This window comes from Arthrobacter sp. 2RAF6 (genome assembly GCF_052115205.1).
Taxonomy (GTDB): Bacteria; Actinomycetota; Actinomycetes; order Actinomycetales; family Micrococcaceae; genus Arthrobacter.
This window is the reverse complement of record NZ_JBFRGF010000042.1, coordinates 1-44,174: the sequence shown is the minus strand read 5'-3', so window position 1 is coordinate 44,174 and position 44,174 is coordinate 1. Positions and strand designations below refer to the sequence as shown.

Here is a 44,174-nt window from a genome sequence, read left to right as displayed (position 1 = left end):
CCGCCGTCGGGCATTGCGCCGGTGTTGTTGGTGAGGAGCCAGGTGGCGGTGATGTCGGCGCGGAGCTGGGCGAGGGTCCGGGTCTCGGCGGGGCCTTGGAGGGCGCGGGCGGCGGCGGTGGTCCGTTCCCAGATCCCGGCGGCGGTGTCGGCGGGGAGGTGGGCGGAGAGCCACGCCATGCCGTCGCGGTCGGGGTGGTATTCGAGGCGACGGTCTCCGGCGCTTTTGGTGTGGCGTTCTTCGATGCTGACGGGGTGGTGGCGTTCGCGCCAGGTGCGTGCTTTGGTCCGGAACCGGGACGGGACGAGGTCCCCGGCGGGGCAGCCGCGGGCGGGGTTGGGTGCGTCGGGGTCCAGGAAGTGTGCTTCCAGGCCGGCTGTGGCGGCGGGGTCCAGGGCGCCGGTTTCGTCGATGATGATCCGGGCGTGCTGCCAGGAGATCGTTCCGGACTGCAGGGCCGCCAGGGTCAGGGGCAGGCCCATGGTCAGGGCCTGGGCGTCGGAGAGGAGGGCCCCGGCGGTTCGTTCGCTGACGGTCAGGACGCAGGCCACCTCCGCGAGCAGGGCCAGCTCGTGTGCGGTGCGTTCCTGCGGTGAGGCCGCCGGTGGCGCCAGGGCCCTGGCTGTGTGGACGTAGTCCGCGGCCAGCCTCGCCTTCAAAGCGGCGGTCCGGGCTTCCAGCCGGGCCACTTCGGCGAGGCCGTCCAGGCAACCATCCGCCAGACCCCGCAGCGGATCAGAGCCATGACGCGGATCAGCGCTTTCGAAGGAATCAGCGTCCCGCGTGACGGCGCTCAGGACGGCAACCGACGCGGCAACGGCCGCCACGGCCGCCACGGCCGCCCTGCTCTCCGCACTCCACGCTGTCCTTCCATCCATACCCACAGCATCGCAGGAGGCACCGACAATTTAGTTTCTCCGCCACGCGAGAAGGTGATGGTTCGGATTTAGCCTCCTTGGCTAGTCGGACGATTCCGCCGATCCGCGGGAGGCTTTGTCTAAGAACGCGCTGGTCTGACGGAACTGGCGCACCATCCAGCCAAGAGTCAAAATCAAAACGGGCACCGCTAGAACCAGCAGGATTAGGCCGATGGGAGAAAAACTACCCATGCGACTAAGTCCCACCGCTTGCCCGACGGCGACCAGCACAAGTCCCGCAGTAAAGATCAGTTGGCGGGCCATCCGTTCGCGTAATTGGATCGCCGCTCCCCTGAGTACCTGCCAATGGCGGATATCGGGGGTTTCTTTGCCCAGGATCTGGTTCTGGACGCTTTTTGCTTCGGCCTCGGTGAGGCCGATGGTTACCCCGATCCGCCGGGGCTGAACAAGCGGACTGACCCTTTTGCTGTTGTAAACGATGCCGACGATCATGGCCGCGATGCCGGCCAAGACCAATCCGAAATAGAGCGCCGAAGGAATCAACCATTCCTGGTCCGGACCTAAAAGCAGTAATCCGGGCAGTCCCGATGCGAGCATGTTCGTCGTATGCAGGTGCTGGTTCCGCTCCCGGATGCGTGGCCGCATCGCGGTGATTGTCGCAGTGTTAGGACGTGACAGGGCGCTCAGAAAGCGCCTTTCGCTGGGGCTATTTGGGGAAAACTACTCGGAGGTCCGCCAAAAGTTGGCCCTGCACGCCACTACAACGGATCCGTGACCTCGATCCGCACGGCACAGGCATCTGCCGCAGCCCTGCGAAGCACGGTTGCGTTGGGGTCGGCAACTGCCAGGAACGCGAGCCTTGTGCGCGATGCGTACTCCTTCAACGCCTTTTCTTCCAGGACTGCTGCGGACAGCGCGGCGTCTCCGCCCAGGACGAGATATTCAACACTGTGTCCGGCGAACACCCCGGCGGCATAACCGGCTACAGCTTCCGTCAGCGCGTTGGCCTGGTTCTCGCGACGCCGGGCAAAGCGCTGCTGCGAAGATCCACCTGCCGCCGAGCGTGACTGCACGTAGCGGGAACCCGATTTGGACGCGGACACTTTGCCGCCGCTCACGACCCCCACCGCGTAACCGCCCCGGCGCACGAGGATGATGCCGAGCCGCCGTTCCTGCGAAGCGAGCGACGCTAAACGCTCAACCGTGGTGGTGCCCTTTCCGGGCCTTCCGTCGACGGGCCACGGGGCTCTCAGTAGCGCCGTCGCGCCGTCCGCCGCCCGCAAAAGCGTGCCGTCCGCCGCCCGCAGGAGGGTGCCGCCGCCGTCGGGCTCTTCCTGAACCGCGCCATGGCTCGCGGCGAAGCGGTCCACCCAGCCGGTCAACCGCGGACCGGGGATGAAAGCGGTGCGCCCCGCTCCAGGCGGCTGCTTTTCGTTGGGGCCGGACGGTCGGGTCTCCACGTCGATGTCTCCTTAGCTCGAATCATGAGTAGCCTATCCATGTGGAAGATCTCTTTGGTGCCGACGCGGACAACGACGACGACGCCGGCAGCCAGGCGGCGGATTCGGACCGTTCCTTTGATGGACGTGCGGGCACAGTACGTCCAGCGTCGCCGCGGAGCCCTTTGGCTGTCCGCATGAGGCCCCGGACGCTGGATGACGTTGTGGGCCAGCAGCATTTGCTGGGCCAAGGGTCTCCTTTGCGGCAGCTTGCCGCAGGGGCCGACGCCGCCGGTCCTGCCGGTCCGAGCTCGGTCATCTTGTGGGGACCCCCGGGCACGGGCAAGACGACGCTGGCGCACGTCATCGCCCGCGGACCAGGCCGGAAGTTCGTTGAATTGTCCGCCATTACTGCGGGCGTCAAGGATGTCCGTTTGGTCATGGAAAACGCCTTGACTGCCAGGGATCTGTACCGGACCACAACAGTGCTTTTCCTGGATGAGATCCACCGCTTCAATAAAGCCCAACAGGACGCCCTGCTTCCCGGGGTCGAGAAGGGCTGGGTGGTCCTGGTCGCAGCTACTACCGAAAACCCTTCGTTCTCGGTGGTCTCCCCGCTGCTTTCCCGATCACTGCTGCTTACCCTGAAACCGCTTACCGACAGCGACATCGAGGGGCTTCTCCAACGGGCGGTTGCCGATGCCCGCGGTTTGGCAGGGGGAGTGGAGCTTACTCCGGAAGCCCTTGAGCATTTGGTCCGCTTGTCCGGGGGAGATGCCCGCCGCGCGCTCACGGCGCTCGAGGCCGCTGCCGGTGTCGCCTACGGAGACCGAAACAACGACGGCGGCGACCCCTCTCAAGAGGAAGGGCTTGCCGGTGACGGCGCCCCCGAGGCTCCAGTCGTCGTCGAACTCCGGCATACAGAGCGGGCCCTGGACGCGGCCGCCGTCCGATACGACCGCGCGGGCGACCAGCACTACGACGTCGCCAGTGCGTTCATCAAATCGATCCGAGGCTCAGACGTCGACGCGGCCCTCCACTACCTGGCCCGCATGCTCGAAGCCGGCGAAGACCCGCGCTTCGTGGCCCGCCGGATCGTCATCTCGGCTGCCGAGGACATCGGCATGGCAGACCCGACGGCGCTGCAGACCGCCGTCGCCGCGGCGCAGGCAGTGCAGTTGATCGGCATGCCCGAGGGCCGGATCATCCTCGCCGAAGCCGTGGTGCATCTGGCGACGGCGCCCAAATCAAATGCCGCCTACATGGGCATCAACAAGGCCATCGCCGATGTGCGTGCGGGGATGGGTGTCGGGATTCCCGCGCACTTGCGGGACGCGCACTACCAAGGAGCGAAGGGCCTTGGCCACGGCCAAGGCTACAAGTACGCCCACGATGCCCCGCACGGGGTGGCCACCCAGCAGTACGCCCCGGATGATCTGGTCGGCAGGGACTATTACGAGCCCACGGCAAACGGTGCTGAGCGGGATATTGCTCCCAGACTCGAGAGACTGCGCAGGATCATCCGGGGCAAGTAGGCGTCATGGTAGGCTAGATGCTTGTCTGGCAAGGCCTGGCGCACAATCCATCAAAATCCAGGTTTTGATGCTGTGCCCTGCGCCCCGTAGCAAAAGGCAGCGGTTGGCCGATGCTCTCCCTCATGGAGGCCAGTAACACTGACACACCGCAGATATTGGAAGGACACAAGTGGCTAACAACACTCGTGCTCGCCGTACCGCACGCCTTTCGCGTGCACTCGGCATCGCTCTGACTCCCAAGGCCGCCAAGTACATGGAGCGCCGTCCGTACGGCCCCGGTGAGCATGGCCGTGCCCGCAAGAAGCAGGACTCTGACTACGCTGTACGTCTGCGCGAAAAGCAGCGTCTGCGCGCCCAGTACGGCATCCGCGAAGCCCAGATGACCCGTGCCTTCGAAGAAGCACGGCGCACCAAGGGCCTGACCGGTGAAAACCTGATCGAACTGCTCGAAATGCGTCTCGACGCCCTCGTGCTGCGTGCCGGCTTTGCCCGCACGATCGCCCAGGCCCGCCAGCTGGTTGTGCACCGCCACATCCTCGTTGACGGTATCCGCGTGGACCGCCCGTCGTTCCGCGTTGCCGAAGGCCAGCTCATCCACGTTCACAGCCGTAGCGAAGTCATGGCTCCGTTCCAGGTTGCAGCTGCCGGCGCACACGTTCTGAACGTCGTTCCGGCTTACCTGGACGTCAAGATCGACGCCCTGCAGGCACGCCTGGTTCGTCGCCCGAAGCGCTCCGAGGTCCCCGTGACCTGCGAAGAGCAGCTCGTGGTCGAATTCTACGCTCGCTGATTTCCAGCAAGCACCTACAAAGAAGCCCGTGGCACGCGCCGCGGGCTTCTTTGTATGTAAGGTACTTGGGGAAGCCACGCCGGGGTGCCTGTGTAGAACCACATGGCGCACCAGCGGCAACGCAACAAATGCTAGGAGATGAGAGTCCATGACTGGTGGCGATATTGCAGGCCTGATCGCGGCCGGAGTTTTCGCGCTCCTTGTGGTGCTGTTGGCTGTACCGATCCTCAAACTCGGGCGCGTCTTCGATGAAGTCCGCACGTCCATCCGCTCTTTGAGCGACGGAGCGACGCCCCTCATGGACGAGGTCACTGCGACGGTTTCCACCACAAACCAGCAGCTGAAAAAGGTGGATGGCATCACCTCCAACGTTTCCGACGCGTCCGCCAACATTTCTGCTTTGTCCTCACTGGTGGCCGCAACAGTCGGTTCGCCGCTCATCAAGGTGGCAGCGTTCAGCTATGGAGTGCGCTCGGCTTTTGCCGCCCGCCGCAAACCGGGCAGTGGCCGCCGCAGCCGCTGAATCCGTTCCTAAGTCACGATCGTCGTATGTCAGGAAAACTGTGAAAAGAATCGTCTGGATGGGGATCGGCGTGGCAATCGGAGTCATCGCCTTCCGCAAGATCACCCAAGCACAGGCCGCTATTGGTCCCGAAGGCCTGAACCGCGCCGTAGCGCGACTGGCCGACGGCGTGTACGACTTCGCCGACGCCGTGCGCGCCGGAATGAATGAACGCGAAGTCGATCTCAGGTCCGCGCTCGGCATCGCAGAGTCCGACGCCGGCACCCGCTAGCAGCCGCGGTACAACTTGCCGCGGTTCGCCCAAGCGGCCGTCAACAGGGCAGAATTAGAAGCTGCGGCAATGGCACATGCCAAAACCGCGCACAAACTCATGTGCAGTGAATTGAGAAGGGTAAGTAATCAGCTAATGAAGTCGCAGGAGATCACCAAACGCTGGGTGGACTTTTTTGTCAGCAAGGGCCATACCGCCGTCCCCTCAGCGTCGCTCGTATCCAGCGACCCTTCCCTGCTGTTCACTGTGGCCGGCATGGTTCCCTTCATTCCTTACCTGACCGCCCGCGAGGAGCCGCCCTTCGACCGCGCCACGAGCGTCCAGAAGTGCATCCGCACCGGTGACATCGAGGAAGTAGGCAAGACCGCCCGCCACGGGACGTTCTTCCAGATGTGTGGAAACTTCTCCTTCGGGGACTACTTCAAGGAAGACGCCATCAAATTCGCGTTCGAACTGCTCACCAAGAGCGTCGACGACGGCGGCTATGGACTGGACGTTGAGCGCCTCTGGGTGACCGTCTACGAGGAAGACGACGAAGCCCAGGATCTGTGGCTTAAGAACACCGGCATCCCCGCATCGCGCATCCAAAGGATGGGGAAGGCGGACAACTACTGGTCCACCGGGCAGCCTGGTCCCGCCGGCCCATGCTCGGAAATCTACTACGACCGCGGCCCGGCCTATGGCGCCGAAGGCGGTCCCATCGCGGACGAAAACCGCTATGTCGAAATCTGGAACCTCGTGTTCATGCAGTACCAGATCGAAAACGTCCGCTCCAAGGTGGACTTCGACATTGCCGGCGAGCTGCCCAAGAAGAACATAGACACCGGCCTTGGCATGGAGCGCCTCGCGATGATCCTGCAGGGCGTCGAAAACATGTACGAAACGGACCAGGTCCGTCCCGTCATCGACAAGGCCGCAGCCCTGTCCGGCAAGGAGTACACCTCCGCCGAGTCAGCTGACGACCCGCACCACACGGATGATGTCCGGATGCGCGTCGTTGCCGACCACATCCGTTCGGCCCTCATGCTGATTTCCGATGGCGTGTCCCCGTCCAACGAAGGCCGCGGATACGTCCTGCGTCGGCTTATCCGCCGTGCCGTCCGCGCCATGCGCCTCCTCGGGGTCGAAGAAGCTTGCCTGCCGCAGTTGCTTCCGGCTTCCCGCGACGCCATGAAGGGCGTCTACCCCGTGGTGGAAACCGACTTCGACCGCATCAGCCGCATCGCCTATGCCGAAGAACGAGCCTTCCTGCGTACCATCGCCTCCGGCACCGCCCGCCTCGAAGAAGCCGTGGTGCTCTCCAAGGCGGCCGGCAAGCCGCTGTCAGGCGAAGATGCCTTCGCCCTGCACGACACTTACGGGTTCCCCATCGATCTCACCCTCGAAATGGCAGAGGAAGCCGGTTTGAAGGTTGACGAAGCTGAATTCCGCAGCCTCATGCTCGAACAGCGTCAGCGTGCCCAGGCGGATGCCAAGTCCAAGAAGGGTGGACACGCCGATGTCTCAGCCTTCCAGGAGCTCCTGGCTGAAGGCGAAACCATCTTCACCGGCTACACCGAGCTGGAAGGCGAGGCCCGTGTCCGCGGCATCGTCAGCTCCGGCCGGCGTGTTGCCCACGCGTCCACGGGCGATGAAATCGAGCTCGTGCTCAACGAGACGCCGTTCTACGCCGAAGCCGGCGGCCAGTCCGCAGACAAGGGCCTCATCACCGGTGACGGCTTCGTCGTCGAGGTCCTAGACGTCCAGCGCCCCGTGAAGGGCCTGAGCGTCCACAAGGCAATCGTCCGCGAAGGCGAGATCGCCTCGGACGCTTTGGTGCGCGCCGCCGTCGACCGCGAACGCCGACACGCCGCAGAGCAGGCCCACACGGGCACGCACATCGTTCACGCGGCCCTGCACCAGATCCTCGGCCCGGAAGCCACCCAGCGTGGCTCTTTCAACAAGGCCGGCTACCTGCGCTTCGACTTCGCCTGGGGCGAGGGATTGAGTGCAGCCACGAAGTCCGAGATCGAAGAGGTCTCGAACATCGCCATCCGCAACAACTTCCGGGTCGACACCAAGGTGATGGGCCTTGCTGAAGCGAAGGCCCTCGGCGCCATGGCCCTCTTCGGCGAGAATTACGGCAGCGAAGTCCGCGTTGTGGAGATCGACGGCGCGTGGTCCCGCGAACTCTGCGGTGGCACCCATGTGGCGAACACCTCTCTCATCGGGAGCCTGTCGCTGCTCGGCGAACAGTCCGTCGGTTCGGGAAACCGCCGTGTGGAAGCCTTCGTCGGCCTTGACGCCTTCCGGCACCTCGCAGCCGAGCGCGCCCTTGTCACCGAGCTCACGGAGATGCTCAAGGTCCCTTCGGGCCAGTTGGCCGACCGGATCTCCAGCACCTTGGCCAAGCTCAAGGCGACGGAAAAGGAACTCGACCGCCTCCGCAAGGAGCAGCTCACCGCGGCCGCTGCGAACCTCGTCGCAACGGCCCAGGATGCCGCAGGTGTCCGGGTAGTGGCGCACGACGCCGGCCAGGTCGGGGGAGCGGACGACCTCCGCAGTCTCGCCATGGACCTGCGCAACCGGCTCGGCTCCGACGCTTCCACGGTTGCCGTGGCCGGTGTCAGCAACGACCGTCCCGTCATCATCGTGGCCACAAACGAGGCCGCGCGTGAAGCGGGCGTCAAGGCAGGCGCCCTCGTTCGGGTGGCTGCAGGAATCCTCGGCGGCGGCGGCGGTGGCAAGGACGACGTCGCCCAAGGCGGCGGAACCGACGCCGCGAAGATCGCACCGGCCCTTGCGGCCGTTGTGGACGCGATCGCCAAGCGCTGATCTTGGAGGCCATTGCGCGCAACGACGACTACCCCCGGGGCATCAAACTGGGGGTAGACGTCGGCACCGTCCGTGTGGGAGTTGCCGTCTGTGATCCGGACGGGATCCTGGCAACGCCGTTCAAGACGGTGAGCCGGGACGCCAAGAAGAATTCCGACATCGGGGTCATTGTCCGGCAGGTCGCGGAGCTCGGCGTGGTCCAGATCTTCGTCGGCCTGCCGCGCACGATGAAGGGTGAAGAACACTCTTCTGCGGTCATGGCCACCGACTACGCGGAGTTGCTGGCAGCCCACTTGCAGCGCCGTGGACTCGACGTTCCAGTCAACATGGTGGACGAGCGGCTCAGCACCGTGACGGCCCACCGCAATCTCCATGAAGCTGGCATGAGCAGCAAGGATCATCGTAAAGTGGTGGATCAGGTTGCCGCTGCCGGAATTCTGCAGCACGCGATCGACATGCAAAAAGCCAGAGGTGCAGATGTGGGCAGGCGCGTGCAGGCGCCAATGCCACCCCAACACATTGACGGTGCAAGTGCGCCGCTACCTGCCTCCGGCATTGATCCACACTCTCCAACGAGGGGAAGACAATTGTGAGTCCGGTCAACAACGACCCCTCCAACGACGCAGCAGAAGGCCGTACCCGGCCCCTGACTCGTCGTGAAATCCGTGCCAGGGAACGCTTCCTGGAGACGCAGAACCAGGAGGTACTGCCACCACCTGTGCCTGTCCACTTTGAACCTGTCGCAGTCCCGAAGCCACAGCTTGCATATGTCCCGGACTACGCATCGGCCGCCCCGGACACGAGCACCCACGCTGCTGACTTCCACGACGACGGCGTTCTCAACGAAACCGCTCCTTCGCAAGCCGCGCCTTCGCACGGCGAAACAGTTCAGCCCAACGAGGACGTACCGCAGCACGATGCTTCGCATGACGACCTCCTGAAGCACGATGACACAGTGCAGCCCTTCGACACCGAGCAGCACCTTGACACCGTGCAGCACCTTGACACGGTGCAGCCCTTCGACACAGTGCAGCCAGACGTCGTGCACTACGACGTGGCGCACCCTGACGCCGTCGAGCACGATGCTCTTCACGATGACTCTGTTCACAGCTACGACGTCGCCCACGGTGACGAGTTCCACGAACTGCAGGCCCATGACGAAGGTTATGAGCACCACGATCCACAGTTCGACTACGAAGTCCATCATGAGCACGGCGCCCATGACCTCATGGCAGCTGCGGCTCCTGCGCCCAAGGTCCCCTCGAAGAAGGTCCGCAGGCGCCGTCGTCTTCTAGCGCTGCTGCTCACCCTCACGGTGTTCGTCGCAGCGGTAGCCGTTGGGGCGCAGTTCCTGAAGCCGTTGCTCGGGATGGACAAGGTCAGCGACTACCCTGGCCCGGGTACGGGCTCGGTCACCATCACTGTGGCCCCGGGCTCCGGCCCCAAACTGGTCGCGACCAACCTTCAGAGCCAGCACGTCATTGCCGACGCGGATTCTTTCGTGGCGGCCTTCACTGCTGCCGGGGGTGAACTCTCACCCGGCGATTTCACCTTCAAAACGGAAATGAAGAACTCCGATGCGGTGAATGTGCTCCTCGGCAAGGATTCTTCCAAGGTCATGTATTTCGCGCTGAGTGCAGGATTGCGTATCGGTGAATCCCTTGATGCGATCTCCAAGGGTTCGGGCATACCTTTGTCCGAATTGAAGGCGCTGAGCGACTCACCGGCCCAGTTTGGCGTCCCTGCCCCGGCAAAGAACCTGGAAGGCTTCCTCGCACCAGGGGAGTACCGTTTCCCCCTTGGAACGCCTGCGAAGGACATCCTCCAGAAGCTCGTCACGGCCACCACCGACGAGCTCAAGGCCCAGGGCGTCACGGATCCCGCCAAGCAATACCAGACCATCACGGTGGCCAGCATCGTGCAGGCTGAAGGCGGCCAGGCCGACTACGGCAACGTGGCCGGCGCCATCTACAACAGGCTCAAGCCGGGCAACACCGAGACGAACGGGCTCATCCAGTCGGATGCCACGGTTACCTACGGGCTGGGTACCAAGACCTTCCACCTGACCGATGCCCAAAAGGCGGACAAGAGCAACCCCTATAACACCTACGCGAACGTAGGGCTTCCGGTCGGCCCCATTGGTTCACCCGGCAAGACGGCGATCGATGCTGCCGCGAAGCCGACAGCCAACAACTACCTCTACTGGGTAACCATCAACCTCGACACCAAGGAAACCAAGTTCTCCAGCACGCTGGCGGAGCACCTCAAGTACGTTGACCAGTACAACGCGTGGTGTGCGGCCAACGCGGGACGGTGCGTGTGAGTAGACGTGCTGCCGTCCTGGGGCACCCCATCAGCCACTCGAAGTCACCAGCACTCCACCGTGCGGCCTACGCGAAGCTCGGGCTCGACATCGAATACTCGGCGATCGACGTAACGGTTGAGCGGCTCCCGGCCTTCATGGCCGGCCTTGAAGCCGGCGACGACTGGTGTGGCTTGTCCGTCACCATGCCGCTCAAGACCGCCATGGTGGACGAAGTCGACGAGGTCCGCGGGGCCGGCGCGTCCTTGGGTGTCATCAACACGGTTGCCTTTGAAGACACCGGGCACGGCGTGCGGCGGGTCGGCCACAACACGGATGTGGCCGGCATCGTGGAAGCGGTCCGGAACGCAGGAGTCACGGAGCGGCCGAACTCCGCGATCCTTGGTGGCGGCGGGACATCCGCAGCGGCTATTGCAGCGCTCCGGGAGCTCGGTTCGGAACACGTTGATGTCTTCGTGCGCGACGCCGGACGCGCCGCCGAGGCGAAAGCAGCGGCAGCCGCCGTCGGGCTTTCCATTCACCTCCGGCCGCTGGCCGAGGCCGCTGAAGGCATGGCGGGAGCCGATCTGGTGATCTCCACGCTGCCGCCGAGGGCAGCGGACAGCATCGCGGCGCAGCTTGAACAGCTTCCCGACGGTGGCAAGCTTCCCGACGGTGTCTGGGGCGTCCTCCTCGATGTCGCCTACGATCCTTGGCCCAGCCGCATTGCCGAAGCATGGCATTCGCGGGGCGGAGTAGTGGTTCCAGGGCTGGAGATGTTGCTCTATCAAGCCGTCGAGCAAATCCGTTTGTTTTCCGGAGCCGACGTCACCGGCGATGTCATAGATGTGATGTGTGACTCAGTCGGGCTTCCCCGGCGGGTCTAGTAAGGGTCTTACATGGCAGGATTGGATATATGTTGCGTTGGTTGACTGCCGGTGAATCCCATGGCCCGGCACTGCTCGGAATTGTTGAAGGCGTCCCCGCCGGTGTGGAACTCACCAGCGGGGAAATACGCGACGCCTTGGCGCGTCGCCGTCTCGGCTACGGCCGCGGCGCCCGGATGAAGTTCGAGCAGGACGAAGTGAGCATCCTTGGCGGTGTCAGGCACGGTGTGACGCAGGGTGGCCCCGTCGCGATCCAGATCGGCAACACCGAATGGCCCAAGTGGGAGCAGATCATGTCTGCCGACCCGGTTGACCCGGCTCTTCTCGCAGACCAAGCCCGCAACGCGCCCTTGACCCGTCCGCGGCCCGGCCATGCAGACTTCACGGGAATGCAGAAGTATGGATTCCCCGAGGCCCGCCCTGTCCTGGAACGCGCCAGCGCCCGGGAGACGGCCACGCGTGTCGCCTTGGGCACGGTTGCTTCGCAATTCCTGAAGCAGCTTGGCATCGAGCTCGTGAGCCACACCGTATCCATCGCAAGCGTGACCGTGCCCGAGGGCCGTCCACTGCCTCTGCCGTCCGACGTCCTGGCCCTCGATGCCGATCCTTTGCGTTGCTTCGATCGAGAGACCTCGGATGCCATGGTGGCCGAGGTCGACGCGGCACACAAGGAAGGCGAGACCCTCGGCGGTGTTGTCGAAGTTCTGGCCTACGGTCTTCCCCCTGGACTCGGTAGCTACGTGCACTGGGACCGTCGCCTTGACTCCCGCCTGGCTGCTGCCCTGATGGGGATCCAGGCGATCAAGGGCGTCGAAGTCGGCGACGGCTTCTTGACCGCGGCACGCCGCGGCTCCGCCGCGCACGATGAGATCGTCAAGGACGAGACCGGCCGGATCGTCCGCAAGACCAACCGTGCCGGTGGCATCGAAGGTGGCATGAGCATCGGCGAGGTCCTGCGGGTCCGCGCCGCCATGAAGCCCATTGCCACCGTCCCGCGTGCATTGAAGACCATCGACGTCAGCACCGGTGAAGCCGCCAAGGCGCACCACCAGCGCTCCGACGTCTGTGCCGTTCCGGCGGCGGGTGTCGTGGCCGAGGCCATGGTCGCCCTGGTGTTGGCCGAGGCCGTTGCTGAGAAGTTCGGCGGTGATTCGGTCGCCGAGACCGCACGGAACCTTCGGGGTTACCTGGACAGCATCCCGGCAACCCTGGACTCGGTCGGCCACTAGTGGTCCGCGGTACATCGGGCGCCGGTCAACGGCGCGCGATCGTTTTGGTGGGGCCGATGGCGGTTGGAAAATCGGTCATCGGCCAGCAGCTCGCCCAGCAATTGGGCGTGCCGTTCGTGGACACGGACGCAGTCATCGTTGAGCACCACGGCACTATTGCGGATATTTTCGCCGGTCGTGGAGAACATGCTTTCCGGGAGATCGAGGCCAGGACGGTGGCACGCTCCGTTGAAGCTGCGGACATCAACGGCGCGGTGGTCTCGTTGGGTGGTGGCGCAGTGCTCGATTCCGGCACGCAGCAGCTGCTGGTCGACTGCACCGTGATCTACCTCGAGTGCGATGCTGAGACAGTCGCTGAGCGCATCGCCCGCAACACGGGCCGGCCACTGCTGGCCGGTGACGCCATGGCCCGCTGGGAGACCCTTTTTGCCGCCCGGCGTCCTGTCTATGAACGCCTTGCAGACATCACCGTCGACGTCCGGTCCGGGACCGTGGCGGAAATCGCCCTCCACGTGGAGGAAAGACTGCGTGAATACGCGGCCTTGAAAGAGGAAGTGCAAAAGTGAGCAACGAATCAACTGTCATCAAGGTCAGCGGCCAGTCCGCCAACGAGAACTACGACGTCGTCGTCGGGCGCGGCCTCTTGGAGACCCTTCCCGCGAAGCTGGGGGAGCGCGTCAGGCGGGTCCTCGTGGTCCACCCGCGTGCCCTGCGACTCACGGGCGACACGGTCCGGACCGAACTCGAGGCTGCCGGATTCACCGCCCTCACCGCCGAGATTCCCGACGCCGAAGAAGGCAAGCACATCCAGGTTGCCGCTTTCTGCTGGCAAGTGCTTGGCCAGAACGACTTCACCCGCTCCGACGCCATCGTGGCGGTCGGCGGCGGCGCGGTCACCGACCTCGCCGGATTCGTCGCCGCCACGTGGCTGCGCGGCGTCAAGGTCATCCACATGCCTACGAGCCTCCTCGGCATGGTGGACGCTTCGGTAGGCGGCAAGACCGGCATCAACACGGCGGAAGGCAAAAACCTGGTGGGTTCCTTCCACCCGCCTGCGGCTGTCCTCGCGGACCTGGACACGCTGCAGACGCTGCCCAGGAACGAGCTGATCTCGGGAATGGCAGAGGTCATCAAGTGCGGCTTCATTGCCGATCCCGCCATCCTGGAACTCGTCGAAAACAAGCCGGAGGAAGTCATTGATCCGGGTTCGGCGGTGCTCCGCGAGCTCATCGAACGTGCCATTGCCGTCAAAGCGAAGGTGGTCTCCGAAGACCTCAAGGAATCCGGTCTTCGTGAAATCCTCAACTACGGGCACACGCTCGGCCACGCGATCGAACTCGTGGAACGCTACTCGTGGCGGCATGGCGCAGCGGTTTCTGTCGGCATGATGTTTGCCGCCGAACTCGCCCGCAGCGTCGGCCGGCTTTCCGACGTCGACGCCGACAGGCACCGCACCATCCTTGAGGGACTCGGGTTGCCGGTCACCTACCGCCGGGACCGCTGGCAGGGCCTGCTCGACGGCATGCGCCGTGACAAGAAGTCCCGGGGAGACCTCTTGCGTTTCGTGGTACTCGACGGCGTGGCAAAGCCCGGAATCCTCGACGTGCCGGACACCTCGTTGCTCTTCGCTGCCTACCAGGAGATCGCATCATGACCACCGAGACCTTCAACAGCATCAGCGATTGGCCCACGGGTGGATTCCCCGGGGTGCGTACGAACCCGGACACGCTCCTGCCGGCCATCGTCAACGAAGAAGCCATGCAGTCCGCACTGGCTGAGTCCAGCGATCCCGCCGACCGCATCATGGCGCTCATGCTCGAAGGGCATCCGGGGGAAGCCGCCGAGTTGTTGGCCGAGGCGCGCTACAACGATCCCGAGTCGTTCAAATTGCGGATCTTCGAAGCCGAGCTGCACCGTGCCACGAACCGCTTTGACCGCGCGGTGGAGCTCTTCCGCCAGCTACTGGGCGAAGTCCACGGAACCGCCAAGGAACCGGTGGTCCACCAGTATTTGGGGCGGGCCCATTTTGTGGCCGGCAATCACGTCGCCGCGGCAGAGTCGTTCACCAAGGCCTTGGACCTGCGCGTCGCCTTGGCAGCTGATGCTTCCCTGATCTACTCCTCTGCTGTGGCCCTGCAACGCGCCCGGAACGTCCTCGAGTTCGCCTCCTGACAAGCCCGCCTCCTGAAACGCCTCCAGACAAGCCCGCCTCCTGAAAAGGGGGCGCGGGCAGGCGCGCCGCATTTTGCCGGTAGAATGGACTTTGGATTTTTGATAAATACGCGCTGGCTGCCGTCAAGGCATGCCTGCTTGGCATAGTCGGCTGGAGCCAGAAGGCGTAGCTAGAACCAGTGAGAGAAACCAGAGGATACTAGTGGCAACCACAAATGACATCAAGAACGGAACCGTGCTGAAGCTCGAGGGCCAGCTCTGGAACATCATTGAGTTCCAGCACGTCAAGCCGGGCAAGGGCGGCGCGTTCGTGCGCACGAAGATGCGCAACGTCATGTCGGGCAAGGTGGTCGACAAGACCTTCAACGCCGGCCTCAAGATCGAAACTGCCACGGTTGACCGCCGCGATTACCAGTACCTGTACCAGGACGGCGCGGACTTCGTCTTCATGGACACCCAGGACTTCGACCAGATCACGGTTTCCGGTGCCACGGTAGGCGACGCCACCAACTTCATGCTGGAAAACCAGATGGTCAACATTGCCATCCACGAGGGCACTCCGCTCTACATCGAACTGCCCCCGAGCGTTGTCCTTGAAATCACCTACACCGAGCCGGGCCTGCAGGGCGACCGCTCCTCGGCTGGAACAAAGCCAGCTACTCTTGAGACCGGCTACGAGATCCAGGTGCCCCTGTTCGTTGAGAACAACACCAAGGTCAAGGTAGACACTCGCGACGGCAGCTACCTGGGCCGGGTCAACGACTAGTGAGCGCCCGTGGTAAGGCCCGTAACAGGGCCCTCGAGGTACTGTTCGAGGCGGAGCAGCGTTCCGCCTCCGCTTTCGAGGTCTTGAAGGCCCGCCGGGAAATGACCGACCTCGTGGTCAACCCGTACACGATGGACATCGTGGAGGGCGTGGTTGCCATGCAGCCCACCATCGACGAGTTCCTGCAGACTTATGCCCAGGGCTGGACCTTGGAGCGGATGCCGGCGGTCGACCGCATCATCCTGCGGATCGGCGCCTGGGAACTGCTCTACAACGACGACGTCCCGGACGGCGTGGCAGTCAGCGAAGCGGTGGCACTGGCCAAAGTCATGTCCACCGACGAATCTCCTGCGTTCATCAACGGCCTCCTCGGCCGCTTGCAGACGTTGAAGCCTTCCTTGCTCGCTTAGGCGGCGTTGGAAGGATCAGCCCAACTGACTGGCACTTAAGGTCGTTATGAGCCTTCATAACGACATCTGCTGCCAGTCAGTTGGGCTGACCTCAAGCCGAACGTCGCCCGCGTGACTGTGAGCTAAAACGCACGGACCGGCCCGCGCGAGAGACGGGTGGGCGCCGCCCCTGTGGTAATTTTGAAGAGCAAATATTCCTTTTTTAATTCCGTCCCGTGAGGCGGGGAAAGGGGAGACGAGCGATGACTGAAGTCACTGCGCCGGTGCCGTCCCGGGTTGTCCTCAACCACGCGGACATCGACCGTGCGCTCACTCGTATCGCCCACGAGATCCTTGAAGCCAATAAGGGTTCCCAGGATCTGGTTCTTTTGGGCATCCCACGCCGCGGTTATCCGCTGGCCGTGCGGCTGGCGGACAAAATCGCCGCCGCGGATCCGTCCGTCAACGCCTCCGCAATTGTCGGTCAGCTGGACGTCACCATGTTCCGTGACGATCTTTCCCACCAGCCCGCCAGGCCTCCTTACCCCACCAGGCTGCCGTTGTCAGGAATCGACAACAAGGTTGTTGTCCTTATCGATGACGTCCTGTACTCGGGCCGCACCATCCGGGCAGCCCTCGACGCGATCATCGACCTCGGCAGGCCACGCATCGTCCGCCTGGCCGTCCTCGTGGACCGCGGGCACCGCGAACTGCCGATCCGCGCGGACCACGTCGGCAAGAACCTGCCGACGTCTTCCTCGGAAAAAGTCCGGGTCCACCTTGAGGAATTCGATTCAGTGGACGGTCAGCCGATCAATGAAGTAGTTATCGAGGCCGGCGCATGAAACACCTGCTCTCCACGGAGAACCTGAGTGCCGCGAACGCCATCCGGATCCTGGACACCGCCGAAGAGATGGCGGCGGTAGGGGACCGGGAGGTCAAGAAGCTGCCCGCCCTGCGCGGCCGCACCGTGGTCAACCTCTTCTTCGAGGACTCCACCCGCACGCGCATTTCCTTCGAAGCAGCGGCAAAGCGGCTCTCCGCCGACGTGATCAACTTCGCCGCCAAGGGTTCATCGGTGTCGAAAGGCGAGTCCCTCAAGGACACCGCGCAGACCCTCGCAGCCATGGGGGCCGATGCGGTAGTCATCCGCCACTGGGCTTCCGGCGCGCCGCACCGCCTGGCTGCCACCGACTGGATCGACGCTGCCGTCATCAACGCCGGGGACGGCACCCATGAACACCCCACACAGGCCCTCCTGGACGCGTTCACGATGCGCCGACACTGGTCCAAATTGCACGGCTCGGCGTCGACGGGCGCCGACCTCACGGGCATGCGCGTCGCCATCGCCGGCGACGTCCTGCACTCCCGCGTCGCCCGCTCCAACGTGTGGCTCCTGCGCACCCTTGGCGCGGAAGTAACGCTCGTGGCCCCGCCCACTTTGCTGCCGATCGGCGTCGAACAGTGGCCTTGCAAGGTCAGCTACAACCTCGACGAGACCCTCGAGGCCGGGGTGGACGCCATGATGATGCTCCGGGTCCAAGGTGAGCGCATGAACGCTTCCTTCTTCCCCTCCACCCGCGAGTATTCACGACGCTGGGGATTCGACGATGCCCGCCTCCGCGCCCTCGACGAACTCGGGCTCAAGGACACCATCATCATGCACCCCGGACCCATGAACCGGGGGCTGGAAATTTCCTCCGCCGCCGCCGATTCACCACGCTCCACCGTCCTGGCCCAGGTCCGGAACGGCGTGTCGGTCCGGATGGCTGCCCTGTACTTGCTGCTCTCGGGGGATTCCCGAGAAGCGGCCCCCATGCCGGGCACCGCCCGTTCCGATAAGGAGAGCAACTGATGACCGAGACCGCAACAGGCACAGCAAGCGGTGTCTACTTGATCCGCGGCGCGGCCATCCTTGGCGGCGACGCCGAGGACCTGCTGATCCGCGGCGGGGTCATCGCTGAGCGGGGCGCCGGCCTTTCCGCCAAAGGTGCCACCGTGATCGAGGCCGCTGGCCTCGTGGCACTTCCCGGCATGGTCGACATCCACACCCACTTGCGCGAACCTGGCCGCGAAGACGCGGAAACCGTGGAAACGGGTACCCGCGCCGCAGCCCTTGGCGGCTACACCGCGGTCCATGCCATGGCCAACAGCAACCCGGTGGCGGACACCGCCGGCGTCGTCGAGCAGGTCCACAGCCTGGGCCGCGCCTCCGGTTGGGTGGATGTGCGTCCGGTGGGTGCCGTCACCGTTGGACTCGCCGGCGAGCAGCTCGCCGAACTCGGCGCCATGGCAGACTCCCGCGCCCAGGTCCGGGTCTTCTCCGACGACGGCATCTGCGTCCACGATCCCGTGCTGATGCGCCGCGCCCTTGAGTACGTCAAGGCGTTCGACGGCGTCGTTGCCCAGCACGCGCAGGAACCGCGCCTCACCGCGGGGGCCCAGATGAACGAGGGCGCGGTTTCCGCGGTTCTCGGCCTGGCCGGGTGGCCCGCGGTCGCCGAGGAGAGCATCATCGCCAGGGACGTCCTCCTGGCCCAGCACGTCGGCTCCCGCCTCCACGTCTGCCACGTATCCACCGCGGGATCGGTGGAGATCGTCCGCTGGGCCAAGGAACGGGGGATCAACGTCACCGCCGAGGTCACACCCCACCATTTGTTGCTCACCGACGAACTGGTCCGCAGCTACGACCCCGTCTACAAAGTCAACCCGCCCCTGCGTACAGACGCCGATGTCCAGGCGCTCCGTGCCGGGCTCGCAGACGGCACCATCGACGTCGTCGGCACGGATCACGCCCCGCATCCGAGCGAGCACAAAGAGTGCGAGTGGGCCCAGGCGGCCATGGGCATGACGGGGCTGGAGACTGCCTTGTCGGTGGTCCAGGAAACCATGATCGAAACCGGGCTCATGACGTGGGCCGACTTCGCCCGCGTCACGTCCACGGTGCCCGCGGCCATTGGCCGCGTGGCCGATCAGGGACGTCCGCTCGACGCCGGGGAGCCTGCCAACGTGATCCTCGTGGACCCGGCTGCCCGGTGGACGGTGGATCCGCATAAGATGGCGACCATGGGCCGGAACTCACCCTTTGCGGGCAAAGAGCTGCCGGGCGCAGTCGTCGCCACCTTCTTCAAGGGCCACCCGACCGTACTGGACGGCAAGCTCAACACGCCGTACCGCTACACAGTCGATCCTGCCGGCGCTGGCAGCAACTGATGGACAAACTTGCTTCCCTGCTCCTCGTTCTGGTCCTTGCCGCGGTTGCGGCCGGACTCATCGCGATAGGTTGGCGCGGCAGGCTCAAGCGCCAGGCAGGCCTCGGACCGCTTCCCGAAGTGCCTGAAAGGCTCAGCCCTGCGGGCATCGTGGCTGAAGGCCAGTACGTGGCCACGACGACGGCGGGAGACTGGCTTGACCGGGTCGCCGTCCACGGGCTTGGCTTCCGCGGGAACGCGGAAATGAGCATCCATCCGGAAGGCGTCCTCTTCGACCGGAAGGGGACTGCGCCATTGTTCGTTCCGGCGGAAGCCGTGACAGATTACGGCAGCGCCAACGGCATGGCAGGCAAGTTCGTAGAGAAGGATGGACTCGTGGTCTTGAGCTGGATGCTCGGAGAACACGAGCTCGATACCGGATTCAGGACCAGGCACGCCGCCGACAAGCAACCGCTCCTCGAAGCACTTCAAGAATTGATCTCTGCAGCCCCCCAGGCAGATGCCGATAGTGGAAAGTAACAAAGTGACGGATAGCAATGCAGTAGCAGGCACAGTGACAGGCAATATCAACCCAGCAGAGTCCTCCGCGGCAGTGCTGGTCCTGGAAGACGGCCGCACGTTTCGCGGCCGCAGCTACGGCGCCACAGGCGTGGCCCTGGGCGAGGCGGTCTTCGCCACCGGCATGACCGGCTACCAGGAAACCATCACGGACCCCTCCTACGCCCGCCAGCTGGTGGTCCAGACGGCTCCGCACATCGGGAACACCGGTGTGAACAAGGAAGACGCCGAGTCCCGCCGCATCTGGGTGGCCGGCTACGTGGTCCGCGACGCCGCGCGCCGCCCCTCGAACTGGCGCTCGGAGCGATCTCTGGACTCCGAGCTCGTTGAACAGGGCATCGTCGGCATCCAGGCCGTCGACACCCGCGCCATCACCCGGCACCTGCGCGAACACAAGACCATGCGCGCAGGAATCTTCTCCGGCGAGGCAGCCAAGGCCACCGACAAGGAGCTCCTTGACACCGTCCTGGCCAGCGCTCCCATGGAAGGTGCCCGCTTGGCCGAAGAAGTTAGCATCGACGAGGCATACGTCGTCGAACCCGCGGACCACGGCTGGGAGGGCGAGCCGAAATTCAGCATCGCCGCGATAGACCTTGGCATCAAGGCCATGACCCCGGTCCGCTTCGCCGAACGCGGCGTACGCGTCCACGTCCTGCCTGCCACCGCAACGTTGGAAGACGTCAAGGCAGTCAACCCGGATGGCTTCTTCATGTCCAACGGCCCAGGCGACCCCGCCACCGCAGACACGCAGGTGAAGCTGCTCCGCTCCGTGCTCGACGAGAAGATGCCGTACTTCGGAATCTGCTTCGGCAACCAGATCCTGGGCCGGGCCCTCGGCTTCGGTACCTACAAGCTCAAGTACGGCCACCGCGGGATCAACCAGCCCGTGATGGACCGCCGCACGGGCAAAGTCGAGATCACCTCGCAGAACCACGGCTTCGCCGTCGACGCTCCCATGGACGGCGCCACCATGGCTCCCGAAGAGCGCTTTGGCCGCGTGGAGGTCAGCCACGTGAGCCTCAACGACGACGTCGTCGAAGGACTCGCCTGCCTCGACATCCCGGCCTTCTCGGTCCAGTACCACCCCGAAGCCGCGGCCGGACCGCACGACGCCGCCTACCTCTTCGACCGCTTCATCGACCTGATGGAGAGCACGAAGAACGGCCAGGACGCCGCACAGGCCGCCGACACTCAGACATCGAACTCCGCGAAGAACGAGGACACCAAGTAATGCCAAAGCGTACAGATCTCAAGAGCGTCCTCGTTATCGGTTCCGGCCCGATCGTCATCGGCCAGGCAGCCGAATTCGACTACTCCGGAACCCAGGCCCTGCGGGTGCTCAAAGAGGAGGGCCTGCGCGTCATCCTCGTGAACTCCAACCCGGCCACGATCATGACCGACCCCGAGTTCGCCGACGCCACCTACGTCGAGCCCATCACTCCCGAGGTAGTCGAAAAGATCATCGCCAAGGAGCGCCCGGACGCCGTCCTGCCCACCCTGGGAGGACAGACGGCCCTCAACACGGCTATCGCCCTGGACAAGAACGGCGTGCTCGAGAAGTACAACGTCGAACTCATCGGTGCCAACATTGCCGCGATCGAACTCGGCGAGGACCGCGAAAAGTTCAAGGGCGTCGTGGAACGCTGCGGTGCCGAGTCGGCCCGCAGCCACATCATCCACACCATGGATGAAGCGCTGACCGCAGCGGAAGACCTCGGCTACCCGATGGTTGTCCGTCCGTCCTTCACCATGGGCGGCCTGGGCTCGGGCCTGGCGTACAACGAGGACGACCTGCGCCGCATCGTGGGCCAGGGCCTGCAGTACAGCCCCACCTCCGAGGTCCTGCTGGAAGAAAGCATCCTCGGCTGGAAGGAGTACGAGCTGGAGATGATGCGCGACAAGAACGACAACGTCGTTGTTGTCTGTTCCATCGAGAACTTCGATCCGGTAGGCGTCCACACGGGCGATTCCATCACCGTTGCCCCGGCCCTGACCCTGACTGACCGCGAATACCAGCGGTTGCGCGATATCTCCATCGCCGTCATCCGCGAAGTCGGTGTCGACACCGGTGGCTGCAACATCCAGTTCGCCATCGAACCGGACACGGGACGCGTCGTCGTCATCGAAATGAACCCGCGTGTTTCACGTTCCTCGGCACTGGCGTCCAAGGCCACCGGCTTCGCGATCGCCAAGATCGCCACCAAGCTTTCCCTGGGCTACACCCTGGACGAGATCCCCAACGACATTACGCAGAAGACGCCGGCTTCGTTCGAGCCGACGCTCGACTACGTCGTCGTCAAGGTTCCCCGCTTCGCGTTTGAGAAGTTCCCGGCCGCGGACAACACGCTGACCACCACCATGAAGTCCGTCGGCGAAGCCATGGCCATGGGTCGCAACTTCACTGAGGCCTTGCAGAAGGCCCTTCGCTCCCTGGAACAGAAGGGTTCGCAGCTGGACTTCAGCCACGTGCCCGAATGGGAAGTTCCGGAACTGATCGAGAAGTCCAAGCGCCCGACGACGGACCGCCTCCACCAGGTCCAGCGCGCCTTGCTCGGCGGTGCTTCGGTTGAGGATCTCTACGCCGCCACCAAGATCGATCCGTGGTTCCTGGACCAGCTGCAGCTGCTCAACGAGACTTCCCACGAGATCCGCAAGGCCGGCGCCCTGACGGAGGACATGCTCCGCAACGCCAAGCGCCACGGCTTCTCGGATGAGCAGATCGGCGCCTTGACCCACAACCCGGAGGCTGTTGTCCGCGGCGTCCGCCAGGCCCTGGGCATCCGTCCGGTCTACAAGACGGTGGACACCTGTGCCGCCGAATTCGCCGCGTACACCCCGTACCACTACTCGTCATATGACGAAGAGGACGAGGTCGGCCTGCACTCCAAGCCGTCCGTCATCATCCTGGGTTCGGGCCCCAATCGCATCGGCCAGGGGATCGAGTTCGACTACTCGTGCGTCCACGCCTCCATGGCGTTGCGCAAGGCCGGCTACGAGACCGTCATGGTCAACTGCAACCCGGAAACCGTCTCCACGGACTACGACGTCTCCACGCGCCTCTACTTCGAACCGTTGACACTGGAGGACGTCCTCGAAGTCATCGCGGCAGAGGAGCGCACGGGCGGCGTCATGGGCGTGTTCGTGCAGCTCGGCGGCCAGACCCCGCTCAAGCTCGCACAGCAGCTGGCCGATGCCGGTGTACCGATCCTGGGTACCTCCCCGGAAGCGATCGACCTTGCCGAACACCGCGGCATGTTCTCCCGCGTGCTTGACAAGGCCGGGCTGATCGCCCCGAAGAACGGCACTGCCGTGTCCTTCGAGGACGCCAAGAAGATCGCCGACGAAATCGGCTACCCGGTCCTCGTCCGTCCGTCGTACGTGCTGGGCGGCCGCGGCATGGAAATCGTCTACGACGAAGCCAACCTCTCGCGCTACATAGCGAACGCCACGGAAATCACCCCGGACCACCCGGTGCTGATCGACCGCTTCCTCGAGGACGCCGTCGAAATCGACGTGGACGCGCTCTTCGACGGCACGGACATGTACCTCGGCGGCATCATGGAGCACATCGAGGAAGCCGGCATCCACTCCGGTGACTCCGCATGCGTCCTGCCGCCGATCACCCTCGGCAGCAACGTGATCGAACGCGTCCGCACGGCCACCCGGGCCATCGCTGAAGGCGTCGGCGTCCGCGGCCTCATCAACATCCAGTTCGCGCTGGCTTCCGACGTGCTCTACGTGCTCGAGGCCAACCCGCGTGCTTCCCGCACCGTTCCGTTCGTCTCCAAGGCAACGGGCGTGCAAATGGCCAAGGCCGCGGCCCTGATCGGTACCGGCGTCACCATCAACCAGCTGCGCAGCGCCTACAAGATGCTGCCGGAGACGGGCGACGGTTCGACCCTGCCGCTCGACGCGCCTGTCGCGGTGAAGGAAGCCGTGCTGCCGTTCAGCCGCTTCCGGACCCCGGAAGGCAAGGTTGTGGACTCGCTGCTCGGCCCGGAAATGCGCTCCACCGGTGAGGTCATGGGCATCGACAAGCACTTCGACACCGCTTTTGCCAAGAGCCAGGCCGCGGCCAACAACGCGCTGCCCACCGAAGGCAAGATCTTCGTTTCTGTCGCCAACCGTGACAAGCGCTCGGTGATCATGGGCGTCAAGCGCCTGTCCGATCTCGGTTTCGAGATTGTCTCCACGGGCGGCACCGCGGATGTCCTGCGCCGCAACGGCATCCAGGCCACCCCGGTCCGCAAGGTCGCGGAAGGCAGCAGCGCCGAAGGCGAAGGAACCATCGCAGACCTCATCATCGCCGGTGAGATCGACATGGTCTTCAACACGCCCTCCGGCGGCGAAGCCCGCAGCGACGGCTACGAACTCCGTGCAGCCGCAACGTCCATCGGCATCCCCTGCATCACTACAGTTGCGGAGTTCAACGCCGCCGTGCAGGCCATCGAGGCACTGCGAACCTACGAATGGTCAGTGACGAGCCTGCAGGAGCACGCCGCGGCGCTGTCAGCTTCCAAGGCCGCGGCAGCCGAGGCCGTCAATGCCTGAGTCTGCCGCAGCCGGGCAACGTCCCCTTGGGCAGCAGGGACGACAGCCTTTCGGTTCCCGGCTGGCCGCCGCGATGGCCGCCCGCGGGCCCTTGTGCGTCGGCATTGACCCGCACCCGGGGCTCTTGGCGGACTGGGGATTGAACGACGACGTCGCCGGCCTGGAACGCTTTTCGCTCACCGTCCTGGAGGCTGTGGCGACGCTCGCTGCCGCGGTAAAGCCGCAGGTGGCCCTCTATGAGCGTCACGGCTCAGCAGGCATGGCGGTCTTGGAGCGGACCCTTGCGGCCGCATCCGATGCCGGAGTTTTGAGCATCGCCGACGCCAAACGCGGAGACATCGGCTCCACGATGGCGGCCTATGCCGACGCCTGGCTACGGGATGGCTCCGCCTTGGCAGCAGACTCGGTCACGCTGAGCCCGTACCTCGGCTTCGAGTCGCTGCGCCCGGCGCTCGACCTGGCAGCCGAGTCCGGCCGCGGTGTTTTCGTGCTCGCCCTGACGTCCAACCCCGAGGGCAAGTCCGTGCAGCATGTTGGCGGTTCGGAATCGGTGGCTCGGCGGATCGCCGAAGCTGCGGCCGCGGAAAACCGCCGCTATTCCGGCACTTTGGGTTCGGGGGGCATGGGGTCTGCGGGCCTGGGCTCGGTCGGGCTCGTGGTGGGTGCCACGATCGGCGGGGCGCTCGTGGAACTGGGGCTGGACCTTGACGCCGTTCACGGGCCCATCCTGGCGCCCGGCCTGGGCGCGCAAGGAGCCACGCCGGCGGACCTGCGTGCCACTTTCGGCGCGGCATACCCGGCGGTCCTGGCGACGTCGAGCCGCGGAATCCTCGCGGCCGGTCCAACGATTGCCGGACTGCGTTCCGCCACCGAGGCCACGCGCGACGGCTTGCTGGAAGGCTGAGCCCGATCTTGGTGGGTCCAATGCATTGCGCTCCGCACCGGCCACGCGATAGCTTCGGGATCAGTCCAATCCGCTACGCACTCGATGCCGGCCAAAGGGGGATGTGTCAGTGACCTTAAAGGCTCTGTCGCCAGAGGAACGTTCCGATGCCTTGGAAAAGGCAGCGAGAGCCCGGGCAAGACGGGCTCTCGCGAAGGAACAGCTCAGGTCGGGCGAACTCAGCATTGACCGGCTGATCAAGTCGGCGCAGACTGACGAGGCCATCGCGCGCATGCGTGTTTCCGAGCTGATCGAGGCCATCCCGGGTATTGGCCCGGTCCGGGCCGCGGCCATCATGGCGGAAATTGGGATCGCCCCTTCACGCAGGCTCAGGGGCTTGGGAATTCACCAGTCCCGGTCGCTGATAGATTTTATGGAAGACAAATACAGTGTCTAAACAAATACGGCGTTTAGACAAATACAGCGTTTAAGAAGAAATGCAGCCTCTCCACGAAGGACGATGTGAGCAAGAATCCGGGACTGACCGTCCTCGCAGGCCCCACTGCCGTTGGCAAGGGAACAGTATCCACATATATCCGGGACAATTACCCCGAGGTCTGGCTGTCAGTTTCAGCCACCACCCGCGCTCCGCGGCCGGGGGAAAAGGACGGTGTCCACTACTACTTCAAGTCCGCCGAAGAATTCGACGCACTTGTTGAGGACGGCCAGTTGCTTGAGTGGGCCGTCGTCCACGGAAAGAACCGCTACGGCACGCTGCGCAGCACCGTGGACGCTGCCATCGCCGAAGGCAGGTCCGTGCTGTTGGAGATCGATTTGCAGGGCGCCCGCCAAGTCAAGGCGGCAGTTCCGCACGCCAACTTCGTGTTCCTCGCTCCGCCCAGCTGGGACGAAATGGTCCGCCGCCTGGTGGGGCGCGGCACCGAAACCCCGGAGGAACAGCAGCGACGGCTGGAAACCGCTAAACTGGAACTTGCCGCTGAACCGGAGTTTGACCACACCGTCATCAATGACGACGTACGCCGGGCAGCGGACGAGCTTGTTTCACTCATGGGGCTTACCCCGCACCGGCGCTAAGCGCTAGCACTTGTCAGCCCGTTAGAATTTGGAGAATTCGTGTCCACGAACCTTGAAGGCATCATCAACCCGCCGATCGACGAGCTGCTTGCTGCTGCCGATTCAAAGTACGGCCTGGTGATTTTCGGCGCCAAGCGCGCGCGCCAGATCAACGCGTACTACGCACAGCTGCACGAGGGCCTCTTCGAGTACGTTGGCCCGCTGGTCGATACGAAGCTGAACGAAAAGTCGCTCTCCATCGCCCTGCGCGAGATCAACGAAGGCCTGCTGGTTTCCACTCCCATCGAGCCCGCAGAGTAAAACAGACTGCCTGTTGACGGAGGTCACGTGCGCATAGTCCTCGGAGTCGGGGGAGGGATCGCAGCCTACAAGGTTGCATCGCTCCTCCGGCTTTTTACTGAGGCCGGACACAACGTCACGGTCATTCCCACGGAGGCAGCCACCCGGTTTGTCGGCGTGGCTACGTGGGAGGCCCTCTCGGGCAACCCGGTGAGCAACAGCGTCTTTGACGACGTTGAGAAGGTCAATCATGTCCGTCTCGGCCATGAGGCGGATCTCATCGTGGTCGCCCCGGCGACTGCCGACCTGCTGGCCAAGGCAGCAACCGGCCAAGCAGGGGATCTGCTGACCAATACACTCCTCATGGCCCACGGTCCCGTGCTTTTCGCTCCCGCAATGCATACCGAAATGTGGCACAACCAAGCCACCCAGGCGAATGTGGAAACACTGCGCAGCCGGGGCATTACCGTCCTGGAACCCGCCGTCGGCCGGCTGACAGGCGCGGATTCCGGACCAGGCAGGCTGCCCGAGCCGGAAGCGATCTTCGCAGCCGCTATGGCTTTGGTCGACGCGTCAGCGCCCTCAACCCGGCTTGCCGGCCCGAAACCCCTGGCCGGAAGGACCATTACGATTTCCGCCGGCGGCACCCGGGAAGCCCTGGATCCAGTCCGGTTCCTTGGGAACAGGTCCTCCGGCAAGCAGGGTGTTGCGCTGGCCGCAGCGGCCCTTGACGCAGGCGCCCATGTCAAGTTCCTCGCTGCCCACATGGACGTCCAGGCACCCGCGGGCGTCGAATTGATCCAGGTTGAATCCGCATTGGAGCTCCGTGACGCCGCGTTGGAAGCCGCCGTCGGCTCCGACGTCGTGATCATGGCCGCGGCCGTCGCGGATTTCCGCCCCGCCGAGGTTTCAGGCACGAAAATCAAGAAGGTCAACGGCAACGACGCCCCCGTGGTGCGCCTTGTGCAAAACCCGGACATCCTGCATGAGCTGGTGGTGCGCCGTGACTCTGAGGCATCCACCCAGTTGATCGTCGGATTTGCAGCCGAAACCGGGGACGAGGACGGCAACGTCCTGGAGCACGCCACCGCCAAGCTCAAACGCAAAGGCTGCGACCTTTTGGTGGTCAACCAGGTCGGCGTCGGGCGCGTGTTCGGCCAGGACCAGAATTCTGTGATCATTCTCTCCGGCCATGGCGCGGCGCCGCAGTCGGCGGCAGGTTCCAAGTCCGACGTCGCCGCCGCGGTCATTGACCGCATCAGCACGGAACTGAGCCGAGTGCACCCGGCCACGTAGGCGCCGGATGAGCCTCAATCCTTAGCTGGTCCATCCTTAGCATAGGGACATACGGCGGAAGCCGGTCGCCCCCAACCGAGTAAGGTAGTCGAGTGACTTTACCGCTGCACCATGAATCCCACGGCATCCCGTCCAAGCTCCGGCTCTTCACCTCAGAGTCGGTTACGGAAGGGCACCCGGACAAGATCTGCGACCAGATCAGCGACGCCATCCTCGATGCGCTCCTGGCGGCAGACCCCGAGTCGCGCGTGGCTGTTGAAACCATGGCCACCACCGGCTTGGTGCATGTGGCCGGTGAAGTCACGACGGATGCGTATGTTGAAATCCCGCAGATCGTCCGCGAGACCATCCTCGGAATCGGTTACGACTCGTCGGCCAACGGCTTCGACGGCGCCCGTTGCGGCGTGTCAGTCTCCATCGGACAGCAGTCCAACGACATCGCCGGCGGCGTCTTCAATTCGCTCGAAGCACGCGAAGGCCGCCAGGAGGACGACTACGACCTCCAGGGCGCCGGTGACCAGGGCATCATGTTCGGCTACGCGAGCGACGAGACCCCCTCCTACATGCCGACGCCCATTTGGCTCGCCCACCGGCTCTCCGAGCGTCTCACCGAAGTCCGCAAGAGCGGCGAACTGGCCTACTTGCGCCCTGATGGCAAGACCCAAGTGACGGTCGGATACGACCGCGACCGTCCGGTTTCCGTTGAAACGGTGGTCATTTCCAGCCAGCACGCGGAAGGAACCCACCTCGATCGCTTGCGCGCCGATCTTGCCTCGCACGTGATCGACCCCGTCCTGGCTGTGTCCAACCTGGACATCTCCCACGTCGCGAATATCCTGAACCCCGCCGGCGCCTTCGTCATCGGCGGTCCCGTCGGCGACGCCGGGCTGACAGGCCGCAAGATCATCGTTGACACTTACGGCGGCATGGCCCGCCACGGCGGCGGCGCCTTCTCCGGCAAGGATCCGTCGAAGGTGGACCGTTCGGCGGCTTACGCGATGCGCTGGGTGGCGAAGAACGTCGTAGCCGCAGGTTTGGCCAAGCGGGCCGAAATCCAGATCGCCTACGCGATCGGCCAGGCGCGTCCGGTGGGCACCTACGTGGAAACCTTTGGAACCGAGACTGTTGACCCGGCCAAGATCAGCGAAGCGATCGCGGAGATCTTCGACCTCCGTCCGCGCGCCATCATCGACGCCCTCGACCTCAAGCGCCCCATCTACGCAAAGACCGCTGCGCATGGCCACTTCGGCCGCGAAGAGCCGGATTTCACGTGGGAACGATTGGACCGCGTGGACGAACTGAAGGAATTCTTCAACGCCTGACGGGCTGATTGTCGGTGGTGCCTGCTTGGATAGCCCCAAGGCATCCGGCACTCCAGGGAGGTGACAAGCATGGGCGATGGTTCACTGCTTCCGTTTGCCATGGCGTCGCCTTCGCTTCCCCATCAGCCGTCCTTGTTGCAAGGCTTCCCTTCGCGGGGGAGCGACATCGCCGGGCCACCGCTCGCGGCGAACAATCCGGTGGCACGGGTCTTGATCGAATCATCCTTGCCGCATCTCGACAGGTCTTTCGACTACAGCGTCCCGGCCGAGTTGGACGGGACCGCTCTCGCAGGCGTCCGGGTCAAAGTCCGCTTCAGCGGCCAGGAACTCAACGGCTACGTCCTGGAGCGCATGGAATCGTCGGAAGCCGGACACGCCCTGACTCCGCTTCTCAAGGTGGTCTCAGCCGTCCCGGTGCTGACTCCGGCGTTGCTGGGCCTTGCCTCCAGCGTCGCTGCCCGCTACGCCGGCACGCTGAGCGATGTCCTCCGTACCGCCATTCCGCCCCGTGTCGCGCGCCTGGAGAAGCAGCTCCTGTCCGGCGGTTCCCTCCTGGACGAGCCGGACGAGCCGGACACCCCGGAAGAGCACGGCGAGGCTCCCCAGGGCTCCGCGTCCCAGGGCTCCGCTTCGCAAGCCCAAGCGGCGTGGGCTTCCTACACAAACGGGGCGTCGTACTTGCAACACCTGGCCGGAGGTGGCTCACCCCGTGCCGTCTTGACTGCGACACAGGGTTTTGGAACCGCCGGCTGGCCCGGGCTTGTGGCGTCCGCGGTGGCGGCAGTCCGCTCCTCAGGGCGGGGCGCCGTCATCGTGGTTCCCGACTACCGTGATCTCGACCGCATGGAAGCGGCCCTGCGCGCTGTCCTGCCGGCACGCGACGTCGCGCGGTTGACGGCCGACGACGGCGCGACCCCGCGGTACCGAAGCTACCTTCGGCTCCTCAGCGGCGCCGCAAAGGTGGCAGTCGGCACCCGCTCCGCAGCTTACGCTCCCGTGCAGGACCTGGGACTGGTGGTGTGCTGGGACGACGGCGACGACCTCCACATTGACCAGCGCGCCCCCTACGCCCACACCCGGGAAGTCCTGCTCTTGCGTTCGGAACAGGAATCAGCGGCGTGCCTCATGGCTGCGCATAGCCGGAGCACCGAACTTCAGCGGCTTATTGAGGGCGGCTGGGCCGTCCCGGTGGAAGCCCCCCGGCCGGCGGTCCGCGGCAGTACGCCCCGGGTGCTCAATACAGCTGACAGCTTCGAGCAGGAACGCGATCCCCTGGCAAAGATCGCACGCTTGCCCGGCGCCGCCTGGCGGGCCGCCAAGGAGGGACTGGAACGCGGACCCGTCCTGGTGCAGGTAGCCCGTGCCGGGTACGCCCCATCCCTTGTCTGCGAGGATTGCCGCGAAACCGCCAGGTGCAACAACTGCCAGGGACCCCTCGCAATCGCAGGCCAATCGGCTGTGCCGCAGTGCCGTTGGTGCTCCACTCCCGCCCCGCAATGGCGTTGCCGCCATTGCGGCGGAGGCCGACTTCGCAGGGGGGCCGCCGGAGTGCTGCGGACCGCGGAAGAACTAGGCAGGGCTTTTCCAGGCAAAGCCGTCGTGACGTCCTCGGGGGACCAGGTCAAGGCCACGGTATCCGATGCCCGTGCACTGGTCGTGGCAACCGTGGGTGCTGAGCCAATCGCAAGCGGCGGATACGCGGCGGCGCTGCTCCTGGACGGCAATTCGCTCCTCCGCAGGGAAAACCTGCGTGCAGGTGAGGACACCGTACGGCGATGGTTCAACGCGGCAGCCCTCGTGCGGCCCGCGAATGAAGGCGGGCTCGTTGTCATCACTGCCGACGACACCACCGCGACGGGTGCCCTGTTGCGCTGGGACCCGGCGGGATACGCGTCCCGCGAACTGGCACTACGGCAGGAACTCCAGTTACCGCCCGCAGTACGGATTGCGTCAGTGACGGGCAAGCGGGCCGACGTCGTACACTTCACCGAAAGCCTGGCCGACACCATCCAGCTCCGCACCGCGGGCCCCGCGCCGGTCTCCCTCACTCTGTCGGCGCAGCGTGCAGTTGAACAGGAACGCGATCCGGACGTCCGGACGCTGATATTCATTCCCTACGCACAAGCAGTTGCTGCCACCCGTTCAATGCGGGCCGTCAAAGCCGCCAGCGCGGCGAAGCGCACCTCGGGACCAGTGCAATTGCGGCTCGACGGCGTCGACGTCCTCTAGCGCCGCTTGCGGCTGCGCATCGCAACGATCTCTTCGGCCACGGCCAGCAGTTGGCGGGCCGATTCGTCCCAATTGAAATCAGCCGCGCGTTCCACAGAGCGGCGTGAGCGCGCCTGCCACAATTCCTCATCTTCGAGGGCTTTGACTGCCGCTGCAAATTCGCCCGGCGATTCGGGGTGCACATAGCTCACGGCGTCCCCGCCGACCTCACGGAAGATGGGAGTGTCACTGGCGATCACGGGAGTGCCTAGTGCCATCGCCTCGACCAGGGGCAGCCCATAGCCTTCCGCTTTGGACAGGCTGACGAGGGCGGTGGCCCGGAGCAGGAGGGAATCGTATTCGGCATCCGTGACGCCGTTGTGGAACTCGACCCGCGCTCCCGGCGGGACCAAGGGCTCCAGCTCGGCACGGCGTTGGGGGGTGATCCTGCTGAGCAGGTGCAGCGTGAATCCGGGCAATTCGGCCATTCCCTGGATCATGGTTTCCACATTCTTGTAGGGCATGAACGAGCCCATGTAGAGCAGGGATTTCTCGGCGCCGGTTGCGGGATCGCGCGGCGTCCGGCCCTGCTGTGGCGCGTTGCCCACGATCCGGACCGGGCGGCGGGTCAACTTGAACTTCGCCATGAGCGACTCGGTGGTGTGGCTGATGGTGGCAACGATGTCGGCCCGGTTAAGAAGCAATCGCTGCGGCCAGTAGGCCTTGTGGTAGAGCCGCCAAAGCAACCGAACCGGTGCGGGAAGGAAGCCCGGAGGGGCCGGGTGCTCATAGTAGATGAGGTCGTGCAGGGTCAGGACAAGTCCATACTTGCGGCCCAAAGTGCCCATGGTCTGCATCGGGCAAACCACAACGTCGGCCCCGAGCTTATTGACTTCGCGAGCCACGAACAGTTCGCGGGGGGACAGCGGGCTGCTGATGTGAACGTAGGGGACATCCGGGAGGAGCGCCAACTGACGCTTGTCGCTGATGAGCATCGTGACATCCGCGATCTTGGACGTCGCAGCTATGAGGCTCGATCCGTAGCGGCTGATCCCGTCATGATGGTCCGTGCGGGTGAAGCGGGCATCTATGACGATTTTCACGCGGGGTGTTCCTCCAGGAAGCTGCGGATGGCGGCGGCTGCCGGCGCCGGTGTCTCGTAGTGGATCAAATGTCCGACGTCGGGAATCACTTCCAGCGCGCCGTCCGGCAGCATCTCCAACAGCTTGTGCTGGTCCCGGAGCAGGGCGATCTCGTCTTTCTCGCCAGCCACCAACAACACGGGAAGGTCCAACTGGGCGGCGACCTCGGCCACATGGCTGGACACCGAAGCCCGGAACGACTCCAGGAGGCTCGCGCGGTCGGCGAACGCGGAGAAGTACGCATCGTGCTGGCCATGGACAAAGGCCCGGAGTTCCCTGTCCCGGGTCTTGGCCATCGCGGCGCTCATGACGCGGACAATGAGGCGGCTGCGCAAGACGGCGAGTCCCAGCCGGCGCGGGAGCTTGGCCGAGACCTGGTAGTACAGGACTGCCAGCTTGGTCATGAGCCCTTTGGGGCCCTCAAGCGCGGGAGCGGCGATGGGATTGACCAGTATCAGCGGACGGATGGCGCCCGGGTTCGCGGCGGCGAAGTGGCTGGCGACAATGGATCCGAAGGAGTGCCCCAAGAGAACCGTGTCAGGTCCGAGGCCCAGGGCCGCCATGAAACCGGTGATGAACTTCCCGTAGCGTTCCACGGTGTGGGGGTCTCCGGCGAAAGGCTCCGAGCTGCCAAAACCGGGAAGGTCGGGCATGATGACCCGCATTTCCGGCAGGTGGTCTACGACGCGGAGCAGGCCGTGATGGTCGCCGCGGAAACCGTGGATGACCAGTATGGTCCGGGTGTCCGCGGTCACCTTGACAGGCTCGTAGCACCAATATGCGACGTTACTGCCGTCGAGGTCGATGTCTGAGGCACTCGTCCGGGCGGCCAAGGCCTTGCTGAAGAACTCCCGTGGGGAGGCTGGTACTGGTTCGGGGGAGTGGTTGGTGTCCACTTGTTCCATTCGGCAGGTCCTAATTGACGTTGTCCGGGTGTGACCCGGTGCGGTGATGGCGTTCGAGGGCGGCCAAGCCATCCATGTCGTCGGCATCCAGCTCGAAGCCGAAGACATTGAAGTTCTCCTGGATCCGTGCCGCGGTGCTCGCTTTCGGGATGACGATGTTTCCCAGCTGGAGGTGCCAGCGGATGATGATTTGCGCAGGTGTCTTTCCGTATTTGTCCGCGAGCGCCCGGACTGCCGGATCCTGGAGGACTTGGCCGCGGCCCAAAGGGCTCCACGCCTCGGTGCGGATGCGCAGCTGCTCGTGGAGCGTCCGGAGCCGGGTCTGCTGCAACCATGGGTGCAGTTCAATCTGGTTCACCGCCGGAACCACTTCGGCTCTTTGCATGAGTGCTTCGAGATGGGCCGGCTGGAAGTTGGAGACTCCGATCGCGCGCACCCGGCCTTCGCGGTACAGGGTTTCCATTGCCCGATAGCTTTCCTGGAACAATCCACGCCCTGCGCACGGCCAGTGGATCAGGTACAGGTCGACGTAGTCGAGGCCAAGATTGGCCATGGAGGCATCGAAGGCGCGGAGTGTTGAGTCGTAGCCTTGGTCGTCGTTCCAGAGCTTGGTGGTGACAAAGACGTCTTCGCGGGAGAGGCCGTGAGTGCCCTCCCCGGAGCCTCCCGTGTTGCTGTCCACGCCGGGCGGGGGTATGACCGCACTGCCGATGCCGCGGCCGACCCCGGTCTCATTGCCATACATGGAGGCTGTATCGAAGTGCCTGTAGCCGGCGCCGAGTGCGGTGGCGACCAAAGACGTGGCGTCCGCCGGTGCCACCTTGTAAAGCCCGAACCCCAATTGGTCAATCAAGACACCGTTGTTCAGACTGAGCCTAGGCGAGGGTTTCATAGCCAAGACTCTACCTACCTCGATGCCGGGAATGTTTCAGGGTCCTCCAATTATTCAGGAAGGGCTGCCGAAACTGACCAGGCGCTTCGCCGTGGCCTCGTCCAGGATCAGATCTGTTGCCAGCCCCGCTTCGAGTGCTCCGCGAAGTCCGTTGATCTTGGATGCACCCGAGACGACGCAGATGCGGCGACGGACCTGCCTGAGTTGTTCATGGCTTGGGCCGGTGGACCGCTCGTTGAGTGTGATGCCGTCGGAAGAGCCGTCTGCGCGGAAGAAGACGGTGGCAACATCGCCCACGACGTCCGAGCTGGCCAGCAGGTTCAAGTCTGTTTCGTCGAGGTAGCCGCCTGCGTACACGTGGCTGGGGTAGTCCGAATGCACCGAGCCGACACCGAAGATAGCGATGCTCATCCTGGCTTGGAGGTCGAGCACGCGCTGGACGCTGCGCTCATTCCACATAGCGGTCTTCGTCGAGGCATGGTCGAAGAATGCGGGCACCGGGAACTGTTCCACCCGCGCACCGTAGGCGATACCGAAACGGCGCATGATGTCGCTCGCGTAGGTGATGCCGGTGGTCTGCATGTTGCCGGCGCCGTTGAGCTGCACGATAGTGCTGCCGTGCGTGATCTTGCGCGTCAGGTGCCTGCTGACAGCGCTGATGGTCGCACCCCATGCCACCCCGATGATGGCGTTGGAATCCACCAGGGGACCAATGGTCCGTGCGGCCTGCGTCGCCACCCGGTCAAGGGTTTCCGCCTCGTTCAAGGTGTCCAGCACGGGCACCACGTGCACATCGACGCCGTAGTGGTTGCGGATCATGCGCTCCAGTTCAGGGGCGGTATCCAGTGGACTGCGGATCTGGATCTGGACCAGTCCCGACTCTCGGGCAGAGGACAGCAAGCGGGAGACCGTTGAACGCGATGTCCGAAGTTCGCGGGCAATGGCGTCCATGGTGAGGTCCTGGAGGTAGTACATCTGTGCTGCCCGGAGGGCCTCTGAATGTCGTGATCGTGGCATCTCAATTCCGTTCTGCACGTTTGTGCAAGTAGCTTGATTTCATTTTCCATTCTTTCGAAGAATAGTTGTGCAAGGTGCGACGTCAAGTGATGCAGCGCACACACCAAAGCCCAAGGGAGCAGTTTTGGGATACACCAGCAATTCCGGTTCCGCAGCAGGATCACCACGTCGGACCCCGGCTTCGGCACTTCGCGAACGGCCGCAAGCCCAGGTGCTCATCATCGGAGGCGGCATCAACGGCGTCGGAACCTTCCGCGATTTGGCACTGCAAGGGGTGGACGTCGCCCTCGTGGAACGCGGCGATTACTGCCAGGGCGCCAGCGGAGCCTCATCCCACATGATCCACGGCGGCATCCGCTACCTCGAGAACGGGGAATTCCGCCTCGTTCAGGAATCGGTGGTCGAGCGCAACCGGCTTTTGAAGATCGCCCCCCATTACGTCAAGCCCCTGCAGACAACCATCCCGATCTTCAGCACCTTCTCCGGGATACTTTCGGCTCCCACACGCTTCCTCACGCACAAGCAAGGCAAGCCGAAAGAACGCGGCGCCTTCCTCATCAAGCTCGGACTGAGCATGTACGACTTCTTCTCCCGCGACGGCGGCAGCGTCCCGCGCCATCAGTTCCGTGGCAAGGAGAAGGCCTTGGCTGAGTTGCCGCGATTGCACCCCGGCATCAAATACGCGGCCACCTACTTTGACGCGTCTGTGCACAACCCGGAGCGCCTGACGCTCGATGTGCTGCAGGACGGCGAAAAGGCGGGTATCGGGAGCGGCTTGCCGGGCGGCAGCGCCCGAGCCAGCAACTACGTTTCCCTTCTCTCAACTGACCCCGCCGCCAAATCATCCGGCCCAGCCGGCGCTGTTGTGCTGCGAGATGAACTCACAGGCGAGGAATTCAGCTTCCAGGCGGACGTGATCGTCAACACCACCGGCGCCTGGGTTGACCTCACCAACGCGGCGATGGGTGCCCCGAGCCGCTTCATGGGCGGAACCAAGGGCTCCCACATTGTCCTGGACCACCCGGAATTGCTCGCAGCGTGCGGTGGCCGCGAGATTTTCTTCGAACACACGGACGGGCGGATCGTCCTGATCTACCCGATGGGTGACCGTGTCCTGGTCGGCACCACCGACGTCGAGGCCGACATGGCCCAGGATGCCGTGTGCACCGAAGCCGAGATTGACTACTTCTTCGACCTCGTCGGCCACGTCTTCCCCTCCATCAAGGTCGAGCGCAGCCATATCGTCTACAGCTTCGCGGGCGTCCGGCCGCTTCCGCGCCACGATGACACCCAGCCGGGTTTCGTATCCCGCGACTACCGCATCGAGCGAGGTGAGTGGAAGGTCTCCGGAACTGCGGCCGCCGGTGACTTGACCGCCGGGGGCGGGAAGGCCGCCGTCGTACTTTCATTGATCGGCGGAAAGTGGACCACTTTCCGGGCCCTCGCCGAACACCTGAGCAACGACGTCCTCCGGGAGCTGGGCATGGAGCGGAAGACCTCGACGGCGAAGCTCGCCATCGGAGGCGGCCGGGGCTTCCCGGACAGCGAAGACGGAATCCAGGACTGGGTCAAGAAGCACATGGCTCCCGGTCTCAGTGCCGATCGGGTCAGTGGCCTGCTGACCCGCTACGGCACCCGCGCCGAGGACGTCATTGCCTACCTCAAGGCAGGCGAAGACCGGAAGCTGCGCTCCACGGACGAGCTCAGTGTCCGGGAGCTCGAGTTCATGGCCGTCAACGAACAGGTGGGGCACCTTGTGGATGTCCTCATCCGCCGCACCTCGCTGGCCTTCCGGGGCCTCGTGACCGGGGAGCTCCTGAACGAAATCGCCGAGGTCCTCACCGCGCAGCTCGGCTGGGATGCAACGAGGCATGAAGCCGAAATCCAGCATGCACAGGAGGTGCTTCTGCGTTTTCATGGCGTGACTGTTCACAGCCTCGTCGCATGAACGTAATGTACGTCACATCAGCTTGATTGTTCCGGCCCAGAAGCCCGGACACAAGGGTTGCGGTGTTCCGCTCCATGAGGGAAGACCGCAACCGGGACGGCGCTAACAGACGCCGGCCCAACGGCCCCAACAAAACCTGCAGGGCTGACAACAGAAGAAAATGAGGAGTCAAAGATGTCTCTCGGAATTGTTTTCCTTTCCGAAGTGTTCGGAACCGGCATGCTTACCCTGCTTGGCTGTGGCGTTGTGGCAAACGTCGCTCTCAAGGGCACGAAGGGTAACAACGGCGGGTTCCTGATGGTGAATTTTGGCTGGGGCATCGCAGTATTTGCCGGCGTATACGTAGCGGCTATGTCCGGTGCGCACCTGAATCCGGCCGTGACGCTTGGTCTCTTGGTTGACGGCAAGGCCGAGTTCGCCCCAGGGGTAGCCGTGAGCGCGGCATCCACGTTCACCTACTTCGGTGGAGAACTGACCGGCGCCTTCCTCGGCGCCATCTTCGCGTGGCTCGCCCACAAGCAGCACTTCGACGCCGAGCCGCTGGCAGCCAGCAAACTCGCGGTGTTCTCCACCGGTCCGGCAATCCGCTCATACCCCTGGAACCTTGTCACCGAAATCATCGGCACTTTTGTGCTTGTCTTCGTGATCCTGACCTTCGGCGGCACTCCGTCCGGCCTCGGGCCGCTCGCAGTGGCATTGCTTGTCGTGGGTATCGGCGCGTCCCTCGGCGGGCCCACGGGCTATGCCATCAACCCGGCCCGTGACCTCGGACCGCGCATCGCCCACGCCATTCTGCCGATCAAGGGCAAGGGCTCCAGCGACTGGGCATACTCGTGGGTTCCGGTGGTCGGACCGCTCCTCGGCGGGACCATCGCGGGCCTCGTTGCCCACTCTGTGCCGATCATGGCAACCATCGCCAAGTAGTACTCCGCTCAGACATTTATCCCGAATCCACACCTAAGCAAGCAGACAAGGACGTCAAAAAATGTCGCAATACGTCATCGCCATTGACCAGGGAACCACCAGCTCGCGTGCCATCGTTTTCGACCACTCTGGAAACATTGTCTCCTCCGGCCAGATGGAACACGAGCAGATCTTCCCCCAGGCCGGATGGGTGGAACACAACCCGGTGGAGATCTGGGACAACGTCCGCGAGGTCATTGGCTCGGCGCTCTCCAAAGCGAACCTGACCCGGCACGACATCGCCGCCGTCGGCATCACCAACCAGCGCGAAACCGCCGTTGTATGGGACAAGAACACGGGCGAGCCGATCTACAACGCGATCGTCTGGCAGGACACGCGCACACAGTCCATCGTGGACGAGCTGGCCCAGGACGGCGGCCCCGAGCGCTTCAAGCAAAAGGTCGGCCTGCCCTTGGCCACCTACTTCTCCGGCACCAAGATCAAGTGGATCCTGGACAACGTTGAAGGTGCGCGGGCCAAGGCTGAAGCCGGGGACCTCATCTTCGGCAACACCGACTGCTGGGTCCTGTGGAACCTGACCGGCGGCGTGGACGGAGGCGTGCACGCCACGGACGTCACCAACGCCTCGCGCACCATGTTCATGGACCTCGACACCTTGCAGTGGGACCAGGACATTCTGGACGCGTTCGGCGTGCCGGCGTCGATGATGCCCGCCATCAAATCCTCCTCCGAGGTCTACGGAACGGTGCACACCTCGCAGCTGCTGCGCGAGGTGCCCGTCGCAGGCATCCTGGGCGACCAGCAGGCGGCAACCTTCGGCCAGGCGGCGTTCCAGGCCGGCGAAGCCAAGAACACCTACGGCACCGGTTGCTTCCTGATCTTCAACACCGGCGAAGAAATCGTCCACTCGAAGAACGGCCTGCTGACCACGCTCGGCTACAAGCTGGGCGACGCCAAACCGCACTACGCGCTGGAAGGCTCCATCGCCGTCACGGGTTCACTGATCCAGTGGCTGCGCGACAACCTTGGCTTGATCAGCTCCGCTCCTGAGGTGGAGACTCTCGCGGCCGGCGTCGAGGACAACGGCGGCGTCTACATTGTGCCCGCGTTCTCCGGCCTGTTCGCCCCGTACTGGCGCGCCGACGCCCGCGGCGCCATCGTTGGCCTGACCCGTTTTGCCAACAAGGGCCACATCGCCCGCGCGGCCCTGGAGGCCACCGCCTTCCAGACCCGCGAAGTGCTCGACGCCGTCAACGCGGACTCGGGCGTTCCGCTGACCGAGTTGAAGGTCGACGGCGGCATGGTCGCCAATGAGGCGCTCATGCAGTTCCAGGCCGACATCCTGGGCGTGCCCGTGGTCCGTCCGAAGGTCGTGGAAACCACGGCCCTGGGTGCCGCCTACGCGGCCGGTCTCGCCGTCGGCTTCTGGAAGGACCTCGGCGAACTCAGCTCAAACTGGGGCGAGGACAAGCGCTGGGAGCCACAGCTTCCGGCCGAAGAGCAGGAGCGCCAGATGCGCCTGTGGAAGAAGGCAGTGACCAAGTCCATGGATTGGGTGGACGAGGACGTTAAGTAGGTTCAACGCTTGAGAGAGGTTCCGGGGACTCCCGCCCGCCCGCTTCGCGGTGCCCACCACACCATGGCGGGGAGTCCCCGGAACCTCAATCGGCACTGCACGGCGCCTTGAAACCACGCCATGGGCTTGGTGCGGTAAGGTGGCTTTATGCGTGCGATCCTTCTGCTTAGCTAGCCGCCCGGTATACGTCGATCTAGAGCATCGCGAACCGAGCGGCCGCCCCTCCTTGCCGAGGGGCTTTTGTGTGTCCGGGACCTTCCGGGGCCCGGAGCAGGAGGCAAAACCGTCATGGAAGAACAGAAGAGGGCAGCAGTGAGCGTTCAGCCGGAGACAGAAACCGGAGCACAGTCAACAGTGGCAGGCGAGACGCCCGAGGAGGGTGTCTACAGCTTCGCCTCGATGGAGGCCAAGTGGCCGCAGGTCTGGGAAGACCTCAAAGTCTTCACCCCTGTTGACGACGGCTCCCGCGAGCGGCGCTATGTCCTGGACATGTTCCCCTACCCTTCAGGCGACCTTCACATGGGCCATGCCGAGGCCTTCGCGATGGGCGACGTCGTGGCGCGGTACCTCCGCCAGAAGGGTTTCGACGTCCTGCACCCCATCGGCTGGGACTCCTTCGGCCTGCCGGCAGAGAATGCCGCCATCAAGCGCAACGCCCACCCCAGCGAGTGGACGTACGCCAATATCGATACGCAGGCCGCATCGTTCAAGCGTTACGCGATCTCTGCCGATTGGTCCCGCCGGCTACACACTTCGGACCCGGAGTACTACCGCTGGACGCAGTGGCTGTTCAAGCGCTTCTACGAGCGAGGGCTGGCCTACCGCAAGGATTCCCCGGTCAACTGGTGCCCGAAGGACCTGACCGTCCTGGCCAACGAACAGGTAGTCAACGGCGCGTGCGAACGCTGCGGGACCCCCGTCACTAAGAAGTCCCTGAACCAGTGGTACTTCAAGATCACCGACTACGCCGACCGTTTGCTGAACGACATGTCCGAGCTCCAGGGGCACTGGCCCGAGCGTGTGCTGGCAATGCAGCGCAACTGGATCGGCCGCTCCGAGGGCGCACACGTCCGTTTCGCGATCGAAGCCACGGATGGCCGCGCCGAGCTCGAAGTGACTGTCTTCACCACCCGCCCGGACACACTGTACGGGGCAACGTTCTTCGTCGTCGCCGCGGACGCGCACCTGGCGCTGGACCTGGTCACGCCCGAACAGCATGACGCCCTCATGGCCTACCGCGAAAAGGTCAAGGCCCTGTCGGACATCGAGCGCCAGTCCACTGAGCGCGAGAAGACCGGCGTGTTCACCGGCCGCTACGCCGTCAACCCGCTCAACGGTGAAAAACTGCCCGTGTGGGCAGCCGACTACGTGCTCGCCGACTACGGCACGGGCGCCATCATGGCAGTGCCCGCGCACGACCAGCGCGACCTCGACTTCGCCCGCGCCTTTGACCTGCCGGTGCGTCCGGTCCTGAACACCGGGGGAGAAGACCCGGCGGAAACCGGTATCGCGACTGCTGGCGAGGGCACCCTGATGAACTCCGGCGAACTGGATGGTTTGTCCAAGGCCGAGGCGATCCCCGCTGCCATCGACATCCTGGAGAAGTTGGGCACGGGAGAGAAGTTCGTGAACTTCCGCCTACGCGACTGGCTCCTGAGCCGCCAGCGCTTCTGGGGTACCCCGATCCCCATCATCCACTGCGCCGAATGCGGCGAGGTGCCGGTGCCGGACGATCAATTGCCTGTCCGGCTGCCAGAAAACCTGCGCGGCGAGGCGCTGTCTCCTAGGGGCACGTCCCCTCTCGCCGCGGCACTGGAATGGGTCAACGTCGAGTGCCCCAACTGCGGACGCGCTGCCCAGCGCGACACGGACACCATGGACACGTTCGTTGACTCGTCCTGGTACTTCCTGCGCTTCGTTTCCCCGCATTACACCGAGGGACCGTTCGATCCGGCCAAGATCAACGACTGGATGCCGGTCGGCCAGTACGTGGGCGGCGTCGAGCACGCCATCCTGCACTTGCTCTACGCCCGCTTCTTTACCAAGGTCATCCACGACATGGGCCTGCTCGCCGCAGACGAGCCCTTCAGCGCGCTGCTCAACCAGGGGCAGGTCCTCAACGGCGGCAAGGCCATGAGCAAGTCCCTCGGCAACGGCGTTGACCTTGGCGAGCAACTGGACAAGTTCGGCGTCGACGCCGTCCGCTTGACCATGGTCTTCGCCTCCCCGCCCGAGGACGACGTCGACTGGGCGGATGTCTCGCCGTCAGGCTCCGCAAAGTTCCTTGCCCGCGCCTGGCGCCTTGGCCAGGACGTCGCAAGCGAGCCCGGCGTCGATGTCTCAACCGGTGACCGCGCGCTGCGCACCGTGACCCACAGGACCATCGCCGACGCCGCTGAGCTGTTGGACAACAACAAGTTCAACGTCGTGGTGGCCAAGTTGATGGAGCTGGTCAACGCGACCCGCAAAACCATCGATTCCGGTGCCGGGGGCGCAGACCCCGCCGTCCGTGAAGCCGTCGAAGCCGTCGCAATCATCCTGAGCCTCTTCGCGCCATACACGGCCGAGGACCTGTGGAACCAGCTGGGCCACCCGGCCTCCGTGGCGAACGCCGGCTGGCCCTCCCACGATGCCTCGCTTCTTGTCCAGGACACCGTGACGGCCGTCGTGCAGGTACAGGGCAAGGTCCGTGACCGCTTGGACGTCTCGCCGGACATCGGTGAGGACGCCCTGCGCGAACTTGCCCTGGCCAGCGAAAACGTGCAGCGGGCACTCGATGGCCGCAGCATCCGTACGGTGATCGTGCGCGCGCCTAAACTGGTCAACATCGTCCCGGCATAGCCGGGAAACGGCCGCCGGCGCTTGCCGGCGGCCGCCACCAGCTCCAGGAGGCTCCCTTGACGGACCGCGAACCACCCGCTTGGTTGTGGCTCAAGGAACGTTTGGCCCGCCTGCGCCAGTCCACGACGCCGGGCCGCGCCGGAACTGAGCCGGCAGCTGTCGCGGTGCGTACCGCCGTCGTCACCGACTCGGCAGCCGCGCTCCCCGCCGAATGGGTCAAGGCGTTCGTTGCCGACGGCCGCCTCGCCGTTGTGCCGATGCCCGTCCTGGTGGGCGAGGAGATCTACGGCGAAGGAGAGGACGACATCACCCAGACGCTCTCGCTGGCTTTGGCGGCGGGATCGTCCGTGAAGACCTCCAGACCGTCACCCGGCCAGTTCGAACAGGCCTATCTCGCCGCCCAGGACCGCGGTTTCGAAGCCGTCGTCTCCATCCACATTTCCGCAGGGCTGTCCGGCACCGCTGACGCTGCAAGGCTGGCTGCGCAACGCGTCTCGATCCCCGTCGAAGTCATTGACTCCCGCACCGTGGGAATGGCGCAAGGCATGGGTGTCCAAAGCGCGCTGGTTGCCGGCGCAGACGGCCGTTCGGCAGCCGAAGTCCGCCGCTTTGCCGAGGAGCGATTAGGCCGCACCAAGGTCTACTTCTACGTGCCGAGCCTTGAGCAGCTCCGGCGCGGCGGCCGAATCGGCACTGCTGCGTCTTGGCTCGGCACAATGCTGTCCATCAAGCCGATCCTCGCGGTCGACGACGGCAAGATCGTACCGCTTGAGAAGGTGCGTTCGGCCGCCAAAGCCGTTGCCCGGCTTGAAGAAATCGTTGCTGCCGACGTCAATTCCCGGCCACTAGGGCAATCGCGGCTCGCCGTTCATCACTTTGGAAACCTGGCAGAGGCAGAGCGGCTCGCGGCCCGTCTTGGAGAGAAGTGCCCCGGTTGCCCCCCTGCCCAGATCAGCGCCCTGCCGGCCGTTCTGGCGGCCCACGCCGGGCTCGGCGTTTTGGCCGTCGTTGTCGGGGAAAGCAGTACCCCTGGCGCCACGACGCTCCTGCGTGACAGTGCGGATGCCACAGCGAATCAGGCGAGCACGAGGCGGAGCCACCCGTAGCCGCGGGCGTGGACACCCGCCCTGGGCGACGGCCTTAAATGTCGTAGCCTCCTGGCAGAGTGTTTCCATGGAAGCGATCGGATACTTCGATACCCGGCAGGACCTTGGGCCCCGCGGGTATTTCGGAGTGTCCAGCAGTGCCCGTGGTCCGCGCTTGGCCGCGGTCCCGGGCGTGACCCCGGGCGGGCCGGCGTTGGTGGATCCGCATGATCGGGGCGTCAGTCAGGCCGCTTTGGACGGGGCCGTGGCGGCGCTGAGGTCGCTGGCGGACGAGGCTGCCGGCGACGTCGGAGGGCTGGGTTTCCAGGTGGCTGTCGCGTTCGCGTCCGGGGTGGAGGAACTCTCCCGCACCCTGGATTATCTCCAGCTGCTCGCCGCTGCAGGGCTGGACGCGGCCCGGAACGATGAACCCGCCGCCCGGCGG

The 44,174-nt window shown here is 64.6% G+C and carries 40 protein-coding genes; 33 read left to right on the top strand and 7 right to left on the bottom strand.

Annotated elements, in window-relative coordinates; genetic code table 11:
* From AB4Z38_RS21880 to AB4Z38_RS21870, 3 genes are all read right to left on the bottom strand, one after another.
* On the bottom strand, positions 1-878 hold an 878-nt coding region (locus AB4Z38_RS21880), incomplete at its 3' end, for a DUF222 domain-containing protein (RefSeq protein ID WP_441431640.1).
* A gap of 81 nt (positions 879-959) precedes the next feature.
* The gene (locus AB4Z38_RS21875; RefSeq protein ID WP_441431639.1) at positions 960-1,523 is read right to left on the bottom strand and encodes a hypothetical protein; all 564 of its coding nucleotides are present in this window, start codon (positions 1,521-1,523) and stop codon (positions 960-962) included.
* Between the two features lie 113 nt (positions 1,524-1,636).
* Positions 1,637-2,338 carry an acVLRF1 family peptidyl-tRNA hydrolase gene (locus AB4Z38_RS21870; protein ID WP_441431638.1) on the bottom strand — a complete coding sequence of 234 codons (702 nt, stop codon included), beginning with the start codon at positions 2,336-2,338 and terminating at the stop codon, positions 1,637-1,639.
* 41 nt (positions 2,339-2,379) lie between these two features.
* Between AB4Z38_RS21870 and AB4Z38_RS21865 the strand changes: the two genes are divergently transcribed.
* From AB4Z38_RS21865 to AB4Z38_RS21735, 27 genes are all read left to right on the top strand, one after another.
* Positions 2,380-3,852 carry a replication-associated recombination protein A gene (locus tag AB4Z38_RS21865; RefSeq protein WP_441431637.1) on the top strand — a complete coding sequence of 491 codons (1,473 nt, stop codon included), beginning with the start codon at positions 2,380-2,382 and terminating at the stop codon, positions 3,850-3,852.
* A 169-nt stretch (positions 3,853-4,021) separates the two neighbouring features.
* The gene (rpsD, locus tag AB4Z38_RS21860) at positions 4,022-4,642 is read left to right on the top strand and encodes a 30S ribosomal protein S4 (RefSeq protein ID WP_028267147.1); all 621 of its coding nucleotides are present in this window, start codon (positions 4,022-4,024) and stop codon (positions 4,640-4,642) included.
* A 148-nt stretch (positions 4,643-4,790) separates the two neighbouring features.
* A complete protein-coding gene (locus tag AB4Z38_RS21855) occupies positions 4,791-5,165 on the top strand; it encodes a DUF948 domain-containing protein (protein ID WP_059389201.1) in 375 nt (124 codons plus the stop codon).
* Between the two features lie 58 nt (positions 5,166-5,223).
* Positions 5,224-5,436, top strand: coding sequence for a hypothetical protein (locus AB4Z38_RS21850; RefSeq protein WP_441431642.1), 213 nt, complete (start codon positions 5,224-5,226; stop codon positions 5,434-5,436).
* 135 nt (positions 5,437-5,571) lie between these two features.
* Positions 5,572-8,250, top strand: a complete 2,679-nt coding sequence (alaS, locus tag AB4Z38_RS21845; protein ID WP_441431636.1) for an alanine--tRNA ligase — start codon at positions 5,572-5,574, stop codon at positions 8,248-8,250.
* Positions 8,251-8,252: 2 nt separating this feature from the next.
* Entirely contained in the window at positions 8,253-8,843 is a 591-nt protein-coding gene (gene ruvX / locus AB4Z38_RS21840) for a Holliday junction resolvase RuvX (protein WP_441431635.1), read from the top strand.
* Complete coding sequence (mltG, locus tag AB4Z38_RS21835) at positions 8,840-10,573, top strand: endolytic transglycosylase MltG (RefSeq protein ID WP_441431634.1); 1,734 nt, start codon at positions 8,840-8,842, stop codon at positions 10,571-10,573. The genes ruvX and mltG overlap by 4 nt, the downstream gene beginning before the upstream one ends.
* Positions 10,570-11,439, top strand: coding sequence for a shikimate dehydrogenase (locus AB4Z38_RS21830; RefSeq protein ID WP_441431633.1), 870 nt, complete (start codon positions 10,570-10,572; stop codon positions 11,437-11,439). The genes mltG and AB4Z38_RS21830 overlap by 4 nt, the downstream gene beginning before the upstream one ends.
* 29 nt (positions 11,440-11,468) lie before the next feature.
* Entirely contained in the window at positions 11,469-12,668 is a 1,200-nt protein-coding gene (gene aroC / locus AB4Z38_RS21825) for a chorismate synthase (RefSeq protein WP_441414896.1), read from the top strand.
* Positions 12,668-13,234 (top strand): shikimate kinase, encoded by a 567-nt coding sequence (locus AB4Z38_RS21820; RefSeq protein WP_441431632.1) that lies wholly within the window; start codon positions 12,668-12,670, stop codon positions 13,232-13,234. Before aroC ends, AB4Z38_RS21820 begins: the two co-directional genes overlap by 1 nt.
* Entirely contained in the window at positions 13,231-14,322 is a 1,092-nt protein-coding gene (aroB, locus tag AB4Z38_RS21815; RefSeq protein WP_441431631.1) for a 3-dehydroquinate synthase, read from the top strand. Before AB4Z38_RS21820 ends, aroB begins: the two co-directional genes overlap by 4 nt.
* A complete protein-coding gene (locus AB4Z38_RS21810; RefSeq protein ID WP_441431630.1) occupies positions 14,319-14,840 on the top strand; it encodes a tetratricopeptide repeat protein in 522 nt (173 codons plus the stop codon). The genes aroB and AB4Z38_RS21810 overlap by 4 nt, the downstream gene beginning before the upstream one ends.
* Before the next feature lie 202 nt (positions 14,841-15,042).
* Positions 15,043-15,606: an elongation factor P gene (gene efp, locus AB4Z38_RS21805; protein WP_028267136.1), complete on the top strand. Its 564-nt coding sequence runs from the start codon at positions 15,043-15,045 to the stop codon at positions 15,604-15,606.
* Positions 15,606-16,016: a transcription antitermination factor NusB gene (gene nusB, locus AB4Z38_RS21800; RefSeq protein ID WP_078108995.1), complete on the top strand. Its 411-nt coding sequence runs from the start codon at positions 15,606-15,608 to the stop codon at positions 16,014-16,016. Before efp ends, nusB begins: the two co-directional genes overlap by 1 nt.
* A gap of 242 nt (positions 16,017-16,258) precedes the next feature.
* Positions 16,259-16,840 (top strand): bifunctional pyr operon transcriptional regulator/uracil phosphoribosyltransferase PyrR, encoded by a 582-nt coding sequence (gene pyrR, locus AB4Z38_RS21795; RefSeq protein ID WP_284982265.1) that lies wholly within the window; start codon positions 16,259-16,261, stop codon positions 16,838-16,840.
* Positions 16,837-17,850, top strand: a complete 1,014-nt coding sequence (locus AB4Z38_RS21790; RefSeq protein WP_441414900.1) for an aspartate carbamoyltransferase catalytic subunit — start codon at positions 16,837-16,839, stop codon at positions 17,848-17,850. Before pyrR ends, AB4Z38_RS21790 begins: the two co-directional genes overlap by 4 nt.
* On the top strand, positions 17,850-19,208 hold the full coding sequence (locus AB4Z38_RS21785; RefSeq protein ID WP_441431629.1) for a dihydroorotase: 1,359 nt from the start codon (positions 17,850-17,852) through the stop codon (positions 19,206-19,208). Before AB4Z38_RS21790 ends, AB4Z38_RS21785 begins: the two co-directional genes overlap by 1 nt.
* Positions 19,208-19,726, top strand: a complete 519-nt coding sequence (locus AB4Z38_RS21780) for a PH-like domain-containing protein (RefSeq protein WP_441431628.1) — start codon at positions 19,208-19,210, stop codon at positions 19,724-19,726. Before AB4Z38_RS21785 ends, AB4Z38_RS21780 begins: the two co-directional genes overlap by 1 nt.
* Positions 19,707-20,996, top strand: coding sequence for a glutamine-hydrolyzing carbamoyl-phosphate synthase small subunit (gene carA / locus AB4Z38_RS21775; protein WP_441431627.1), 1,290 nt, complete (start codon positions 19,707-19,709; stop codon positions 20,994-20,996). The genes AB4Z38_RS21780 and carA overlap by 20 nt, the downstream gene beginning before the upstream one ends.
* Complete coding sequence (carB, locus tag AB4Z38_RS21770) at positions 20,996-24,316, top strand: carbamoyl-phosphate synthase large subunit (RefSeq protein WP_441431626.1); 3,321 nt, start codon at positions 20,996-20,998, stop codon at positions 24,314-24,316. Before carA ends, carB begins: the two co-directional genes overlap by 1 nt.
* On the top strand, positions 24,309-25,220 hold the full coding sequence (pyrF, locus tag AB4Z38_RS21765; RefSeq protein ID WP_441431625.1) for an orotidine-5'-phosphate decarboxylase: 912 nt from the start codon (positions 24,309-24,311) through the stop codon (positions 25,218-25,220). The genes carB and pyrF overlap by 8 nt, the downstream gene beginning before the upstream one ends.
* Positions 25,221-25,329: 109 nt before the next feature.
* The gene (gene mihF, locus AB4Z38_RS21760) at positions 25,330-25,656 is read left to right on the top strand and encodes an integration host factor, actinobacterial type (protein ID WP_441431624.1); all 327 of its coding nucleotides are present in this window, start codon (positions 25,330-25,332) and stop codon (positions 25,654-25,656) included.
* A gap of 65 nt (positions 25,657-25,721) precedes the next feature.
* Positions 25,722-26,294: a guanylate kinase gene (gmk, locus tag AB4Z38_RS21755; RefSeq protein WP_441431623.1), complete on the top strand. Its 573-nt coding sequence runs from the start codon at positions 25,722-25,724 to the stop codon at positions 26,292-26,294.
* Between the two features lie 39 nt (positions 26,295-26,333).
* Positions 26,334-26,594, top strand: coding sequence for a DNA-directed RNA polymerase subunit omega (gene rpoZ / locus AB4Z38_RS21750; RefSeq protein WP_028267125.1), 261 nt, complete (start codon positions 26,334-26,336; stop codon positions 26,592-26,594).
* A 27-nt stretch (positions 26,595-26,621) separates the two neighbouring features.
* Complete coding sequence (gene coaBC, locus AB4Z38_RS21745; protein WP_441431622.1) at positions 26,622-27,869, top strand: bifunctional phosphopantothenoylcysteine decarboxylase/phosphopantothenate--cysteine ligase CoaBC; 1,248 nt, start codon at positions 26,622-26,624, stop codon at positions 27,867-27,869.
* Between the two features lie 92 nt (positions 27,870-27,961).
* Entirely contained in the window at positions 27,962-29,191 is a 1,230-nt protein-coding gene (gene metK, locus AB4Z38_RS21740) for a methionine adenosyltransferase (RefSeq protein WP_284982275.1), read from the top strand.
* Positions 29,192-29,260: 69 nt separating this feature from the next.
* A complete protein-coding gene (locus tag AB4Z38_RS21735) occupies positions 29,261-31,420 on the top strand; it encodes a primosomal protein N' (protein ID WP_441431621.1) in 2,160 nt (719 codons plus the stop codon).
* On the opposite strand, the gene AB4Z38_RS21730 is transcribed toward AB4Z38_RS21735, so the two are convergent.
* From AB4Z38_RS21730 to AB4Z38_RS21715, 4 genes are read right to left on the bottom strand one after another with little or no spacing between them, the layout of a single operon-like run.
* A complete protein-coding gene (locus AB4Z38_RS21730) occupies positions 31,417-32,502 on the bottom strand; it encodes a glycosyltransferase family 4 protein (RefSeq protein ID WP_441431620.1) in 1,086 nt (361 codons plus the stop codon). The genes AB4Z38_RS21735 and AB4Z38_RS21730 overlap by 4 nt on opposite strands.
* Entirely contained in the window at positions 32,499-33,446 is a 948-nt protein-coding gene (locus AB4Z38_RS21725) for an alpha/beta fold hydrolase (RefSeq protein WP_441431619.1), read from the bottom strand. Before AB4Z38_RS21725 ends, AB4Z38_RS21730 begins: the two co-directional genes overlap by 4 nt.
* A gap of 10 nt (positions 33,447-33,456) precedes the next feature.
* Positions 33,457-34,338 (bottom strand): aldo/keto reductase, encoded by an 882-nt coding sequence (locus tag AB4Z38_RS21720; protein WP_441431618.1) that lies wholly within the window; start codon positions 34,336-34,338, stop codon positions 33,457-33,459.
* Positions 34,339-34,392: 54 nt separating this feature from the next.
* Complete coding sequence (locus tag AB4Z38_RS21715; RefSeq protein ID WP_441431617.1) at positions 34,393-35,355, bottom strand: sugar-binding transcriptional regulator; 963 nt, start codon at positions 35,353-35,355, stop codon at positions 34,393-34,395.
* 124 nt (positions 35,356-35,479) lie between these two features.
* Between AB4Z38_RS21715 and AB4Z38_RS21710 the strand changes: the two genes are divergently transcribed.
* The 6 genes from AB4Z38_RS21710 to AB4Z38_RS21685 all read left to right on the top strand — a co-directional run.
* Complete coding sequence (locus tag AB4Z38_RS21710; protein WP_441431616.1) at positions 35,480-37,303, top strand: glycerol-3-phosphate dehydrogenase/oxidase; 1,824 nt, start codon at positions 35,480-35,482, stop codon at positions 37,301-37,303.
* A gap of 174 nt (positions 37,304-37,477) precedes the next feature.
* A complete protein-coding gene (locus AB4Z38_RS21705) occupies positions 37,478-38,227 on the top strand; it encodes an MIP/aquaporin family protein (RefSeq protein WP_184735076.1) in 750 nt (249 codons plus the stop codon).
* Between the two features lie 61 nt (positions 38,228-38,288).
* Positions 38,289-39,803 (top strand): glycerol kinase GlpK, encoded by a 1,515-nt coding sequence (gene glpK / locus AB4Z38_RS21700; RefSeq protein ID WP_441431615.1) that lies wholly within the window; start codon positions 38,289-38,291, stop codon positions 39,801-39,803.
* A gap of 312 nt (positions 39,804-40,115) precedes the next feature.
* Entirely contained in the window at positions 40,116-42,644 is a 2,529-nt protein-coding gene (gene leuS / locus AB4Z38_RS21695) for a leucine--tRNA ligase (protein ID WP_441431641.1), read from the top strand.
* Positions 42,645-42,700: 56 nt separating this feature from the next.
* Complete coding sequence (locus AB4Z38_RS21690; protein ID WP_441431614.1) at positions 42,701-43,750, top strand: DegV family protein; 1,050 nt, start codon at positions 42,701-42,703, stop codon at positions 43,748-43,750.
* Between the two features lie 67 nt (positions 43,751-43,817).
* On the top strand, positions 43,818-44,174 hold a 357-nt coding region (locus tag AB4Z38_RS21685), incomplete at its 3' end, for a hypothetical protein (RefSeq protein ID WP_441431613.1).

Coding starts and splice junctions, on each gene's coding strand:
- AB4Z38_RS21875 (WP_441431639.1), bottom strand. CDS start 1,523: ATGCGGCCACGCATCCGGGAGCGGAACCAGCACCTGCATACGACGAAC.
- AB4Z38_RS21855 (WP_059389201.1), top strand. CDS start 4,791: ATGACTGGTGGCGATATTGCAGGCCTGATCGCGGCCGGAGTTTTCGCG.
- AB4Z38_RS21850 (WP_441431642.1), top strand. CDS start 5,224: ATGGGGATCGGCGTGGCAATCGGAGTCATCGCCTTCCGCAAGATCACC.
- alaS (WP_441431636.1), top strand. CDS start 5,572: ATGAAGTCGCAGGAGATCACCAAACGCTGGGTGGACTTTTTTGTCAGC.
- aroC (WP_441414896.1), top strand. CDS start 11,469: ATGTTGCGTTGGTTGACTGCCGGTGAATCCCATGGCCCGGCACTGCTC.
- AB4Z38_RS21810 (WP_441431630.1), top strand. CDS start 14,319: ATGACCACCGAGACCTTCAACAGCATCAGCGATTGGCCCACGGGTGGA.
- pyrR (WP_284982265.1), top strand. CDS start 16,259: ATGACTGAAGTCACTGCGCCGGTGCCGTCCCGGGTTGTCCTCAACCAC.
- AB4Z38_RS21790 (WP_441414900.1), top strand. CDS start 16,837: ATGAAACACCTGCTCTCCACGGAGAACCTGAGTGCCGCGAACGCCATC.
- AB4Z38_RS21785 (WP_441431629.1), top strand. CDS start 17,850: ATGACCGAGACCGCAACAGGCACAGCAAGCGGTGTCTACTTGATCCGC.
- AB4Z38_RS21780 (WP_441431628.1), top strand. CDS start 19,208: ATGGACAAACTTGCTTCCCTGCTCCTCGTTCTGGTCCTTGCCGCGGTT.
- carA (WP_441431627.1), top strand. CDS start 19,707: ATGCCGATAGTGGAAAGTAACAAAGTGACGGATAGCAATGCAGTAGCA.
- carB (WP_441431626.1), top strand. CDS start 20,996: ATGCCAAAGCGTACAGATCTCAAGAGCGTCCTCGTTATCGGTTCCGGC.
- pyrF (WP_441431625.1), top strand. CDS start 24,309: ATGCCTGAGTCTGCCGCAGCCGGGCAACGTCCCCTTGGGCAGCAGGGA.
- AB4Z38_RS21735 (WP_441431621.1), top strand. CDS start 29,261: ATGGGCGATGGTTCACTGCTTCCGTTTGCCATGGCGTCGCCTTCGCTT.
- AB4Z38_RS21725 (WP_441431619.1), bottom strand. CDS start 33,446: ATGGAACAAGTGGACACCAACCACTCCCCCGAACCAGTACCAGCCTCC.
- AB4Z38_RS21720 (WP_441431618.1), bottom strand. CDS start 34,338: ATGAAACCCTCGCCTAGGCTCAGTCTGAACAACGGTGTCTTGATTGAC.
- AB4Z38_RS21715 (WP_441431617.1), bottom strand. CDS start 35,355: ATGCCACGATCACGACATTCAGAGGCCCTCCGGGCAGCACAGATGTAC.
- AB4Z38_RS21705 (WP_184735076.1), top strand. CDS start 37,478: ATGTCTCTCGGAATTGTTTTCCTTTCCGAAGTGTTCGGAACCGGCATG.
- glpK (WP_441431615.1), top strand. CDS start 38,289: ATGTCGCAATACGTCATCGCCATTGACCAGGGAACCACCAGCTCGCGT.